The following is a 57671-nucleotide window of genomic DNA, read 5'->3' as shown; positions in this document are numbered from 1 at the left end:
AGCACTAGACTTCAATGGGTGAGACAAGATATTAAGGGAAAGGTTTATTCTTCAGCATCAAGAAGCTCAAGAATCTTGCGATGAGCGTGGTGGTAGGATGCTTTGAGAGCGCCCTCACTCGTTCCCGTCAGCTTAGACATTTGCTCGTAAGGCATCTCATCATAGTAGCGCAGTCGGAAGACCAGTTGCTGCTTGGCAGGAAGGGTAAGGATGGCTTTCTGAAAGCGTTCCTCTACTTCATCCGCATCGAAGTACTCATCTGCATGGAGTCGAGACAATAAATACGCAGCATCAGCCTCTTCACTCGGGCTAATGCGATGCTCCTCCTCACTGCGACGTTTTTTCAGGAAGTTCAGCGCCTCGTAAGTGGCAATGCGATACAGCCAAGTCGAGACCTTCGCTTCTCCACGGAAGCCTTCTATCGCCTCCCACGCCTTAATGAACGTATTCTGAACAAGGTCGTCTGCATCTTCATGCGAATAGACCATACGGCGAATCTGCCAATAGATCTGCTTGGAGTAGAGACGCACAACAAGAGAAAACGCCACCCGCCGAGAGCTAGGCTCGGCAAGCTGGCGTTGCAATTCTTCTTCGGTAATCAGTGGGGTAGTCATCGGTGGTTCTTTACTTGGCGTCGGGGGCGAGTGACACTGTAGCGGAGCATCTTATCTCGCCCTAGAGCGATGGAGAGTGTTTCCCCTTCATTGAGTTTCCCCTCTAGTATGTAGGAGAGGAGCTTATCCTCTACGGTGTGCTGGAGCGTACGGCGGATTGGGCGCGCACCCATTGTACGATCGTTGTCGCGGAGAGCAAGCACTCGGCAAGCCTCAGGTGATACCTTTACATTATATCCTTGCTGGGTCACGCGCTCCTTCAACTGTGCTAACTCCAGCTCAAGGATGCGGACAAGGGCGTCATCAGAGAGAGGCTCGAAGGCAATGACTTCATCCAAACGGTTGAGGAATTCAGGGCTAAATGTCCGCTGTAGTGCCTTCCGTATAATACCCTCACTGCGTGTGGCTTCGTCCGACAGCTCAGCAAAGCCAACCCCTCGAGCAAAGTCTTGAGCTTGACGAGAACCCACATTACTGGTCATGATCACAATCGTATTGCGGAAGTCCACCACGTTACCCTCCGTATCGGTCAGACGACCATCCTCGAAGACCTGCAAGAGAATATTATATGTGTCCGGGTGGGCTTTCTCTATCTCGTCTAGGAGGACAAGGGAATAGGGCTTCGTGCGTATCGGCTGGGTCAGCTCTCCTCCTTCACCAAAGCCTACGTATCCCGGTGGTGATCCGATGAGACGAGAGACGGCAAAACGCTCAGAGAATTCACTCATATCGATGCGAACCATAGCATCCTCACTCCCGAAGACCTCGCGGGCAAGGGCTTTTGCTAGATACGTCTTCCCAACTCCTGTCGGTCCGAGGAAAAGCATTGAAGCAATAGGGCGACGGCTATCTCGCAGTCCAAGACGTGATCGCTGCACGGTACGGGCAATCGCTTCCACTGCCTTATCCTGCCCAATGACACGCTCTTTCAGATAGTGTGGTAGGCCGATGAGGCGCTTCAGCTCACTCTCTGTTGTAATGCGCTCTAAAGGAAGGCCTGTAAGCCGGGCAAGAGCTTGATCGACATCATCCTCAGTATATCCAAACTCCATTTGCCCTCGGTTAAGGTCTGCACGTTTGATACGAGTTCGGACCTCTGCACCAGTGGCATCCATGAGCTCAATCGCCTTGTAAGGGTATGGAAGAGCAGGCATATACCGCTCGGAGAGTATAAGAATACGCTCAAGGAGGGGCTGCAAGTCTATACCAAAGAAGTCTCCATATAGGCGACTCTTAGCAAGGAGGACTTGGTGAGTCTGCTCTTTTGTTAAGGGCTCAACGAGGATTGGATAGCAGTAGCGCGACATCAAATCACTATCATCAATACTCTGAGAGAAGCCACTACTCGTAGCTGTACCTATTAGGCGAAGCCCATGAAGCTCTAGGGCAGAGAAAATCAGCTCAGCAGCATCAACACTGGAGCCTCGCCCCCCAGACTTCATCAGATGAATATCATCAATGAAAAGAAGTACCTCTGGGTGACTACGCAGAGCCTCCACAAGCGAACGAACAGAGCTCTCTACCCCCCCTTGAAACTGTGAGCCAGCAAAAAGCCTCGCCATACTCAGCTGTAGGATATGCCTATATGGGAAGCCTTCGGGCAGCTCATCACCACGGGCAATCATCCGAGCAAGCTGACGTACAACTTCGGTCTTACCAACCTTAGGTTCACCTATAATTATTGGGCTACACTTCTTATACCGAAGGAGCAGCTGCTGAAGATGTGCTAACTGATTCTCCCGCCCAACACAAGTGTCAGGCTCTTTCTCTTCTCGCTGGAGGCGCTCAACTAAATCTACCCCAAAGTCTGCAAACGGGAAGTGACTATTGGCATTACCCCCTTGCTCTGCATCTACAGACTCCAAATGGTCTGCGAGCCCTTTGAGCATACGAAGCATTGCCTCCCCATCAATCGAAGTCTCACCATCCGGTCCTTTGGCAAAAGCGGATACAGGCTTGAAGTTCTCATCAAGGCGTACAGCTGTGATGTGTGCCCTCCCAAGTAGAGACTTCGCCGAGGACATCTGTAGCTCCCCCTCTGAGGGCATATCTGCATGCTCAGTCATCCCCTGCTGGTGTCCACTAAGTCCACCCTCCACACGAGAGAGCAGAGAGTCACGCTGGGGTACAATGTCGTGTGCAACCAGATAGGAGGAGAGAATTGTAGTCTCTTCACTGAAATAGATGCTCAATAGGAGGTGTAATGGACTTATAGCCTTATCACCTAAAAGGGTCGAAATCTCAGCAGCACGTGCAATGGTCTCGTGTGCCTCTACGTTGTATAAGATGGGCTCCGAAGCAGTCCCAGATCCCCGCTCCAGCATTTCCTCTAGTCGGCGCATCAGCTCAAGGTGAGAGAGGCCACGGTCATTAAAGAACTTGATAGCGGCACTTGTGCCTTCTTTCAATATGCCCCAGAGGAGGAGATTGGGATTGACCTCCGACACCCCGAGCTCACGAGCTTGCTCAGAGGCTAACTCAAGGGCTGAGCGAAAGGTGTCTGTATAGTTATACTTCATCTTTTCCTTTGCTTACTAAGCCTTAACCTGGATAGCATGGAGCTTAGCGTAATGACCATTTAGTGCTAGTAGCTCCTCATGTGTACCTTGCTCCACAATACGTCCACCATCGACAACACAGATAAGATCCGCATGAACGATTGTAGAGAGGCGGTGGGCAATGACAATCGTTGTGCGTCCTGTCATCAGCCGATCTAGAGCACTCTGTACAAGGCGTTCACTCTTGGTGTCAAGAGCTGATGTTGCCTCATCAAGGATGAGAATTGGGGGGTTTTTATAGACTGCACGTGCTATAGAGAGACGCTGGCGTTGCCCTCCCGAGAGCTTACCACCTCGGTCTCCAATATTCGTCTGATAGCCATCAGGAAGCACATCAATGAATTCGTCAGCATGAGCCACCTCTGCGGCACGCCGTACAGCCTCCTCTGTAGCATCTTCGATTCCAAAAGCTATGTTGTCAAAGACCGAGCCGTTGAATAGAATGGGATCTTGGTTTACATTCCCCATCAGATGTCTGAGGTCTTGTACAGCGACATCCCTTATATCAACGCCATCAATCGTGATGCTCCCCTCCACTACATCGTAGAAGCGTGGGATAAGATCAACAAGCGTGGTTTTACCCGATCCCGAGTGGCCAACAAGAGCCACCGTTTGTCCCTTGCGAATCTTGAGGTTTACATCCCGAAGAACCCATTCCTCGGCATAGCGAAAGGATACATGATGTAGCTCGATTGCGTCCTGGAAGGTCACGGGCATTGGGTACTCAGGGTCTAAGATTGTGCTCTCAGCCTTTAGAATACGATCGACACGCTCCATCGAAGCCATCCCCCTTCGAATAGCATAGAGACCTTTGCTCAGCTCCTTGAGTGGATTAATGAGGCTGTAGAAGATAACGAGGTAATAAATGAACGTAGAGGCTGTAATCTCACTTGATTGAGCAAGAATGAGTGAACCTCCATACCAAAGGACTATGACGATAGCAATCGTGCCCAAGAACTCACTCATCGGATGTGCTAAGAGCTGCCTACGCCCTACACCGATGACCGTACGTCTGAGCTTCTCATTGAGCGTCTCAAATCGCCTAGCCACATACTCCTCTGCTGTGAAAGCCTTCACAATGCGAAGACCTCCTAGCGTTTCCTCCACTTGGCTAATCAACTCTCCGGACTGATTCTGAGCCTCTAGGCTTGTACGCTTGAGCGACTTCCCCACTCGTCCCATGATAAACCCTGCGATGGGCAGGACAAAGATTACAAAGAGGGTGAGCTCCCAGCTAATGATAAACATCGACCCAAGGTACACAGTGATTAGGATGGGATTTTTTAGGAGCAGGTCAAGCGAACTCATCACAGAGTTCTCCACCTCCCCAACATCACCTGTGATACGAGCCAGCACATCTCCTTTACGCTCCTCGCTGAAGAAGGCAAGGGGTAGTGAGAGGATCTTACGATTCATCATATTGCGAAGGTCACGCACCACCCCTGTACGCATTGGGATCAGGAAGAACCCTCCAAGATAGGTAGCCCCAACCTTGAGCATCGTCATCAGGACAAGGTACACCCCGAGTACAATGAGCGTATAGGAGCCACCCTTCGTCTCGATCATATTAGAGACAGCATAACCAAAGTTGTGAGACAGTACCTGGGGTAGTTGTCTCCATCCCTCTTGAGAGGCTAGGTCAAGCGTTGACCAAGGAATAAACGTCGTGACCCGACCCTCGATCTGGAAGAGGATATTTAAGATCGGCATCACGAGGGAGAACGCCACAAGATTAAGTAGCGCACTAAGTATATTAAAGAAGACAGCGAGAGATAAAAGCCCCTTGTATTTAGGGGCAATAAATCGCTGCACAAGCATCAAAATATCTTTCATCCAAAATCATTAACAATGCCACTCTAGCCTACTTGACTTTATTATAACGGCTAGATGGCACACCGAAATGAATACAATAATTATACCAAAGTTACGACTTTCCGCTCACTCCCTTGTGGCAAAGCCCCCTCTCTCCACCTCAATAAACCAAAAAGAAGCCCCTACCACATACATCTTGAATATGCGGTAGGGGCTAGATGGATCCCCAAAGGGGCTATACAGAGGCTATATACCTACACCTCCGCCACCAGGCTGGCCACTATCAGCACCAGGTTTCCCTGGCTGAGGAGTCTTGGGCTTAGCATCCTTTGCCTTGGGGTTGTGAACCCCGATGGAGACTCGCTGTGCTGACCGACGCATATCCGCCTTCGGAGCAAATCGCACCACGGGATGGCGAAGGGAGTGGAGGGTGACGTCCTCCTCCTTATCCACCATACGTACGGGGACGGTGACACGGAGTGAGCCCAGCTCGCCAAGATCTACAGCTCGACCTTCCTCCAGGGCACGGAGGACGAAGCGAGAGAGGGCTGAGATAGCAGCTCGGACATCGGCATGGGTGAGTGACGTAGAGTAGACGATTTCGTTCTCTACTTCTTTGAGAGAAACACGATCATAGTGCTTGCGCTTTGCATAGAAGACAGTCTGTCCTTTACGCTTGCCAAGATTGAGCTTCTTGGACTTTACTTCAAAGTGAATCATAGTAGTTACTTAAATAAAAAAGAATACATAGGTAGTCGTTTCCATCTCAGGTTTCCCCTCATATCAGACAGGTACGCTTCGGGTCACTTGGTGCACCAAATATATAGGAGTGATCCTCGGTATACTCTAGCCGTTTTGAGGTTTATCCCTTTCGACAAGACAAAGGTAGAATGAGTTTTTTAGTCCACCAAGCCCCCCAAAGAAATTCATGCCGAGTTACTATAACTCTCCCCAAAAGTTTTTCATTCCTTAACAGAGCATCCACATCCATCTTCATCTCTCCATATAAATAGTGTACGCGCGCGAGGAGAGATAATCTCTTTTCCCATTTAGGGCAAACGATACAAACTTTATCTAACGCCCCTGACGCTGCCCTGCCATAATCATATTTTCACTCTCCTACTAAAAGCAAAACGCCCCAGCACTGAAGCAGTACTAGGGCGTTGCAGGATTTTAGAGTGCCTTGTGTACACGACTTAGGTAATACACCTACACTGTATTCTACCACAAAGATAGTACATTTTTTAATCTAGGTAGATTAATCTACTTATAAGCTTGCTCCGCTTGCAAGATCCTTCAAGTTGATATGAGAGGTATTAAGAAGGGTCTCTTGGGCTCTAGGAGAATGTTCTAAAAGGCATCTTGCTGCTGTACCCAATTCGTCCATCATCTCTTTCTTGCGGTTGTGAGAGATCTCCCCAAGTAGATATGAGACGACCTTGAGGCATCCACTTAGGTAATACTGGTCGCTATTCATCAGAGAGGCAGGCTTTGTCGCTATCTGATAATGTGGGTGGTAATCAAAGAGTCGTCCTCCATGAGCGCAGATATTCCGCAAGTGGCGACAAACCATCAGATAGGCAGAGAAGGTTAAAGTATTCTTTATACCAAAGTGGCGACTTATGACACTCTTGTCAGAACCTTTAATCAAGCTATTATATAGACATTCTACCGATCCGAATGTCATAAACTCTATTACCTTCCAGGCTGGAGGATAGGTATCCCTAGGGTGTGTCTTATGGTGGTGCTTGATTGCGTCACTACCCCGCTTGAGGGTTGTATATATCTTCTTATCAAAAGTCCTAATAAACTGATCTTCTATAACCTCTGGATCTACGAACCAGACAGGGTTCTCAGGGTAGCGATTAGATATTTCATAAATCATCTTGGTTCGGAGTGCAACCTCTATTCTGCGTAGATATTTGCTCAAGATGGTGTGTAGGTCATAGTCGAAGTAATAAAGGCGGACAGCATCTTCGATTCGAGTTCCCTCGGCTACCTCATGTGTCCGTCTACTTAGATTGGGATAGCTCTTCTCGTAGGGGAACATATAGAAGCCAAGCCTGTAGTAGCCAATATCCATAAGGTATTCTTTAGCTTTGCCTTCATCTTCTATCTGTATCCCCCGACTGCGCATCAGCTGAATTTGCTCATCTAGTGTTGTTGCTTTTTTCTCCATCTAACTATAGTTAAGTTTGCTCTAACATAGTATTACGATGAGACAAAGATACAATGTCTGTACAAGCTGAAGAAACGCAACAGCCCCGCACTACCTGACGTAGTGCGGGGCTGTAGACTTATGGTTGCTTGGGGTAGTGGCTTAGCCGTTTACCTTAGCCATGTGAGCTACGAGGTCAAGGACCTTGTTGGAGTAACCGATTTCGTTGTCGTACCAGCTAACGAGCTTAACGAACTTGTCGGTAAGAGCGATACCAGCCTTAGCGTCGAAGATAGACGTGCGAGTGTCGCCGAGGAAGTCGCTAGATACAACGTCCTCGTCCGTGTAGCCGAGGATGCCCTTGAGTTCACCTTCAGAAGCCTTCTTGATAGCTTCGCAGATCTCTGCGTAGGTAGCAGGCTTAGCGAGGTTCACCGTGAGGTCAACGACAGAGACGTCGAGGGTAGGAACGCGGAAGCTCATACCCGTGAGCTTACCATTGAGCTCGGGGATAACCTTACCTACAGCCTTAGCAGCACCGGTGCTAGAGGGGATGATGTTCCCAGCAGCAGCACGGCCACCACGCCAGTCCTTCACGCTAGGACCATCGACGGTCTTCTGCGTAGCGGTGGTAGCGTGAACGGTGGTCATGAGACCATCGGTGATACCGAAGTTGTCGTGAAGCACCTTAGCAAGAGGAGCAAGGCAGTTCGTGGTGCAGGAAGCGTTAGAGACGAACTGAGTACCCTTGACGTACTTGTCGGTGTTCACACCGCATACGAACATTGGGGTATCGTCCTTTGAGGGAGCAGACATGACGACGTACTTAGCACCTGCGTCGATGTGTCCCTGAGCCTTTTCCTTGGTTAGGAAGAGACCTGTTGATTCTACTACGTATTCAGCACCGATAGCAGACCACTTGAGGTCAGCTGGATTCTTTTCTGCAGTTACACGGATGGTCTTACCGTTTACGATGAGGTTACCGTCCTTTACTTCGACAGTACCATCGAAACGACCATGCATCGTATCGTACTTGAGCATGTAGGCCATGTACTCTGCGTCGAGCAGGTCATTGATACCTACGATCTCGATGTCGCTGCGCTTCTGGGCAGCACGGAAGACAAAACGGCCAATACGTCCGAAGCCGTTAATACCAACTTTAATCATCTTACTTATTCTTATCGTTAGAAACTCTGATTACTTGTCACTATGCAACGAGGATACTCCATCGCAATGCCTAAAAGTTGAGGTCAATACAACCTCTTCACCTGATCTGCAAGCAGAAAGCAACCTTTTTGCCCTACAAAATTACGGAATTTTGTCCATACAATCTGCACCTTTCTCAAAAATCTTATAAAAGTCCTCTTCCCACACCCCAAACAAAGACGTAACACACTATGTATCAATAGACATACCCCCACTCCACGAGACACCCTGAACGACTTACCATAAGTCGTCACAACGAGTTACCATAACTCGTTCCGAAGACTTACCATAACTCGCTCAAGCGACTTACCACAACTCGTCGCGACGAGTTGTGGTAAGTCGTCATCTCCCTCCATAAGGGACTGAGAATCAGCATCCATTTACCGCCCTAGGGCAGCATAAAGAAGCCGTAGTGTTTCCACTCGAAGAGAGCCCAACACCTACACCACAGCACCTTGATCCCTAGGCTAACGCCAACACGGCCCCACTTACCCCAAGCTCCCTCTTCACGAGGCATGAGGGATGAGACACAGAGAGGCACATCGCTATGATATTCCATAAATTATCACTATATTTGCAGTCCATTAACGCTCGTACGGTTACCACAAGCAACAGCGTAAGCAACAATATTATAACGTTATAACGAAAGAATGAAGAAAGGTATCCATCCTGAAAACTACCGTCCCGTAGTCTTCAAGGATATGTCAAACGAAGACATCTTTATCACCCGCTCCACGATGGCAGCGAAGGAAACAATCGTAGTTGATGGCGTAGAGTATCCTCTGATCAAGGTAGAAATCTCTAGCACATCACACCCCTTCTTTACTGGGAAGGCAAAGCTTGTTGATACGGCTGGTCGTGTCGATAAGTTCATGAGCCGCTACGGAGAGCGTAAGAAGTAGTAGGCACCCCAATGAGGGGCACGCAAAGCCTTCGGTGAAGTACAAGCCAGAGGCAAAGCACAGACCTTACCAAGTGGCTATCTCATCGATGTGATGGGATAGCCACTTGACTTATAGAGGGGCAGATACCGTATCTTTGCCTAAGTAGAAGCAAGCAATAATAAGCAAACAAACAGCAGAGACAATGATCACAGCAGAGCGTTATCACGACATCAGCATGGGACACCGTGTCGTAGGACATGAGAATAAATGCCGACACCTACACGGGCATAACTACCGCATCCATTTCGTCTGTGAGGCTGACCAGCTTGATGCACTTGGCCGTGTGATTGACTTTGGGCTTATCAACGATCGCCTCTGTCAGTGGCTCGAGGAACACTGGGATCATCGCTTGATGATCTGGCAGGAAGATCCACTACTACCCGAGCTACAACGCATCGCCTCGGAGGATCTCTGCATCGTCCCCTTCAACCCCACAGCAGAGCAGATAGCCCAGCATCTCGTCCATGTCGTTGGGCCTCAATGTCTGGCAGGTACGGGGATTCGACTCACGAGCTGCCGTGTAGACGAGACACGTAAATGCTCGGCCACGTGTCGCCTCTAGCTACACCCTAGGGGCAGGCAAGAGGGTGAAGCAAAGAGAGTGAAGGGAGCGAGTGATCGCCCTATAATCAGCTTCACTCAGGCTTTTTATCTCCCCTAGAGAAACCAATGAGAATACCTATCTTTGCTTGCAGACAAATACATCACGCTAAGGAACAATGAAACTCAGATCGCTCGTAGCCCTACTCGTCATGCTCCCTACAGCACTTCCCTCTGCCTCTGCTCAGGAGCGAGAAGCCACTCGCACACCCACACTCGCTGAATATACCTCAGGGTCCCCCTCACAGCTCCGCCCTACTTCGCTCAGAGCTCTACAATGGCTCGGTGATGACTACATCTATATCCAGGAGCGAAACCTCATCCTCGGGACACCTGGAGCAAAGAAGGCAGAGCGCACCCTGCTGACACAAGACGAACTCCTAGCTCTCATCGGGGAAGGCACGAAAGGGAATACAGCGAAGTACTTCAGCCCGTTCCAAGTGGTTGGTAGAGACCAGCGCCACTTGCTCATTACTTTTTCAGGCAAGCACTACGTCCTCGATCCACGAACGAAGCAACTGACCACTACCTTTGAGCAGGACACCAAGCGTGAGAAAACATTTGACCTCGCTCCAACGCTAGAGGCATCTGCTATCATCAAGGACCACAACATCTATGTCACCACAAGCCGTGGCGAAGAGGTACAAGTCACCACCGATGGTAGCCCAACACTTGTCTATGGCAGCTCGGTACATCAGAACGAGTTCGGCATCCATGGTGGACTATTCTGGAGTCCCGATGGTAGCCAGCTTGCTTTCTACCGCATGGATCAAAGCATGGTCGCACCTTATCCCATCGTACATACCAACACCCGCAAGGCAACCCGCCAAGACCTTTACTATCCCATGGCAGGCATGCCCATTCACCACGTCACCGTAGGGGTCTACAATAGGGCTACGGGGAAGACCATCTATCTGAACACAGGACTACCGAAGGAGAAATATCTAACCAACATCACTTGGTCTCCCGAGGGTAAAACGATTTACATCGCAGAGGTCAACAGACAGCAAAACCGTATGGAGCTGAAAAGCTATTCAGCTGAAACAGGGGAGCCACTACAAACACTCTTCGTTGAGGAGAACGAGAAGTATATTGAGCCTCAGCACCCACTCTACTTCATACCTAACCGTCCAAATGAATTCATTTGGCAAACACGCCGTGACGGCTTCTCCCATCTCTATCGATATACAACCTCGGGTAAGCTCCTTGGGCAAATTACCAAGGGAGACTTTGAGGTCATTAGCTTCCTTGGCTTTGCAGATGGGGGGAAGACTCTACTTTACACCTCGACAGAGCAAAGCCCAATCAACCGTGTCGCTTACCGAATCAGTATTGATGGGAAGGGGAAGAAGCTCCTCACACCTCAGCCTGGCTGGCACATAGCCTCAGCATCGAAGAGTGGGAAATACCTCCTCGACACCTTCGAGTCACTTCATGACGTGCGGGAGAACAGGTTGGTCTCGACAGCTACAGGCAGAGACCAAAGGCTCTATCAGTCAGACAACCCCGAGGCTAGCTACATTACGCCAGAGATTATCCTCGGGACAATCAAGGCAGACGATGGCAAGACAGACCTGCACTATCGCCTGATTAAGCCCACGAACTTCGATCCAACGAAGAAGTATCCTACCATCGTCTACGTCTACAACGGTCCACATGCTCAGCTCGTGCAGAACCGCTTCCATGCAGGCTCTCTTGGCTGGGATCTCTATATGGCCACACAGGGCTATGTGCTCTTCACCATCGATGGACGAGGCTCAGATGCTCGAGGCACAGCCTTTGAGCAAGTCATACATCGTCACCTTGGCCTCCATGAGATGGCTGACCAGATGCGAGGCGTAGACTTCCTCAAGAGCTTGCCCTACGTAGATACTAATCGTATCGGTGTCTATGGCTGGAGCTATGGGGGATTCATGACAACCAACCTCATGCTCACACACCCCGAGACCTTCAAGGTCGGTGTAGCGGGTGGTGCTGTGATGGACTGGAGTCGCTACGAAGCTATGTACGGCGAGCGCTATATGGACACACCCCAGGAAAATCCAGAAGGGTACAAGGCGACAAACCTCGCACTTCGGGCTAAAGACTTACGGGGACGCCTCCTTTTGATCCATGGGACGATTGACCCGGTTGTCCTCTGGCAACACACACAGCTCTTCGTAGAGGCTTGCGTGAAGGCAGACACTTACCCCGACTACATGATCTACCCAGAGCACGAGCATAACGTACGGGGAGCAGATCGTGTACACCTCAATGGGGTAATCACACGTTTCTTCAAGGATCATCTTTAGTCCTCACCATTCACGATAATTATACCACGACATATATGAATATACTTCTATTAGGGTCTGGAGGGCGAGAGCATGCCCTAGCTTGGCGCATGGCTCGTAGTCCTCGTCTGAGGGAATTGTATATAGCTCCAGGAAACCCAGGCATGGCACCCTATGGGACATGCTTCCCTGAAGTTGGCGTGACGGATTTCCCTGCGATTGCGGAGCTCATCACCAAACTAAATATCAATCTCCTCGTTGTAGGGCCAGAGGTCCCCTTAGTCGAAGGGCTAGTGGACTATCTACGTACTAAGAAGGGGATGCACAACCTACTTATCGTGGGGCCTGATGCCAAAGGTGCTCAGATTGAAGGGAGCAAGGAATTCAGTAAGGCCTTCATGCTTCGCTACAATATCCCGACAGCCAGCTACCGCACCTTCGACAAGGCTGGCTATACACAGGCCTTAGAGTATCTGAAGGAGCTACAACCACCCTATGTACTGAAGGCCGATGGTCTGGCTGCCGGCAAGGGGGTCGTGATTGCTGAGACTCTAGAGGAGGCTGGACGAGAGCTACAGTGGATGCTCTCTGGGCGCTTTGGGGAGGCTAGTGCCCGTGTGGTCATCGAGGAGTACCTCTCTGGCATTGAGTGCTCTGTCTTCGTTGCCACCGACGGCAAGAACTGGCGTGTGCTCCCCGTTGCTAAGGACTACAAGCGCATAGGCGAAGGAGATACAGGGGCAAACACTGGCGGTATGGGTTCAGTCTCCCCTGTGGCATTCGCCGACGAAGCTTTCATGGCGAAGGTCGAAGAGCGCATCATTCGCCCCACGATCGAGGGGCTACAGAAAGAAGGGATTGACTACCGAGGCTTCATCTTCATCGGACTCATGAATGTATCAGGTGACCCCTACGTCATTGAGTATAATTGTCGCATGGGAGACCCCGAGACAGAATCCGTCATGCTGCGTATCGACTCTGACTTTGTAGAGCTACTGGAGCGCATGGCTATGGGGGACCTCGGGGACTATCAGCTCCAGGAATCACCTGAATATGCAGCCACTGTTGTGCTAGTCTCACAGGGTTACCCAGAGAACTACCCCAAGGGCTTCCCGATTAGCTACCCACATATGCCGACGTTTGACTCGGCACTCTTTCATGCTGGCACCATGCAAGATGCCTCAGGGCATCTCGTCACCAGCGGAGGGCGAGTACTGACAGCTAGTTGCCTTGGCACCACGCTCCAGGAGGCACTTGACAGGTGCTACCATCTAGCTGACCAAGTGCATTATCGAGGCAAGGCCCTACGCCGAGATATTGGTCAAGACCTCATCAAGCTCCAGGGCGAATAACCTCATCTTCAGCCTATGAGCCTCGCCCTCTGCAGGCAGGCTCATAGGCTTCCTTCTGTAAAGGCATAGCCTCTACCCTTTCACCCCCACAAACGATAGATGTCTTACAGACAGCCCGTACGCAGACATAGAGCCAACTGGCATGAGTTTGTCCTTTGGCTCTCGCTCTTTCTTGCGCTTTACCTGCTCTCTCCCTTTTCTCCGCTCCCCTCAGCCATCGGCAGCCTCCCCTGGGGTATACTGCTCTCTCAGCCCAGTACACTAGCGGCACGTCTAGGGACACTTGTTCCTATCCTGCTCTCTTATCTGGTCATCGTGTACCTCAGTGAGCGGGATATACTCTTGGGGAAGCCTGAGCATCCCGTAGCGCTGCTCTTCCTCACAACACTTGCCCTAAGCCTACCAGGACTCACCCTGCTGAAGAGTTCATCCCTTCTCTTGATGACACTCATCCTGTTTACCTCGTTTGGAGGGGAGGGAAGGGAGGAGCAACCCATTCCCTATCTAATCACAGGCCTACTCATCGGTACACTGGCGCTGGTTCATCCTATCTACCTGCTCATTACACCGCTGGTCATTACCACCCAATACATCCTACGCCTAGCCACACTGAGGAATATCCTAGCTACGCTGCTTGGGCTTTTCTTGCCTGCCTGGCTCTTGCTTCCCTTCCTGCTCCTACTATGTGATCAAGGGGAGCTAAACAACTACCTAGCCTATCTCTACGAGCAATTCCTTGACTTTACCCCCACACAGTTTCCCGCTATCTCAGGTATAAGTCTCACTTATGTCCTACTGCTCACTATCCTCTTAGCCTTAGGATGCTTGCTTTATAGGAGGAGCTTTGGGCGAGAGAAAATCCGCCAGCGAGGTATGATTGGAGCTCTACAGCTCGATGCCTTCCTGCTTATTGGCTTTAGCTTCATCTTCGGTGCGCATGCCTCAGAGCTACTCACTCTCTCAGTTATCCCACTCTCCCTCCTCCTTGCTCGGGGGATGGCAGACGTCCCCCCCAAGCTCGCCTATGCCCTGCGTGCAGTGATCTTCCTTACCCTACTCGGTATGATGTTCGCCCACACATACTACGCTACCCTACCCCACTTTGCACCAATACTACAATGAATAATCCCCATAACGTACACGTCGGCTCTGAGGTACGCTTCCTCAATGCTGTCGGCGGAGGGCATGTTGCCCGTATCACGGGCGACACGGCGTGGGTGGAGGATGAAGATGGCTTCGAGATTCCCACGCCCCTCAAGGACTGTGTCGTCGTAGAGAAGGACGACACTTTTATCCCAGCTATCCGCCCCCCCAAGGTCATCCAGGATAAACTCAAATCCTCCAGCTCTGGAGGGGAACTAGGACGAACTCAAGGCAACGCCTCCCACTCCACGAGAAAAGGTATCCCCGTAACCTCGAGAGAGGTATCCTCACAACCTCAAGAGAGGTATCCCCGTAACCCCAAGGGAGGTATCCCCGTAAGCTCCGAAGGCTCCCCTGCACAGACTCTGGGACAGTCTCCGCATCTCCCCACCAAGGGCTTGCCCTACACTTACCTCCCTGATCACTCAGAGCTAAGTGTTTACCTAGCCTTCCTCCCCATAGACCGCACCCAGCTGGGGCTGACCAGCTACGAAGCCTACCTCGTGAATAAGAGCAACTACTGCCTCTTCTTCACCTACCTCAGCAGTGTCGGCACAAGTTACAAGCTACGTGCCTCGGGGGTAATTGAGCCCAATGGCGATGCCTTCCTAGAGGAGTTTACCCCTGCTTCGCTCAATGATCTGGAGCAGCTTGCCCTTCAGCTTGCCCCCTACGATGACCAGCGTCCGTTCAAGCTCCTTAACCCAGAGCTCGTACGTCTTCGCCTTGACACACGCAAGTTCTTTAAGCTGCATAGCTTCACCGAGAATGAGTTCTTCCAAGACGATGCTCTGCTCATCCCCGTGCTGGAGGGAGGCAGGGCTACCGAGGAGCTAAAAGTGGAGACAGCTAAGCTAGAGGAAGCCCTAAAAAGCCCCTCTACAAAAGAGAAAAGCCAGCCCCACAAGAAGCAACCTGCCCCCAAGAGAAATCCCAATGAACCTCTGGTCATTGACCTGCACGCCCACAGCCTACTAGAGACAACAGCTGGTATGTCGAGTGCAGATATCCACGAGTATCAGATCGAGTACTTTCATCGCATCATGCAGGAGGAACTTCCATATAAGGGGCGCAAGGTCATCTTCATCCACGGCAAGGGAGACGGCGTACTACGTAGCTCCATAGAGCGTGAGCTGAAGCACAAGTATAAGAGCTGCACGTATCAAGACGCCTCCTTCAGAGAATACGGCTATGGTGCCACTCAGGTAACAATCAGATAGTATGCAGGAGATTGAGCATAAGTTCCTCGTACGCTCTATGGACTTCCTCAGCGAAGCTACCGAGGCTTACCCCATAGACCAAGGCTATCTACATGCCTCACCCCCTACCCTACGTGTACGTGTACGTGGCGAGCAAGGCTTCCTCACCATCAAGGGAGGGAGTGACAAAAGCGGTCTAGCAAGAGAGGAATACGAATACGAGATCCCCCTCTCCGACGCCAAGGCACTACTTGCCCTCTGTGGCCCTCGGCGACTGACCAAGACCCGCTACCTAGTCCCCTACGCAGGTTACACCTGGGAGGTAGATGTCTTCTCGGGCAGACATGAGGGACTGATCCTAGCCGAACTTGAGGTCACCAGCCTCGATGAGACCTTCCCCCTTCCCCCATGGGTTGGGGATGAGGTTACGGGTAATCCACGCTACTACAATGGCTGGCTAGCTGGGGAACAATAGCCTCTGTATCATAGTTATGCTTGTATAGCCCCTCTCGGAGGGGTATTACGTAATGCATAATCACTCAAACAGTAGAATCTATGAAGTTCGAGCTTATTCAACTCCCCTATGCTCCCGACGCTCTCGCCCCCGCCATTAGCGCAGAGACTCTCTCCTTCCACCACGGCAAGCATCTAGCAGGCTACGTTAATACACTCAATAGCCTCATCGAGGGTACGGAGTTCGCTGATGCCTCGCTAGAGGAAATCGTGTGCAAGAGCGAAGGTGCCCTCTTTAACAACGCAGGCCAGACCCTCAATCACAATCTATACTTCACACAGTTTGCCCCCAATGCTGGAGGTGCTCCTACGGGGAAGCTACTCGCAGCCATCGAGGCTAAGTGGGGCAGCTTTGAAGCGTTTCAGCAGGAGTTCCTTACGGCGTGTACTACCCTCTTTGGCTCGGGCTGGGCTTGGCTAGCTGCTAAGGCTGATGGCGAACTAGTTATCACGAAGGAGCCCAACGGGAGCAACCCTGTCGTACACGGACTTCGTCCGCTCATGGGTATCGACGTTTGGGAGCATGCTTACTACTTGAGCTACCAGAACCGCCGTGCCGATCACATCAAGGATGTATGGGGCATCATTGACTGGTCTGTCGTAGCCTCTCGCTACTAAGCTCCAGCTTACCACCCTCGATCCCTCAGGCTAGCTTTTACACCTAGTCTGAGGGATTTTTTCTTTTCCTCTGCCATCCCTTCCTCCTCTTCTCTTCTCCGCCACTCTCTGCCCACCTCGGCAAGTGTTTCCCTTGCCGTACACCCCACCTTTCATTTGTCTTAGTCCTGTATCCTCTCCCTTAGCCTTCCATAATTTACAGCTTCACATAGCAACGACAAGGCCGTGCATCTCGCTTGAGGTGCACGGCCTTGTCGTTTAGGGATGGAGTGACTAAGCCTCCTTCACACGACCCACATACGAGCCATCACGTGTATCGATGGTGATGAGCTCACCTTCGTTGATGAAGAGAGGCACACGCACCTCTGCCCCCGTCTCTACCGTAGCGGGCTTCAGCGTGTTTGTAGCGGTATCGCCCTTGAGACCTGGCTCGGTATAAGTCACACGAAGGGTCACATGTGCTGGCAACTCGCAGGTGAGGACAGTCTCGGAGGCTGCATGAACCATCGCCTCTACAGTATCCCCTTCCTTGAGGAACTGGACGCCATCGATGACAGCCTCAGGGATTGAGATCTGCTCGAAGGTCTCTGGATGCATAAAGTTCAGCCCCATTTCGTCCTTATATAGGTACTGGTATGGGCGACGCTCGATACGCACTTCCTCGACCTTCACACCGCTGTTCCAAGTCTTATCAATGACACGTCCTGTGGAGACGTTCTTGAGCTTTGAGCGAACAAAAGCTGGACCTTTACCCGGCTTAACGTGAAGGAACTCCACGATGAAGTAGTACTGCCCATCGATGTCAAGGCACATACCATTACGGAAATCTGCTGTAGTAGCCATAAATATCTAACTAAAGGATGTTATTTTCTTTTTCCCCACAAAAATAGGAAAATTACCCCAAATGCCCCATACCCAGTACTTTTCCTCTCCGCCCATTCGCTCCTCCCCTAAGGTTACGAGGAAACCTGTCGAGAGGTATCCCCAATACCTCATAGGAGTTTTCCCCGTAACCTCTCGAGAGGTTACGGGGATACCTCCTGAGGGGTTACAGGGGAAAGGGTAGAGCAGAGCTAGGGTAGGTGATAGAGCATTAGCCCAAGTGAGAGAAGGGACAAGCGGAGCAAAGCCCCTTGGTACAATAGAAGCGATGCAGGTGGAGGAGCGCCTGACTCTCTGCGGCAGTCTTCACCTGCAGGCCTGCATCGGCGAAGAGTCGGACTATACGATTGTCCTCTGCTGAAATACCCTGAAGGAGCATCAGCTCTGGGTAGGTGTCTGTGGGGGCTTCGTGGGAGGGGCTTCCTGCTGAATTAGGATGGGGATCTCCCTCTTGACTTGAAGAGGAAAATCCAGCCACAGCGAGGGGAGAGGAAGAGGAAGCAGAAGGGAGAGACTTGAGAGAGGGAACGGAGGAATGCAAAGCTCCATAGCGGAGGCGATAGGCAAGGCGATAGGGCACCAGCACATTGATGAGCAAGAGGTCACAGGCCTTCCTCGAGAGGCATCCCCCTTGCCCCTTATCCCACGCTGCCCAAGCCTCAGAGAGCGGATGTTGGAGCAAGGCATAGGCCTCCTCGGGTGTAGTGAGGTGCAGGAAGCGGTCGGGAAGGAAGTCCGAGGCAGAGAGTAACGTAGCGAGCTGTACGAGACGACGCTCGGGCAGGTTCGCTGGTCGGGTGCGCGCTCTCTGAAATGTCCCCTCGGGCAAGGGGCTAAGGGAATACTTATGCCTTAGGAACGTGTATTCCTCCACAAGATGCTCGGCGTAGTCACCCGTGGGAAGCACAGAGAGTAACCCTGCTTGCCCCAAGAGCAGAGCCTCCACTTGGTCGGGATGGTCTCGGTGCTTCATGAGCGTAGCGTAGGGCAACGCAAAGGCAAGACGCTCCATGGCCTCTGCATTTAGCCCAAAGCCAAAATAGCGGAGCAGGAGTGTATAGAAGGCTTGATTCCAGTTACCTGATGCACGAAGCAAAAGGTCTTGGAAAGCACGTGTCTTTTCTCGCAGGCGAGCGTGTAGCAGGCAGTGTAGCCACACGTCCTTCACCTCTGTCTCTACACCAGAGAGTGGAGGATTTTTGCCCCCCTTCTCACCTCCTGCACATGGGAGCTTATTTGACAATGAAACAAGGTTGGTTGCCTCTGGACGTAGAGCATCGGGCACCATGAGAAGGCAGGTCGGCATACCTTCACCAGAGGGGAGAGATACCTCCCGATTATCCAGCTCCACGACATGAAGAATTACCGAATGGTAGGCGGGGTCTTCGTCATGATGATGCGTGAACCATTCGGAGGAAGCGTGATGAATCTCCACAGAGCCTACCCAGAGCAGACCATTGATCTTAACCTTGGAGAGGAAGAAATCTGGCCCGGCATTTCGGTTTAATTCTCCGGGGTCAATGACCTCAATCTTTGCTCCTGCAAGCCTACCTGTCGGGATAAGTTCGCAATAGAGACGTCGGAGCCAAACGTAGTGCAGGAAGGCCTCCATAAAAAGGGAAGGGCGTAAGCAAGGGGTGGTAAAGAGTGCCGAAGGGAGCGGAGTAAAAGGTTAGTCAACCAGCTCGGTATAGTGAGGGATATGGTCGAGGGGGCTAGAGGTCATTTGCTCGTAGTCAAGGTGCCAGGCTAGATGCTCTATCCCATTGGAGAGAATGAGGTAAGGCACACGTAGGGTATAGTTGTAGCGCAAGATCTGCTGCAGGACTTCCTCCGTCAGGGGTACGTGTGGAGCTTTGTACTCGATGAGTAAGCGAGGTGTGAGACTTCGGCTATAAAGGAGGCTATCGCAACGCTTCTTCGTTAGGCCTACTACAAGGGAAACCTCATTCATCATCAACTCACGAGGGTAACCCAGATGCTCCAATAGGTAATGGACGAAGTGTTGGCGTACCCATTCCTCGGGTGTGAGGGCAACAAACCGATGGCGTAGGTCATCATAGATATAAGGCTTGCCGTATTTCTTCGTGAGGCGCAGGGGGTAGGTAGGGAGATTTAGCTCTATCATTCTTATCTTTGTCTAGCGTGTACCCTCCAGAGAGGCACACACGAAGTTATACAATAATTGTCGATATGGCTACCTACGAGGATATTGCGAAGTCCATCAAGAAGAGGGCATTGAAGTCCGTCTACCTCATCGCAGGGGATGAACCGCTCTTCATCGACCAACTGGCGGAGCTTTTCCTCTCGGAGGTTATCCCTGCGGATGAGCAAGACTTCAACCTCTCCGTCCTCTATGGTGCAGATGTATCTGCTCGGGACATCCTCCTCGATGCCTTGCGCTTCCCGATGATGGGGGAGCGGGTACTTGTCCTCGTGAAGGAGGCACAGCAAGTGCGAGACATCGAGCAGATTGCAAGCCATATCAACGACCTCCCTCAGAGTACATGCCTCGTGCTGTGCTACAAGAAAAAACCTGATAAGCGAAAATCCCTCTACAAGACACTCCAAGCAGAGGATACCGTCTACGAGTCTACACGTATCTACGACTCCAAGATCCCCGATTTTATCACAAAGAGCTTCTCGACAAAAGGGCTATCCATCGACCAGCGCACAGCCTCCCTCATGGCTGAGGCCACGGGGAATGACCTAGAGAAAATCCTTGGGGAGGTAGACAAAATCACCCTTGCTCTACAAGGGAGAACACAGGTTATCACTCCCGAAATCATCGAGTATTATGTGGGGGTGAGCAAGGAGTACAATAACTTCGAGCTCCTCTCTGCCCTCATCAAGCGAGATGTTCAGCGTGCTTGGCGCATTGCCTTCTACTTTGCTGCCAATGAGCGAAGCCACCCCATACAGATTACTCTCGCTACCCTCTTTGGCTTTTTCTCGAACCTAATGGCGGTGTACTACCTAAACCAGCCCAACGAGCGCACTATAGCCGAAGCCCTAAAGCTCTCACCCTATGCAGCACGAGACTACGACCAAGCCCGCCGAGTCTACTCCGCAGCCCAAGTCTATGCCATCGTGCATCACCTGAGGATGATTGACGCAGCCTCCAAGGGTGTAGACGCTAATCTCCCCACCTCTGAGCTCTACAAAGAGCTGGTAGCAACAATCCTCTCCGTATAGAGCGAGCTGAGGGTAGGGATAACTCACCTATCCTAGTGACGACCTTCTACTCTGCCCAATATCCCTCCTTCTACCTACGCCAAGAGCGATTCTTTACTCTACCCCAAAAACAACTGTCTACTCTCCCTACAACAGTCTTTTATCTGCACCAATAGTGACCTTTTATTTCCCCCACACCTTCTCTCTACCATCCTACACACATTCACTCAATTTTCCCCCTCGCAGAAAGACTAAATAAAAGAGCCATCCCCCTCCATGGCCTAGTAATCCATGGAGGGGGATGGCTCCTCTATTAAACTGACATCTCTAGCTAAGGGGCCAGTACGTAGCCCTCGGCAGGCTGGACAGGCTTCCCCAGAAGTGTCGCTGCCGTAGCACTCTCAACGAGTACCTGGACGTACTGCCCGATACGATAGCCTTGCTTGTCAAAGACCACAACCTTATTCTGCTGTGTCCTACCGAAGAGCTGCTCACGAGAGCGTTTGCTGAAGCCCTCTATCAGCACCTCAACCACATGCCCCACATCACGAAGATTGCTCTCTAGCGACAGCTGGCTCTGCAGGTCAATCATCTCCTGCAGGCGACGGATCTTCACCTCCTCAGGCACGTTATCCTCCAGGTACTTAGCGGCGTAGGTACCAGGGCGCTCAGAATACTTAAACATAAAGGATGCCTCGTAACCCACCTCACGCATGAGACTCAGGGTTTCCTGGAAGTCCTCCTCGCTCTCGTCATGGAAGCCACAGAAAAGATCCGAGGTAATTGCACAGTCAGGCATAACGGCACGAATGGCAGCAACACGCTCAAGGTACCACTCGCGCGTGTAGTTACGCTTCATCAGCTTCAAGATGCGGTTATTCCCAGACTGAGCAGGCAGGTGGATATGCTTACAGATATTGGGATACTTCGCCATCGTGCGGATGGCTTTGTCATCCATATCCTTGGGGTGTGGGGAAGTAAAACGGATACGCATACCAGGTACCGCCAGTGCCACAGCCTCCAGCAAATCAGCGAAGTCATAAACCCGATCACCATCTACGAAGCGATAAGAATTCACGTTTTGCCCCAGCAGTGTTACCTCTCGGTAGCCCTTGCTGGCTAAATCTGTTACCTCTCGAATAATGCTCTCTAGCTCACGGCTACGCTCCCTACCACGTGTATAAGGCACGATGCAATAGGAGCAGAAGTTATTGCAGCCACGCATGATGGATACAAAGCCCGAGATATGCACACCGCTCATCTTCAGAGGCATCACATCCTTGTAGGTCTCGCTGGTAGAGAGCTCAACGTTGATTGCCTTCTCGCCCCGCTCCACCGCACCAACTAGGTTCGGCAAGTCTAGGTAGCTGTCTGGCCCGACGACTAGGTCGACGTGGTGCTTCTCGATCAGCTCTCCCTTCGCACGCTCAGCCATACAGCCCAAGACCCCAATCGTCAGGCTCCGTTTCCGCTTCTTACGGATCGAGTGGTAATACTCAATGCGGTTGAGTACCTTCTGCTCTGCATTATCTCGTACCGAACAAGTATTGATAAGCACCGCATCTGCAAGCTCTGGATCTTCGGTCAGGTGGTAGCCATCCATCTGCATGATAGACGCTACGACTTCACTATCGGCTACATTCATTTGGCAGCCATAGGTCTCGATATAAACACGCTTTTCGCTAAGGGACGAAGCGGATTTAGAGTCCGCCGTCTCGTTTCTCGTCATAAAAGGACTATTAAGTGATACATTATACTTGTGAGTGCAAAAGTACTACGATGCAGGGAGAAACACATCATCAGTGGCTCCATCACCTAGATTTCGCCCCTACACAGCACCAATATAAATAGAGACTTCGTATACCTTGTATTTGGTAGTTCAAATATTCTCCTTTATATTTGTGGTGAAAATGTAAGATTTTTCATAGTTAAGGTTTTGGTTAATAGGTTGGAGTCAGCTGGGAAGCTGGCTCCGCTGTTTTTATACTCCATCCTCATTCCCCGCTACCCCATTTCTCTTACTTGTTTACTTCAGTTCCCTCAAATAAATTGCGGGCTTCTCAATACCTAAGACTAGCTATCCCCTATTTATTTGGAGCTTGTACAGCCTATATCCCTTCCTATCTAAGCCCAATCAGCGAGTATATTTAAGCTGTGGAGGGTGTTCTACTGAACTTACTTATCACCACAATAAAGAAATAGCCTACACGCTATGGTAGCGTGCAGGCTATTTCTTTCGCTCTAGATAGTGGATCCTGGCCTAGAAGCGGAAACCTACCGATACGGACATGCGGAAGAATGCCCAAGGTGTAGCAAGGTTCTTTAGCTCAACAGTCTGGTTATGTTCATCCACTTCAAGCTCCGTATGCCTTTGCTTGATGACAGCAAGATTATCCAAGGGATTAAGGATCTCCGACTTCAGAGACTGAATCTCTCTCTGAGTAAGTCTTCTTCCTGCCCACATGAAGTATTTCCCCGAGAAGCTTAGGTTTCCCTGTCCGATATGGGCACCTAGGATATTCCAGTCTAGGACGATATTCTTATTCCGACCGAGTAGCCACTGCACCCCGAGACCAAAGCCCAAGGAATGCGTAGAGAGCTTGCCATCGACAACAAGTGTCCCCGTAGCACTGCTACCCGACTCTGGCGTCACATGGAAGTCGTAGCTATAGTTCGAGAGGCCATAGTTCTGGAAGCGATAGTAAGCCATGAGATAGAAGCCATGTCCATAGCCTCCACCTGTGTACCAACGAAGCTCTGGAGTGAGAGCAAACGAGCTCAGCCCAAAGTCTAAGGAGTACTCTTCACTTAGACCTAGAGTCCCTTCAGCTGGGACAAGAGGTAGCCCCCCACGAGGCATTGTATTCAGCGCAAGCTGTACCCCGAGGCCAGGGGTAAGGATACGCTCTGCTGCGAAGCTATAGTTACGGAAGATTGGGCTTGTGATATTCGCTTTAACGATCGTCTTCCCATCGAGTAATCCCCAGCTACTAGGGTCAAAGTGTTCTTTTTGTGCCATGGCAGAGGAAGCTAGCACAAGGGAGAGGAGTAGAGTAAAGATTCTCTTCATCTTTATTGATAATATTACGTAAGGGTTTTACTTATATGACTTTCCAAGGTCACAACTCAAGGCCACAAAGATATTCTTTTTGCTCTAAAAATCAATGATAGAACATAGTGAAAGGCGATAACTGACCATTAGGGCAAACACAAAAAAGAGGCGATGCCACTTGGGTACCGCCTCTTGGGGTCACTAGCCTCTAGAGCTAGCGAAGAGTAGTCACTGAGATTAGCGACGAATGCCTAGCTCCTTGATGATGGCACGATAACGCTCGATGTCAATCTTCTGGAGGTAGTCGAGCATGCGGCGACGCTTCCCGATGATCATCTTTAGAGCACGCTGGGTGCTGTAATCCTTCTTGTTCTTCTGCAGGTGTCCCGTTAGGTGGGCAATGCGGAAAGTGAAGAGAGCGATCTGGCTCTCAGGTGAGCCAGTATCCTTGGCGGACTTACCATGCTTTTCGAAGAGCTCTGCCTTCTTAGCTGAATCTAGATACATAAATACTAGTACTTAAATAGTGAAACAAAATACCGCCGTCGCAAGCTATCACTCCCTCAGAGGAAGACAAACGACGCATCGGATCGTGGCGCAAAGATACAAAGAATGAAACATATCACCCTGTTCTCTCCTCATCACCCCATGATAAAAGATGATCGCCCACCGTGATAAGCCTAGGACTCATCAGGGCGGGCGATACTACATCAATCTAACCTATTGTGAAGAGACGCTCTAGTCTCTCAAAAGGATCAAATAATCCTCCTCACTCAAACCCTCTCAGTGCGATGGCACACTAAGAGAGACTGAAACTCATACTCAAAGGAAGTAGAGCCTAATTAAGAGGAGATTGGATATCAAGCCTCCAAACCTTTGCTCAGAGGCTTGGCATGAAAACTTAGTCCTTGAACTTTGCCGCAAGGAACTCGCGGTTCAGACGGGCAATGTTCGAGATCGAGATATTCTTCGGGCACTCCACCTCGCAGGCACGGGTATTGGTACAGTTCCCGAAGCCCAACTCATCCATCTTAGCTACCATAGCCTTTGCACGACGAGCAGCTTCGACACGTCCCTGTGGCAGGAGGGCTAGCTGGCTAACCTTTGCAGAAACGAAGAGCATGGCAGAGCCGTTCTTACAAGCAGCGGCACAAGCACCACAGCCAATACATGCAGCGGCATCCATTGCCATATCAGCGTTGGCCTTAGGGATGGGGATTGCGTTGGCATCAGGCACACCTCCCGTATTGACCGACACGAAACCACCAGCTTGGATGATCTTGTCATAGGCCGAGCGGTCCACCATGAGGTCGCGAATAATTGGGAAGCCAGCCGAACGCCAGGGCTCGATGGTAATCGTATCGCCATCGTTGAAGCGACGCATGTGTAGCTGGCAAGTAGTGATACTGTCATCGGGTCCATGGGGATGACCATTGATATAGAGTGAACACATCCCGCAGATCCCTTCGCGGCAGTCATGATCGAAGACGACGGGTTCCTTCCCTTGGCGCACGAGCTGCTCGTTGAGGATGTCAAGCATCTCTAGGAACGAGCTTCCCTGCGATATATTTTCTAGATCATACGTCTCGAAAGCCCCTTGTACCTCGGGACCACGTTGGCGCCAGACCTTTACCTTGATGTTAATATTCTTGTCCATTGTACGTGTAATGGCTAAGGGTTAGTTCTTATAATTACGCTGCTGACGTACGACAAACTCGTAGTCGAGAGGCTCCTTCAAGAGGACAGGATCCTGGTCTTCACCTTGATACTCCCAGCAGGAGACATAAGCGAACTTATCGTCATGGCGAAGAGCTTCACCTTCGGGAGTCTGGTGCTCGAGGCGGAAGTGACCACCGCAGCTCTCCTCACGGTCGTGAGCATCACGAGCCATCAGTTCGCCAATCTCGATAAAGTCAGCCAGACGGAGAGCCTTCTCTAGCTCAACATTCAAATCATCAGCCTTACCTGGGATGCGGACATCGCTCCAGAATTCCTTCTTGAGCGCCTTGAGCTCAACGATGGCCTTCTCCAGACCTTCACGCTCACGTCCCATACCTACGAAGTCCCACATGATGTGACCAAGCTTCTTGTGCAGGCTATCTACCGACTGTGAGCCCTTGACGGACATCAGGCGGTTGATACGATCCTGGATACCCTTCTCTGCTTCATCAAACTCGGGCAAGTCTGTGCTGAAACGTGGCACCTGAATTTGGTCTGCCAGATAGTTCTGGATGGTATAGGGTAGCACGAAGTACCCGTCAGCAAGCCCCTGCATCAGAGCTGAAGCCCCGAGGCGGTTAGCACCATGGTCGGAGAAGTTAGCCTCCCCGATAGCAAAGAGCCCTGGTACGGAGGTCATCAGCTCGTAGTCTACCCAAATTCCACCCATGGTGTAGTGGATAGCAGGGTAGATCATCATAGGAGTCTCGTAGGGATTATCGTTGGTAATCTTTTCGTACATCTGGAAGAGGTTCCCATAGCGAGCCTCTACAACGTCCTTACCGAGGCGTTGGATAGCCGAAGAGAAGTCTAGGAATACAGCCAGACCTGTGTTATTCACACCATAGCCAGCGTCACAACGCTCCTTAGCCGCACGGCTAGCCACGTCACGAGGGACGAGATTACCGAAGGCTGGATAACGACGCTCGAGGTAATAGTCACGATCTTCCTCCTTGATCTCGGTAGGACGTAGCGTGCCAGCCTGGAGCTTCTTGGCATCCTCTAGGTTCTTGGGCACCCAGATACGACCATCGTTACGGAGCGACTCAGACATCAGCGTGAGCTTAGACTGAAACTCTCCATGAACAGGGATACAGGTAGGGTGGATCTGTGCCATACAGGGGTTAGCGAAGTAAGCCCCCTTCTTATAGCACTGCCAAGCTGCAGACCCGTTGGAGGCCATAGCGTTGGTGGAGAGGAAGAAGGCATTACCATAGCCCCCCGTCCCGATTACTACCGCATGAGCAGCGAAGCGCTCAATTTTCCCAGTGACTAGGTTACGAGCGATGATACCTCGTGCGCGTCCGTCAATGATGACTACATCGAGCATCTCGTAGCGGGTGTACATCTTCACCGCACCCTTCCCTACCTGACGGCTCAGGGCTGAGTAAGCACCGAGTAGGAGCTGCTGTCCCGTCTGACCACGGGCATAGAACGTACGTGAGACCTGTGCGCCCCCGAAGGAACGGTTGTCCAAGAGACCGCCGTACTCACGAGCAAAAGGCACGCCCTGTGCCACGCACTGGTCGATGATGCTGTTCGCGACCTCTGCTAGACGGTAGACATTCGCTTCACGGGCACGGTAGTCACCACCCTTGATCGTATCGTAAAAGAGACGATAGACGGAGTCACCATCATTCTGGTAGTTCTTAGCAGCGTTAATACCCCCTTGTGCCGCAATCGAGTGTGCGCGGCGAGGAGAATCCTGGATACAGAAGTTCAGGACGTTAAATCCCATCTCTGCCAGCGAAGCAGCAGCGGAGGCACCTGCCAGCCCCGTTCCTACAACGATGATGTCGAGGCGGCGCTTGTTCGCAGGGTTAACGAGCTTCTGATGGTCCTTATAGTTGGTCCACTTCTCGGCCAATGGGCCGGCGGGGATCTTGGAATCTATCTGAGACATAGTGTTTATATGACTGATAATGGATCGCGTGTAGTGTCTTTATCGCTAACGATTAGAGACCACAAGCACCCCCGCAAAGGGATTGGATGAAGTAATACAGTACGACAACGGCAAAGCCTAGGACGATGATCGTTGTGTAAACGTTCGAGAGGCAGCGTAGGCGGTTGAACCAAATCTTATTGTTGAACCCGATGGTGTGTAGCGAGCTCCAGAAGCCATGTGACAGGTGGAACCACAGCGCAACCAGCCATACGAGGTATAGCACGACAAAAATAGGATTAGAGAAGGTGTAGCGAATGAGCCCAGCACCATCCGTAGGGCCTGACACCCCATCGATACCCAGGTCATGCTGACCGATGATCTCGGCTAGCTGCATCTTAGCCCAGAAGTTAAAGAAGTGCAGTGCCAGCCCGAGGATGACGACCACACCGAGGGCCATCATGTTCTGCGAAGCCCACTCTACGCCCTTAGGCTTGTCTACAACGCCATAGCGGTCGTTGCCTCGTGCCTTACGATTCTGATAGGTCAAGATGAACGCATAGACGATATGCACGATGAAGAGGAAGGCCAAGCCCATCGTCCCCACAAGCGCGTACCAATTCGCCCCGAGGAATTCACAGATAGCGTTGTAACCCTCCTCTGAGAAAAGAGCCACAAGGTTCATCGACATGTGGAAGGTCAAGAACAGGATAAGTGCTAGCCCTGAGATACTCATGACCAACTTACGCCCGATCGAAGATTTGATTAACCACGACATACAAGTTCTGTTTATACTGTTGTTTATCTATTTATGCATCTCCAAGGGTAGGTGACGTGCCACATGCCATTATCTCCTCTGCTGATCCTCCCAGCGACACGGCGTAGTCACCCCAACGCACTACAAAGATAAATCAATTAGGTATATCAAGTACTATTATTAGCGAAAAAAAGGCATAATCGTACGAACCTCCATCACCATATCTAGGTATATTCGGCTGTGAAAGCAGGAAAAGCCCTATGTTTTTCTACCTAAAAAAGGCTAACCACATTGCTGTATGACCTCCCTTCACCATCGGGAGAAGGCTTCCCAAGCAGGAGCAGACACCCCTCAATAGGTATCGGGGACACCTCTGAGGAGGTTACGGGGATACCCCTCCTGACTTTACGGGGATACCTCCCGAGAGGTTTCCTCGTTACCTAATTCGATGCTTTTAGGGGAGAGTCATCCACGCAACCTCATGACTCTCTTGAGGCGATGGAGCAAAAGGCTTTGATAAAAGGGTGTGAGGTATTTTCAATAAGACCAAGGACGCATGGCGGCATTCCCCCATTCACTCATTTAGGCTATGCAGTGAATCTATGCTAGCGAGGTAGGAGACGCACACCCTCACCAGCTGTGCTACTTGTCCTCCCTTCCACGGCAGGCATTCCTCCCTCGACAGCCTACTCCTCTACCCTCTCACTAGTGGACGCAGATAGCGGGCAATGAGATAAGCTCCGAGGAGCGTTGCTCCATAGGTTGCCAGCGTGTAGCCCCAAACAGAATGAATATAAAGCACAGGGCTATGGAAAAGCTCCACGAAGGACATGTGTAGAAGATATACCTCTAGCGAAATATCGCCCAAAAGGAGAAGGGAACGCCCCATCTTCCCCTGCTGATGAGCCAGAAAAAGGTTCGTCAAACCTAGGGCTTTGGCAAGGGTCATCAGGAGGATCGGGAGCAAGAAGAGCGAGGCTTGGTATGTATCGATGAAAAAGCGTGCCTGTAGTCCAGGTGCCACAATCCCGAGGACATAAGAGACCATCCCGAGCAGTAGCATTGGGATCGAAAGGGCAAGGTATCGCTTCATAAACCCATAGATCGGTTGCTCCCACAGAGCAAAACCCACCCCAACAGCAAAGCAAAGAGGGTAACGGAGCCAATAGCCACCGAACTCAGCTCGCGAAGCAAAGAGTATAAGGGCAAGCGTCTGCCCCACGAGTAAGAGGAGCGCAATCCATCGCTTCACGCCCCAGCGAAAGGCGAGGAAAAAGAAAATATAGAGGAAGAAGAGCTCACCCAAAAACCAAGCCGGATAGGGCGGGCCAATCACCCCATACCTCAGCCCAGACCAAGAGGCTAGGAGTCTCTCTCCCAACGCCCCCCATGTAAAGGTATCGACCCCTTGGGCAACAATCGTGAGCAGATGAGCCAGAACAAAGAAAAAGAGGAAGGGCTTAACCAGTCCCCAGAGCCTTTTCCTAAGCCAACCCGACCAATACTTCGTAAGGGCTCCCCCTTGGCGTGCCTCCTGCAACCTCAGCTGTGTCATGAGGCCAAAGCCCGAGAAGAAGAAAAAGAAAGCAAGAGCAAGGGGAGTGAGAGCACTACAGAGCTGTAGCCAAAGGGAGGCCTCACCGGGCGCACACGTAGCACAGAGGTGTGTACCAACGATGAAGAGCGAGAGGATGCCCTTGATGGCAATAGTATATTCCTTGGGTAGGGTGCTGGGGGTAGCAGAGTAGCTCATCTTCCTTGCCTTGTCTTAAGTGATTACGATACACAAAGATACGACGAAGAGATATTACTCACCCCCGATGAGCCCCCCACCCAAAGGTCTAAAAAGAGGATCCCCCTGTGAAGCAGGCGCCTCACAGGGGGATCCGTTATGTAATCCTAAAGGGATTAGAGCAGCTCTTCGACCGCCTTCCTCAGCACGTCGATGCTCTGTGCTCCGACGAGCTTCTTAGCAACTTCGCCGTTCTTGATGAAGAGGATCGTGGGGATATTACGCACGCTGAAGCGGCTGGGGAGTTCTTCGTCCTTGTCGACGTCACACTTCCCGATCGTCACACGACCTTCATACTCTTGTGCAAGTTGCTCGATGAAGGGACCTACCATCTGGCAGGGACCGCACCATGTGGCCCAAAAGTCCACTACCACGGGCTTGCCATCAGCAATAAGGGTCTCGAAGTTTTGGCTGTTGATTTCTAGTGCCATGATTTATTCCTTTCGTTATTAATAGGTGATATATGCTACTTATTTACCGTCATCTGGATACCATGCAGACGGCAGAAATCCAAGAGGACAGGCGAGGGAGCGATGAGGTTACGATCGTAAGAAAGCTCGACATCGTTTCGCCCTGTACCGTCTGTGATACGAATAGATAACATGGCGGCACCCTTATTGTTTTCATCGCTAGGATTTGCCACCACAGGAGCGAGTAGAGTGCTTAGCTCCGCTATAATCTCTTCACTGATAGTACGCACGTCGATGACAAGGTGTACAGAGGTAATTAGGCTCGCTGCTACAGAGGAGAGTAAGTCGATACGCTGTATGTTGAGCTCCAGCTCATCTCCATAACGTCTCTTCTGTACCGTACCTGATAGGAGCACATACAAGCCCTTCATGCAATACTTGGCATGATTGGCATAGCTCTCTCCAAAGAAGGCGACATCTATCGAGCCTGCAAGATCCTCGACCGTGATACGAGCATAGGGATCTCCACGCTTAGTCATACCCTGGAATACCTTCGAGATCAATCCACCGAAGCTCACCTGACGTCCCTCACCAACAGCAGCTAGGTCACTAAGCTCTGTCGTGCGATGTGTGCAGTAGCACTCTAGGATTACGCGATATGGGTCTAGTGGATGGCCCGAAATATAAATCCCAATCAAGTCCCGCTCCCTATTGAGGCGCTCGAGATCCGAGAACTCTGGGCGAATGCTCGGTGGCGTCGGGCGTGGTATCTGCAGAGCATCTTCATCCCCCCCGAAGAGGGAGGCCTCATTCAGCCCCTGCTCACTCATCACAACCTGTCCATAGCGCACGAGGGCGGTGAGGAATGAGTCTTCCCCACTCTCCATTGGAGCTAGATACAGCTCTCTTGGGAAACCAAAGCTGTCAAATGCTCCAGAGAAGACAAGGCTCTCCAAAGTCTTTTTATTGGCAACACTCGAGGAAATACGCTCAAAGAAGTCAAAGACGGAGACGAAGGGGCCATCCTTCTCCCGCTCGGCAACAATCATATCCACAGCAGAGCTAGCTACGCCCTTAATGGCATTGAGCCCAAAGCGGATGCTCCCCTCTGCATTGACCGAAAACTTATAGTCAGACTCATTGACGTCTGGCCCGAGGACCGCAATCCCCATTGCCCGACACTCGTCCATGAGCTTCACCAGCTCCGTGATATTGTTTAGGTTACGACTCAGGGCACCCGCCATGTATTCTGCGGGGTAGTTTGCCTTGAGGTAGGCTGTCTGATACGCCACCCAGCTGTAGCAGGTAGCATGGCTCTTGTTAAACGCATAGCTCGCAAACTTCGCCCAGTCAGCCCATATCTTCTCTAGGATGTCCTCCTTATAACCCTTTTTACTTCCCCCCGCTAAGAACTTCACCTTGAGCGCTTCCATCTTATCCTTGAGCTTCTTCCCCATCGCCTTACGAAGCTCATCCGATTGTCCTCGGGTGAAGTCTGCGATCTCTCGGGAGAGTAACATCACCTGCTCCTGATATACCGTGATGCCGTAGGTATCCTTCAGGTATCGCTCCATGCAAGGGAGGTCGTACACAATCTCCTTGCGCCCGTGCTTCCTCTCAATAAAATCCGGGATATACTCCATCGGCCCTGGACGATAAAGGGCATTCATCGCTATCAGATCCTCAAAGGTCGTAGGCTGGAGCTCTCGGAGGTATTTCTGCATACCCGCAGACTCAAATTGGAAGGTACCTATCGTCCGACCAGCTTGATAGAGTTCATATGTCTTCTCATCCTCCCTTGATATGGTATCAATGTCAATCTCCTCCCCTCTGCGCTTCTTGATATTATGCAGAGCCTCCTTGATGATAGACAAGGTCTTTAGACCGAGGAAGTCCATTTTGATAAGCCCAGTGGACTCGATCACTGAGCCTTCGTACTGTGTAACGAGGAGGCTTTCGCCTGTAGCTTTATCCTCCGCCGTACTAAGTGGGACGACGTCACTGATATCCATCTTCCCGATGATGATACCACAGGCATGCACCCCCGTACTGCGAATATTCCCCTCCAGCATCTGCGCATACTTCAGCGTATCATGTACCAGGGGATCTGGGCTAAGCGAAGCCTGGCGAAGCTCTGGCACGAAGTTGATGGCAGCGGGAATGTTTACGGACTTGACATCGGGTATCTTATCTGGAATGAGTTTGGCAAGGCGATCACTCTCAGAGAGGGGGAGCTTCTGCACTCGTGCCACATCCTTAATAGCACTCTTGGCTGCCATCGTACCATAGGTCACGATATGTGCTACTCGCTCGTAACCGTACTTCTCCGTTACCCACCGCAAGACATCCGCTCGCCCGTCATCATCGAAGTCCACATCAATATCAGGCATCGAGATACGGTCAGGATTGAGGAAACGCTCAAACAGGAGGTCGTAGCGAATAGGGTCAATATCCGTAATGTTTAGACAATAGGCCACAGCAGAGCCCGCCGCCGATCCACGCCCAGGCCCCACGAAGACCCCCATCGAACGTGCCGCAGCAATGAAGTCCTGCACGATGAGGAAGTACCCAGGGAAGCCCATATTTGCAATCGTCTCCAGCTCGAAGTCAATACGCTCACGTACAGTCTCTGTTAGCTCGTCACCATACTTACGCTTTGCCCCCTCATAGGTTAGATGGCGCAGATATTCATCTGCCGAAGCGAACTCCTCAGGGATAGGGAAGTCAGGCATCAAAGGTCCATGGTCTATGCTATAGAACTCCACCTTGTCACAAATCTCTTGTGTCGTGGCAAGTACCTCAGGGACGTCTGCGAACAAGGCATTCATCTCCTGCGTCGTCTTCATCCACTCCTGCTTGCTATAGCGCATGCGCTTGGGGTCGTTGAGATCCTTCCCCGTGCTCAGACAAATCAAGCGATCGTGTGCCTCGGCATCCTCTTCATTCAGGAAGTGAATATCGTTTGTCGCAATCACCTTCACTCCATGCTTCTTCCCTAGCTCCAGCAGGACAGCATTCACCTGTTGTTGTTTCTCGTAGGTCTCTTGGTTCCCGAGGGGATTATCGGTCTTGTGTCGTTGTAGCTCAAGGTAAAAGTCCTCACCAAAGATCCCCTTGAACCATTGGATGCTCTTCTCTGCTTCCTCTATATTCCCATGCATGATGTGCTGAGGGATCTCTCCTCCTAAGCAGGCAGAGGAGACAATAATACCCTCATGATGCTTCTCTAGAAGCTCCTTATCGATGCGTGGACGATAATAGTAGCCATCAATCCATGCACGAGAGACCATCTTAATAAGGTTCTTGTATCCCGTGATATTCTTAGCCAGCAAGACAAGATGCCAGCCACTATTATCTATGGATTGATTAGGTCGGTAGGGGTTGGGGACGTTTGCCTCTTTCTTGAACCGTGAGCGACGCGCACAATAGACTTCACAGCCTAGGATGGGCTTAAATAAAGGCTTTGCCTCAGCCTCTTTTAACTTCTCTCGTAGATCAGCCAATGTAGCTTCATCTTCGGTCGTCCGTTCCGCCTTCTCCTCAAGCTTCTGTATCTCCTTTTTCAGCCTCTTTACTTCTGAGAGAATTGGGTCATTCTTTTTGGCTACATAATTATAGAACTCTTTGATACCAAACATTGCCCCATGGTCAGTCAGGGCGATACCACTCATCCCATCCTGGATTGCCTTATCGACAAGACCCTTAATTGAGGCTTGTCCGTCTAGGAGAGAGAACTGAGAGTGCACATGCAGGTGTACAAAGCGTTGCATATCTGTAGCCATAAGCTGTAAATCCGGATTACGTATCATTCAGAGAAAGCGATACGACCTGCGCATCTCCTTTCTTTGAGGCACAAAGTTACCGTAAATCCTTGTATTCCCTTCCCCACATACCCGTCTCCATCAACTCCAGAGGCGGCACCTCCAGACATATTTTATTGGAGCATCTTCCCCTCATTGCATCGTTAGGCGTAGAGTAGCCCTCACCACATGCCCATCGATTGCAATTACGGAAGGGCAGTCCTAGCACACGGGATCTTATTCCATGACTGAAGTATAAAGAGCTACCCTCTCACTACAGGTCCAAGTCTAATAGCTAGATTGGAGAGAGCTGATAAATGCTTTTGCTCCTAGGTCAGTCCTTGAAAAGGGGTGCAGGTCGCATTTATTCACATCGCTTCAGAGCTCACCAATCTGGCGAAGGCCATGGATGAGGAGGAGCTTATAGGAAACTCATACACAATCAAATACAAAGATCACCAAAACACGAATTGACGACTTGCCATAACTCGTCACAAAGAGTTATAGTAACTCGTGATGAAAAGTTATGGTAACTCGTCGAAGAGAGTTATGGTAACTCGTTACAACGACTTATAGTAAGTCTTTACCACCCTTTCACAAACCCCGTATCTGGGGATTTTATGAAGGGAGGTGACAGACCATCTTAGCAAAGGGATTATTATACGACGTACTCATCATCATCCATATGTATCAGCCCTTAATGTTTCCCTTTCATCTAAGCCTAGTTATGAAGAATAAGGGTAACTTTGTCTTACAAATTCTGCATACTAACCCAAGTATTGGATGATCCTATATAATACGACCTTTGTCATGGCACCGCTCTCGGAGGGTGCTTTTCTGGAGTTTATGCAAGAGGTTTACCTCCCTGCCTTAGCTCAGGATGACCTCATCAAAGAAGGAAGCCTTCGCCTGCACCGCATCCGTCAGCAGGGTGAAGAGGTAGACAGCATCAGCTATGCCTTGCACTTCTATACACCGACAGAGTACCATCTACAGGACGTCCTCTCCAATACTGGGCTACGTCTGGCAGAGGCTCTCGTCGCACGCTTCGGGGAAGCTGTTATTGGGTTCAGCACCATAATGGAGGAAGTCGGTTAGGCAGGATGAAGCACGTCTCTGAGCGCATAATCATGGGCATAGACCCAGGCACCATCATCATGGGATATGGCCTACTCGAGGTAAAAGGGCAAGAGGCAAAGCTCCTCGCCCTAGGGACGATTAATCTGAATAAGTTCGACAACCATTATCTGCGCCTGCGTCGTATCTTTGATCGTGTGCTGGGGCTCATCGATGAGTATCATCCTGATGAGCTCGCCATCGAAGCCCCCTTCTTCGGCAAGAATGTGCAGAGTATGCTCAAGCTCGGCCGAGCCCAAGGTGTAGCTATGGCTGCCGCCCTAACGCGCGACATCCCCATCACCGAATATGTCCCAATGCGTATCAAGCAAGCTATCACTGGCAACGGAGCGGCATCAAAAGAGCAAGTAGCAGGGATGCTCCAGCGTTATCTAAAAATACCCGAAGGGGATATGCCCAAGGAGCTAGATGCCACGGATGGTCTTGCTGCAGCTCTTTGTCATCACTTCCTCACTTCTTCCCCCTTAACCTCTAGCAGTGCAGGTGCAGCGAAGACCTGGAGAGACTTCGTCCGTCAAAACCCCACTCGTATCAAAGGTCAAAAGAGCTAAACAACCTTTGTACCAAATGCTTTTAGCTTAAAAATCTGTCTGAAGAAAATGAAAATAGTCTATTGCATCAAGAGCCTCCATCACGCTGGAGGGATGGAGCGTGTCACAACAACGAAGGCAAACTACTTTGCAGAGCAGGGGCATGATGTCACCATTGTCGTCACTGACCTATCTAGACGGGAGCCTTTCTTCCTCCTCAATCCATCTATTCATGTAGTAGATTTATCTATCAATTATGATGAGATAGATGGGACATCTCGACTAAGGAAGTACTGGCACCTTTATAAACATAGAAAGCATCACAGAAAGCTCCTCACGGAATACCTCAAGCAAGCACAGCCTGATATCACTATATCAACGGGCTATCATGAGTTTTCCTTCCTGCACTCCATCAAAGATGGTAGCGTCAAGGTAGGAGAACACCACGGGTCATTTGGGAACATAAAAAAAGAGCATCGATTCTCTTCAAAAAACTACCTACGCCGCCTTATGGCTTGGTGGGCGACACGTTCATTCGCATCGCATGCTTCTCGCTATGATTGCATGCAACTATTAACAAAAGAGGATGCTTCGTTCTGGGATGGAAAAATCAAGCACCTGCAAGTGATTCATAACATTGTCCCCATTCACTCCGATATTACAGCTCCACTTTCTAACAAGCGATGTATTGTAGTTGCTCGTTTTAGTCATGAGAAGAATCTCCATGAAATCTTAGAGATATGGGCAATAGTCTCTGCGCAACATCCAGACTGGGAACTTGTTTTCTTCGGAGATGGCTACCTGCAACAAAGCCTAGAGGATCGGGCTAGAGCCTTAAAGATTGACACAAGCTGCCACTTCTACTCTCCAACGAACACGATTACGCAAGAGTATCTGCAATCCTCCATCCTTCTTATGACATCCCACTCTGAAGGGCTCCCTATGGTTCTTCTGGAGGCACAGGAGGTGGGATTACCCTCAATATGCTATGCTTTCCACTGCGGTGCACGTGATGTAATTTGTGATGCTATTGAAGCACCTGGATTCGTTGTCCCGTACGGAGATAGGCACGCCTTTGCGGAAAAGCTCAGCCTACTCATGGAAGACGAAGAACTGAGATACAAGATGGGGCAAGCTGCCAAAGCTAACGCTCATCGCTTTAGCCCTGAGGTAATCCTTCCTCAGTGGGATGCTCTCTTCCAGTCATTGACCAAAGAAAAGAAATAAGACTATGAACACCTCTCCTCTCCTTGCCGTCATTGTACCTGTCTACAAGGTAGAAGATTATCTTCGTGAGTGCATTGACTCCATCCTCTCCCAGTCTTATACCTCACTTCGTGTAATCCTTGTGGATGATGGATCCCCTGATCGCAGCGGTGAAATCTGCGAAGAATATGCTCACCAAGACCCTCGAGTCATTGTCGTACATAAGGAGAATGGTGGTCAATCTACAGCACGTAACAGAGGGCTAGAGTTAGCCAAAGATGCCACCTACATTACTTTCGTCGACAGCGATGACTACATAGAGCCAGACATTTATAAGGCTGCAATCTCGTTTCTGGAGGAACACCAAGAGGTTGATATTGTCGGCTTTGGAATTAATGAGCTACGCACGGAGGGGAAAGTTTATTGCGGAGAATCTGTTGGCAGACTCTACTCCCGAGAGGAAGCTCTACGTGAGGTCACTCAAGGCTTTTCTTTTAAACTTGGCCCATCCGTATGGTCTAAAGTCTTCAGACAGGAAGCAATTGGCACCATACGTTTCCGCGAAGGCTATGTGTACGAGGACAACAGCTTCGTGCTTGAAGTCCTCCACAAGATTAAGTCTTACTACCTACTTCCTATTGCAGGATACAACTATAGGATGGGGCGAGATGGCTCTACAACTGGGGTATTCAGTGAGCGCATGTCCTACCTCTTCAATAACATAGAGGAACTAATGAGCCGCTACACAAGAGATAGGGATATGCTCCTGCACGCAAACACAATGGCTGTAAATTACCTGTGGATGTACTGGTATCAACTTTACTTAGAAGCCCCGGAGAAGTATCAAGAAATAACTAAAGCCTTCCTTCCTTATTTGAAGCGAGCACGTCGACGTCCCTACCTCAATGTAGCAGGAGGTCGAATACATGCTATGAAAACTTGGCTCTTCCTGCACGCTCCATATCTATACACACGTCTCAGCCTGCGATAGTACCCAATAGTACCATATTATCATCTTCTCATCTCGCCGAGCACTCCTCTGAGGTACCCTATGCACCTTTGGGGTGTGAAAGATTATTTGCTCACATATCATAGAGCCGAAAGACTGGGATGAAAAAGCCACAACTCATCATAGACAGTTCGCTGCCCTACCTAAGCACATTAGCAGAGGAGGTCGGCGAAGTCATACGTTTGGACAGTACAGACTTCTCTTCCGAACGGATTAAGAACGCCGATGCCCTGCTCATCAGAAGTGTCGTACAATGTGATGAAACCCTCCTCGAGGGGAGCTCCGTACGCGTCATTGCCTCCGCAACGGCAGGGTTTGACCATATCGACACTGCCTACTGCGAGGAGCATCATATTCACTGGCACAACAGCCCTGGATGCAACGCCCTCGGCGTGGTGCAATATGTACTCTCGGCTCTCTCGCTCTGGTCGCTACAACGAGGTGAGACGCTACAAGGCAAGACCATCGGGATCATTGGCGTAGGGAACGTCGGGGGAAGACTCGCCAAGCGTGTCACAGCACTCGGACTACAACCCTTGCTCTACGACCCTCCTCGAGTGGAGCGTGAGGGAGCGGAAGGCTTCACAACCTCCCTCGAGACACTCCTCGCAGAGAGCGACATCATCACATTACACGTACCTCTGACCAAAGATGGACGCTACCCAACCCAAGGGATGGTGGATCCTGCTTTCCTCAAACGATGCTCTCGGAGGCCTCTCCTCATCAACGCTTGCCGGGGAGGAGTGACACCCAGCATGGCTCTACACGAAGCACTAGACAAAGGCTGGATCAGAGATGTTATCCTCGACTGCTGGGAAGGCGAACCTACGATTGATGGTAGGCTAGCACGCAAAGCCTTCATTGCCACCCCACATATCGCAGGCTGGACTGCCGATGGGAAGTGGCGTGGGTCACGCATGGCTCTCGAGGCAATCTGTGATGACTTAGCACTAAATAAGCCCAAGGGGCTATGGGATGCCTCCTGCCTACCCACACCCAGCACCCCCATGATTGACCTCTCATGCTACCCCAAGGGGGAGCGTGTACGTCGTGCCCTACTTCACACAGCTAACCCCAGTGCAACGACACAAGAGCTGCAAGCCACACCTCAGGATTTCAATCGTCTACGCAAGAGCTATCTCTTCCCTCGTGAGGCTTCGGCTTACCATATTGTAGGGTATGATGAGGCAGAGGCACTGCTCCTTAGGCAGCTCGACTTCAACCTCAGCTAATCGGCTAGCGTGAAGCCTTGATAACACACGCGTTCGATTACAGCAGGTCATCGCACAACAGGAAGCAAAGACGTAGCCATTAGGTTAAGTTCATCCTCATAGTCTACAGGCTAGGATGGTACCCCTAATGGCTACTTCTTCGTTTCTCTCGCTTTTAGTTCTTCTTGCCTTGTCCCTCTTTATTATCGATTGCCATCTCTCTCAAACGCCCTAGATACAGGGCTAGTGAGCGAGGCGTAACGACTTACCATAAGTCGCCAAAACGAGTTACCATAACTCTCTTCAACGACTTACCACAACTCTCTTCAGCGAGTTACCATAACTCTTTGTAACGAGTTATGGTAACTCGTCATGCCACATTTTTTGACCTGCGCATTTCACTCTGTAAGAGCAAGGTATAAACCACTCCAAACAGTTTAAAGTACTTGTATCGAATACCCGCTGACAATCGGTCAGAGTTACACTCCTCTTTCCTCACTTTATCCCACTCTATCGAGATGACAGGGAAGTAGTCGCATGAGATTAGCTTATCTTTGCCTCTATAAAATATGAAGATGAAGCGATCCCTCAGCTACCTCCACAAAGGACTAGCCCCATCACAAATAGGTCTCCTCACGCTCCTCGTCCTCACCCTCTTGGGAGGGCTCAGGAGTGAGGCACAGATTACTCAGCCACTACCAGCACGCTCTAGTGAGGGCGTACTACGTAAGGCGTTCGTAGGCGAAGCTCGCACAGCAGCTTTGGTACCTACTGTCCTCCGTCTACCAGAGCTGAGGACAGCAGAGCTACCCAAGCTAGACACCCACAAGGGGAAAGGCTTTCGCACCTATCAGTTCGCCCTAGAGCGTCCCCTCGATGCGGATGCCCACAGCTTCGGAGAATATCTCGTAGATGGAGCGGGCAACTATGTATGGAGGGCAGAGCTCATCGCTACGGGAGCAAAGAACGTCAGCCTGTGTCTGAGTCGTTTTGCTCTCCCCGAGGGAGGACGGCTCTTCATTACAGGTGCAGAGGGAGACCAAATCGGAGCCCTCACGAGCCAAAACAACGCACCAGACAGCCTCTTACAACTGCGACCCTTAGAGGGCGATTACCTGAGGTTGGAGTATGACTTCCCCATGGGATATACGCCCGAGCGTGGTGAACTACCCTTCCAGATACAGGCACTTTTCCATGGCTTCCGTAGCTGGAGGGCAGAGCCTGACTTTGCTCATCCTGGTGAGCCCTTCTATGACTATACCATCAATGGGTATAATGGACTCACAGAGATTGCTTGCATACCAAATGTCCTTGCCTATCCTAGTCGTTGGAAGGAGACCCGCAGTGTTGTACAGCTCATGGTCGGGGGATCGCGGATCAGCAGTGGTGTGCTCATCAACACCACACGCTCCGATGGTACGCCCTACGTCCTGACCTCAGGGCACTGCGTCAATCAGCTATTTGCATTAAAAGGAGACCTCCTCAAGGTTAAGAAGGAAGCTGCCACGACCGTCTTCTTCTTTAACTTCCAAACGCCACAGCGAGAAGGTAATATACGTGCCACCGAGGAGCAAAGCCTCAGTGGTGCAGAGCTCATAGCCTACAATGAGGACTCCGACATGGCGCTCCTTCGTATCGTGGGGCTCCCTGCCTCGAGGAAGATCCCAGAGGCTTATCAGCCTTACTTCGCAGGCTGGAGCATCGAGGCACAGCCTCGCGCCCCATTCTTTGGCATACACCATCCACTTGGCTCTACCAAACGCTACTCAGAGGCTGCCGATAGGACGCTCTCACTAGAAGACTATTGTTTGGGCTTGTTGTGCGACCCTTCATGGGAGGGTAAGCACTGGATGGTACATCGCTGGAAAATAGGCTCCACGGCAGCAGGTTCCTCTGGCTCTCCACTCTTCGATGGCGAAGGTCGTGTCATCGGGGCATTGACGGGAGGCTCCTCCAATTGCTCTTCACCCACAGAAGATGCCTATTGGGCAATTAAAGAAGCTTGGCGAAAAGACCCAACCAAGGGAAGCCTCACCGCCCTACAACCTTGGCTCGACCCTTCGGGCACAGGGCAAGAGACTTGTGCAGGCTATGATCCCATAGCTCCCAAGGTCATCCAGCGCATCAGTCATCTCTACCCTGACCCCAATACTCCGAGCCAGGGAGGCAATAGACCTAATTATATCTATAAGCCAACGACAAGTACCGAGGAGCTAGGAAGCGTCTTCACCCTCCCCGAGAGTCGTACGGTACGTGTCCTCGGAGCGTACGTTGTCTTTAAGTCGAATAAAGACCTAGCTCGTACGCAACTCCCTCAGCTACGTGTTGCACTATCTCCCTTCCGAGGCGATGGGGAGCTAACGACTCCACTCTTTGAGTTCGCTTCAACAAACGTTGGGAAGTTCAGCGCCCACGAGGAGCAGGGGAATAAGTATGTCCTCCGCTCGCGCACGCTGAGACAAGACTCTATTGAGGTCTTTTTCCCAGCCCCTGCAACCCCTACCCTTACCCTACCCGAAGGACAATATATCCTCTCTTGTGGCAATAAGGAGGGAGGAGCGATGCGTCTACCCGTACTCATGCATCAGGGTGGGCCAATAGATTCGCATGGTTGGTCAGCATGGACACGCAAGGTGGGCGAGGCTTGGCAACGCAGTGCGGATGTATCCAATGGGGCATATTGGATTGACCTCCTCATCGAAACGTCCACCCCCGCTAAGACAGGTCGTAACGTCTCTACACAAGATGCACTTATCCACGCCTACTATCACGACCGCCAGCTCCATATCAAGGCTGACCTCGCCCTCTACAAGTCAGTAGACGTACGCATTTACTCCATGCTGGGCGAAGAAGTATTACGTGCTCGCTATTCCTTCAATCAGGATCATCTAACCCTTCCTCTCAGCCTCCCTTCGGGGCAGTATGTGGCAACGGTTGTCCCTACACGTACCTCAACGAGCGAAGTCCCAAGCCGTAAGGTCGCCTTCTCCTTTATATTACCCTAAAATGATCACCCCATACAAAGACAGTGACGAGCCTAAGGTCGATCAGATACGCAAGATGTTTAATCGGATCGCTCCGAAGTATGACCGGCTTAATCGAATCATTTCACTAGGTCTCGACCGCTCATGGCGAAGACGAGCTCTGCATCTATTAGCCCCCTATCAGCCAAAAGAAGTGCTGGATGTCGCCACGGGGACAGGGGATCTCGCCATCGAACTTGTACAAACGATCCCATCCATCACCCACGTGACAGGGATTGATATATCCGAGGAGATGATGCGCATAGGGGGTGAGAAAGTACGCATGCTGGGCTTAGATAGGAAGATTGACTTCCTTAGGCAGGACTCCACCGCCACAGACTTCACTGAGGCAACGTTTGATGCGGCGACGATTGGCTTTGGCATTCGGAACTTCTCTGACATCCCCGCTGCAGCTCGTGAGCTACACCGCATACTACGTCCCTCTGGTGTCCTCATCATTGTCGAGCTCTCCGAGCCTACAAACCCCATTCTACACCTAGGCTACAAGCTCTACGCAGGGCACATTGTCCCCCTCATCGGACGCCTTATGACGGAGGATAAGGATGCCTACAGCTACCTTCCTCAGTCCATCAAGGCAATGCCACAGAGGGAGCAAATGGTCGAGATCCTAAAGGAGGCAGGCTTTCGGGAGGCCTTCTACGAAAGTATCTTCCCCGGCTCATGTACTATCTATGTCGGGATTAACGCTGCTCCTATCCCCTTCCCTACCGAGGACATTGCCGAATAATCTATGGCTAAGAAAAAGACGATCTACCACTGCACCGAGTGTGGGGCTCAGTACCCGAAATGGCAAGGCTTCTGCTCACAGTGTGGCGTATGGAATAGCATTGAGGAGGAAGAAATCGTAGTAGGCAAGAAGGACGCATCCTCTTCCTTCTCCGCCACAACCCTAAGCCCCTCTCGACCGATACGTATCCAAGACATTGAGCGCAGGGAGGAGGTACGTCTCGACCTCGGTGACCCAGAGCTCAATCGTGTACTTGGTGGTGGTCTTGTCCCAGGCTCCTTTGTCCTGCTCGGTGGTGAGCCCGGCATCGGGAAGTCCACCCTCATCCTACAAACCGTCCTAGGCACACCCTATCGCACGCTCTACATCTCGGGGGAGGAGAGCCTCTCTCAGCTCAAGATGCGTGCTGATCGCTTGGGCGGGTCTGAGAGCGAATGTCTCATCTATGCAGAGACCAGCCTAGAGAAAATCCTTCACACAGCTCACGACATCCACCCTGACCTCCTCGTCATAGACTCCATACAGACGATCCAGACTGAGCTATCGGACTCCTCAGCGGGGAGCGTCTCACAGATCAGGGAATGTGCTGGGGCGCTACTTAAATACTGTAAGACGGAGGGTGTGGCAGTCATCCTCATCGGACATATCAATAAAGAAGGTAGCATCGCTGGCCCCAAGATACTGGAGCATACGGTGGATGTCGTCCTGCAGTTCGATGGGGACAAGCACTACATGTACCGTATCCTCAGGGGGCAAAAGAACCGCTTTGGCAGTACCGCCGAGCTAGGCATCTATGAGATGCGTCACAGCGGGCTACGCCCTGTAGATAACCCATCCGAGCACTTGATGAGCCACACCGGGCTACGTCTCAGTGGGGTAGCCATTGCTGCTGCCATGGAGGGAGTACGCCCCTTCCTCATCGAGACGCAAGCCCTCGTCAGCTCAGCAGTCTACGCCACCCCCCAACGCTCCTCGACAGGCTACGATACCCGACGTATGAATATGCTCCTAGCGGTCTTGGAGAAACGAGCAGGCTTTAAGCTCATCCAAAAGGACGTCTTCCTCAACATCGCTGGTGGCATACGGCTGAGCGATCCTGCCTCGGATCTTGCCGTCATCTCCGCCGTACTCTCCTCGAGCCTTGATCTCGCACTCCCCGAGGGTGTTTGCCTCACGGGCGAAGTCGGGCTATCGGGTGAAGTACGCCCCGTTAGTCGCATAGAGCAGCGTCTGATGGAGGCGGAGCGCATCGGCTTCCGTGCAATGATCCTACCCGAGGGAAATCTCGCAAGCCTGCCTGAGGATCCTACACGTAAGATCCGTCTCGTTGGGGTAAAGACTGTGGAGGAGGCCTTTCGTCTCCTCTTCCGCAAGGAGGGATAAAGTCCCTCCACTTCTACCCCTACTTGCCTCCTCGCACGCTCGCAGGGCAAGCCCCGACCTCTCTAACAGGCGAACTCTCTCCCCAAAGCTCAATCCTTTCCCTCTATTTCCTCAAAAGCACTATGGCAGGAAGGTCAACTCCTAAGACCCTCCTGCCCTTGGTGTATAAACAGTTTCCGTGTATAGGAAAACGCACGCCTTCCTCTAGTGGACTACACCCAAACCCTAGGCAAGGCACAAACCACTACAAATCAATTCGATACAAGCACACAAAAACACACCTAAACGAGTTACCATAACTCGTCTCTACGACTTACCATAACTCGCTGAGATGACTTACCACAACTCGTTGCGACGAGTTACCATAACTCGTCGAAGCGACTTATGGCAACTCGCAGTTACTTCATTTCACACAAATGTATCTAGCTTATATTTAAACACTTACAAAACACCATTTCGTCATACTCTGGAGATTCATCCTAGGAGAGCAAAAGATGTGATAAAGAGGGCTTTTCGAGACTTATTATTGAAAAAGTAGTTGCATTTTCATATCTTTGTTAAATTCGACACTTGACACGGAACAAAAAAGACTAGATAACATCATGCACTCATGGAGCATGCCCCATTAGCATACGAACCTATTCTACTCGTCGGGTCAATCCTCATGCTCGCTGGGATCATGGCAGGCAAGGTTGGGACGCGCTTTGGCGTGCCTGCCCTGCTCCTCTTCCTCATCACGGGGATGATCTTCGGTAGCTCGGGACTCGGGATACAGTATAATGACGCAGGGCACACCCAATTCGTTGGGATGATCGCCCTCACCGTCATCCTCTTCTTCGGGGGACTAGAGACGAAGTTCATAGAGATCCGTCCCATCCTCGGGCCAGGGATTACGCTCTCCACGCTGGGTGTACTACTGACAACCGTCAGCTTCGGAGGCTTCCTCTATGGAATGGATCAGCTAGGCTTTGCTCCCGTACACTTTACCTTCCCCATCGCTCTGCTGCTGGCCGCCACGATGTCCAGTACTGACTCGGCTTCTGTCTTCGCCCTGCTACGCTCGAAGAACATGCACCTCAAGGAGGGTCTGCGCCCCATCCTAGAGCTCGAGAGCGGGAGTAATGACCCGATGGCCTACATGCTCACCATTGCCCTCATTCAGTATGTCACGGGGGGGAGCGAAGGCTCCATAGGGAGCATCCTACTGACCTTCCTACTACAATTCTCAGTCGGTGGATTGCTAGGCTATGCGATGGGATGGCTAACAGTCAAGTTTCTCAACAAAGCGAATATTGGCAACGAAGCCCTATATCCCATCCTCCTGCTCTGTGCGGTCTTCCTAACCTTCTCCGCTACAACGCTCCTACAAGGTAATGGCTATCTAGCTGTCTACATCATGGGAGTGGTCGTAGGAAATAAAAAAGTCATACACAAGAAGAGTATCGTCACCTTCTTCGACGGGCTGACGTGGCTACTGCAGATTGCCCTCTTCATCATATTGGGGCTGTTTGTCGATGCACACAACCTGCTACCGATTGCAGGCTTTGCCCTCTTGGCTGGTCTGTTCATGATCTTCGTTGCCCGACCTCTGGCCGTACACCTCTGTCTCGTCTTCTTCCCGAGCATCAGTATGCGTGGTCGGTGGTTCCTCTCCTGGGTTGGGCTCCGAGGTGCTGTACCGATTATCTTTGCTACCTACCCTTTGATGAGCCAAGTTGAGGGAGCAGAGACTCTCTTTAATATTGTCTTCTTCATCACCCTACTCTCGCTACTCATCCAGGGTAGTACCATGCCTGCGGTGGCACGCTTGCTGAAACTGGACGAAGAAGCGAAGGATAAAGTGAGCCTATTCGGTGTGGAAATCCCTCAGCACACAGGTGCGCAGATGGTAGAGCGGGAGGTAACGAACGAAATGCTCTCCGACGGACGTCTCTTGATGGAGATTGACCTCAGGGAGGAGGAACTTGTCATCCTGGTACGCCGTGGCGATAACTACATGGTGCCTAAGGGAAAGCTCGCACTCGAGGTAGGTGACATCCTGCTCATCGTCTTCGAGCAACACACCAAGAAGTAGCCATCGAGGTTCAAGCACAACTATCGACAGCTTGGGTAAGACGAAGAACACATATCTGATAGGAGGCAATCAGCGACAGACGACCCTAACACAGAAGGTCTGGGCACTGGCTTTGCCCAATATCCTATCGAACGTCACCGTCCCACTCCTGATGCTCTGCGACATGGCTATGGCAGGGCGGATGGCTCACTCCGAGAGCATTGCTGCCGTAGCCATTGGTGCAGCCGTGACGCACTTTGTCATCGGCATCTGGAGCCTTCTGAGGATGGGAACAACAGGCTTTACAGCACAGGCCTGGGGAGCAGGCGATGTGCGTGCACTCCTTCGTCAGCTCTCCTCAGGATCAATCATTGCCCTCACTGTCGGGCTCATACTCGTACTGCTTCGTCCACTCTATATCACACCGGCTGCAGACCTCCTGCAGGACGGCTCTGCCTCCCTTTCCTTAGAGGCACAAGAGTACCTCAGTTACTCTTTCCTTGGCGCTCCTGCGGCACTCCTTCTGTACGTATATAATGGTTGGCTCATCGGAGTGCAGCGCATGAAGCTCGTGATGAGCGTGAGCATCGGGAGCAACCTCGCCAATATCCTCTTCAGTTATCTCCTAGCCTTCCCCTTCAAGATGGGCGTCGGGGGGCTAGCTCTAGGTACGGCTCTAGCTCAGTATGCAGCCATCATTGCTCTTGCTCTCGGTGCTTGGCATAGCCATAGACGTATCCTGAGGCTCTTCTCTCGGAAGTATCTCTGGCATCCGCCGACACTTGTCCGCTACTTCCATGTAGGGAAATATCTACTCATCCGCACGCTTACCCTACAAGCTGTGACGCTCTTCTTCATACATGCAGGCGGAATGATTGGAGTCACAACCTTGGCGGCTAACAGCCTCTTGATGCAGCTCTTCACCCTCTTCTCCTATTTCATGGATGGGATAGCCTATGCAGCAGAGGCTCTTGTCGGGGAAGCAATCGGAGCAAGAGATCGAAATCGGCTGAAGCAGGTTATCCCAACGGTGCTTCGTGTCGGGCTCATCCTAGCCTCCATTGGTGCTGTACTCTATGCTTTCCTACCCGAGCCCTTCCTCTCTCTGCTGACGGACAAGACCAATGTGCTGGAGCGTGCATTGGAGTTTCGGTATTGGATGGCACTCGTACCCTTGGTTTCCTTTGCTGCCTTCCTCTGGGATGGGATACTCGTTGGAGCTACGGACAGCCGTACGATGGGTATGGCTATGCTGGTTGCTGGAGCTACGTTCTTCTTGGTCTATGCTGTGACCATTCATCCTCTCGGGGCGCATGGTCTTTGGATTGCTTTCCTCAGCTACCTCACGGTGCGCAGTACCCTCGTCTGGCTCCTCGGCGCACGGCTCTACCGAGGCTAAGCATCCTACGAATCCCCAAACATCTCTCACACCAAATACAGGGAAATCCCCCCTACTCTACCTCTCCGAGACTAAAAGAATACAGATGCTCTCCAAAGAGTCCTAAGTAAACACCACCGCTTGTGGACGACCTACACAAGCCTAGATATAAAGGAACAAAGGCAACACCTCTCACTTTGAGAGGTGTTGCCTTTGTCTTTTACCAAGGGTCGGAGCTAGGCCTTTAGGAGTGCGGTTACTCCGACCTTGGGGATGCGCCGAGCGATTACTTGCCTTGCTCGAGAGCTAGCGTACGTGAAGGCTGGTCACACAGCTCTGCTGGTCCGTAGAACTGGATAGGCCCTGGGTAGATAAAGCTCGTTGTCTTCGCCCACTCTGCACGATGTGCAGCAAAGAAGGCAAAGGGCTTCCCATTCAAATCAACTAGAGCCTTCTGGATTACGGGCTTCATCTCACCATGACGACGCTCCATGTTCATCATCATCGTTGTAGGAATCCCACCTGCAATCCATTCCTTAGCTGGAGCAGTAAGGTTCTGTACAGAGCTCATATACCCTGTGACACCTGCGGCAATGAGACATGCAGCCGTGCGCCCAAGGGCATAGCAATAGTCTGCGTCAAAGTTGGAGGGCATAGCACAGCGACCTTCGTAGCCGAAGAAGTGTGTGAGTGGAGCGAACTTACCGACGAAGCGTCCATCCTTCTTCCACTCTGCGAGCTTCGTCCCTACCATCTCTGCTAGGAGCTTCTCTGTCTCAATCAGCGACACCTGCACATTACCATGTGGGTCACGATCGAGTGTGAGCTGGCGAGCAACCGTTGTGGGGAGGCTAGCATAAAGATCGGAGTTAGCCTTTGAGAGCTTCTCAATGATGAATGCACGCTGATCTTCGGAGGCAACAGCACGAAATTCTCCTTCGTGGTGAGCGAGGAAGTCGTTCAGCTCTGCGATAAGAGCCTTCATCGCTGGGACGAACTCGATGAGTCCCTCGGGGATGAGTACCGTACCAAAATTCTCACCATTCTTAGCGCGCTCCGCTACTACCTCAGCGATTGAGGTCACGACGTCGTCTAGGGTCAGGTTCTTTGCCTCTACTTCCTCGCTGATGATCGCCACATTGGGACGTACCTGCAGGGCACATTCGAGTGCGATGTGTGAGGCAGAGCGACCCATGAGCTTAATGAAGTGCCAGTACTTGCGGGCAGAGTTACAGTCACGCTGGATATTACCGATGACCTCAGCATACACCTTCGTAGCAGTGTCGAAGCCAAAGGACGTCTCAATCTGCTCATTCTTCAGGTCTCCATCGATTGTCTTAGGGCAACCAATTACCTGGACTGGTGCGCCGATAGCCTTGTAATACTCGGCTAGTACGGCAGCATTTGTATTGGAGTCGTCTCCTCCGATGATGACTAGGGCACGGATGTCTAGCTTCTTGAGTACCTCTAGCCCCTTATCGAACTGCTCCTTCTCCTCGAGCTTGGTACGTCCAGAGCCAATGATATCGAAGCCCCCTGTATTGCGGTACTCATCAATGATCTGGCTCGTTAGCTCAATATAGTTGTGCTTCACCAGCCCATCAGGCCCCATGAGGAAGCCGTAGAGGCGACTATCGGGATGAATCTTCTTGATACCATCAAAAATCCCAGCAATCACATTATGACCACCAGGAGCCTGACCTCCGGAGAGGATTACCCCAGCGTTGAGGGGCTTAGCCTCTACCGCCTCGCTAGAAGCCTCAAAGGTGAGCTTGGGCAAGCCATAGGTATTTGGGAAAAGACTTTGGATAGCGTCTTGGTCACTAACGCTCTTGGTAGCCTCACCAAGGCGTACTTTTACTGCCCCTTCTAGGGCTGCTGGTAGCTTCGGAGCGTACTTACTACGCGCCTCTTGCAAAGCACTTTTAGCCATTTAATTAAGTATTCTTTTGGATTATGTCGCAAATTCTCAGCACAAATATCTTAAAATTTCTTCATATATGCCTTCCGTGTCCTTCCTTTGCCCTTTTACAGAGGAAGATAGAGGTCTATCTGTCACCCTAAACCAAGTTCTAGCGGAGGAGAAACAGAGTACTTTCGGGTTAGAGTCTCTAGAGCTTCCAAGCAAAAGCTCTAGAGCTCTCGACTGAAAACTCTAGAGGTATCCAAACGGAGTTAATAGAGAAATAGTAGCTTTGTGACGTAAGTCATAAATAACACCATTATTAAATATGGAACAGATCAATCTCGAGGGGCTTGGTGCAGTCCAAGAGACCCTTGTAATCCCACTAGCGATGCGCGCACTCGACTGCCGTAGTAAGAAGCCTATTCTCAACGATAAACTCGCCGAGGAGCTGTACCAAAAAATCCGCTACGACCAAGAGAAGTTCTCCCCGAAGAAGAGCCCTAGCTACTATGGCTGTCTCGTCAGAGCCCGTTACTTCGATGCGGAGGTCGTACGACAAGCGGAGGCTTTGCACGCAGCAGGTAAACGATTTGTCACGATCAATGCAGGCTGCGGGCTAGATACCCGAGGCGAACGCATCGCTGACCGCACGTACGGAGCCCGGCACTTCGATATGGACTTCCCCAACGTCATTCAGGTTCGGCAACAGCTCTTCAAGGAGGCAAAAGATATGATCGGGGGTAACCTCCTCGACGAGGCATGGATCAAGACCATTGCTACCGAGCTGGATGCCGAGACGCACGTCATCGTCTGCATTGAGGGTGTCTTTGCCTACCTCAATCAGATCGAGATCCAGCAGGCTCTGACGCATCTACATGAGGCCTTCGCGGGTAGATGCACCGTTATCTTCGACGCACTAAGCCGTGCATGGGCGAAACGCTCCAGACAACACGACACACTGAAGCACATGGAGGCGAACTTCGCCGAGGGGGTTGACTCCGAGGCAGACATCCTACGGCTCGTACCATCGGCTCGCTTCATCCGCAAGACACCGATCATAGACCTCATGGCTGAGGTCTGGTGGGTGGCGAAGCTCATGCGCCTAAATCAAAAGATACGGCTGAATACCTCCATCTTTACCTTCGAGCTTTAGCAGGCAATCCATAAGAAAGCACTCGCCCCACCTCGCCTTACCTCAGATGGGTAAGGTCGGGGTGGGGCGAGTAATGGTTGAATAGGTTAGCCCAAGAGGCTAGTCATGCACAGCGTTCACGAGCGGACGACCCTCAACGAAGTCTAGTACATTAGAGAGTGTCGTATGAGCGATATTCTGCGTTGCCTCCTCAGTGAAGAAGGCTTGGTGCGAGGTCATAATGACGTTGTTGAAGGACAGCAGACGTGCCAGCGTGTCATCATCAATGATCTTGTCACTCTTATCCTTGTAGAAGTACGGCTCTTCCTCCTCGTAAACGTCGAGTCCTGCGAAGCCCACTTGCTTTGTCTTCAGCCCTTCGATAAGGTCATCGGAGTGGATTAGTCGCCCACGCCCCGTATTGATAATCATCACACCACGCTTCATCTTCGCGATGCTCTCACGGTTGATGAGGTACTCTGTCTCTGGGGTGAGTGGACAGTGCAGAGAGATGATGTCTGAGCCTGCATAGAGTTCATCGAGGCTAACGTAGTCTACGCCGTTCGCCTCTGCAAAGGCATGATCGGGGTAGAGGTCGTAGGCAAGGATCTTCATACCGAAGCCCTTCAGGATGCCAATTAGTACCTTGGCAATTTTCCCCGTACCGATCACACCGAGGGTCTTGCCATACATATCGAAGCCCATCAGACCATTGAGCGAGAAGTTCCCATCACGTGTACGCCAAGAGGCACGCTGTATCTTGCGGTTGAGTGAGAGCATGAGCGCAACAGCGTACTCTGCCACGGCATGTGGTGAATAGGCAGGTACACGTGCCACAGCAATACCAGCACGCTGTGCAGCAGCGATGTCCACGTTGTTGTACCCTGCACAGCGCAGGGCAATCAGACGCACACCGTGCTCCTTCAGCCGAAGGATCAACTCTGCATCGACATTGTCGTTAACGAAGACGCAGACGGCATCAGCATCACGCGTCAGTGAGACGTTATCGAGGCTGAGGTTACCTGTGTAAAACTTAATATCAAAGCCGTACTGCTCATTCACAGCCTTGAAGGTCGCCTTGTCATAAGGCATTGTTCCGAAGAACGCTATGGTTGCTTTGGACATAAATTCCGTTGTTAAATACCTAAAGTAGTGGTCTTGGAAAAAACCTGTTTGCGGAGCAAAAATACGTTTATCTATCCACATAGCTACGTATGCCTCCCGATCGGCACAAAGACAGCAGCAGAGGGAAGGCATCACGCCTCATCCATACCATCACGACAAATCAATGAATGTGAAACATATAGTACTTGTATTTAATTTATTTCTTTACCTTTGCAGTCGCAAGACCTAGTTAAGAGTAATGGCAGGTAATCAGACATATATGAGTTTAGAGATACTGGGAGGCAAGGCTTCTCAGCGTCTCTTCTTTACTGACGCTCGTCAAAATCTTAACATAATTTTGCCCCCCCCCTACTAGCGGGAAACAATACTTAACAAAGAATAGAAGCAGGGACACTGCATGGCACGATACGCCATGTGGTGTCCCTGCTTCGTTATGTACAATCACAATTAATTAGTAATTATGAAGAAAGTACTCATGATGCTCTTTGCTGTACTCCTCTTTGCCTCATGTAATAAAGAGGCAGGAGAACCCCAGCCCCAGAAAGAGCAAGAGCAAAAGCACTATTCCCTATCCTTGGATGTTGCGGCATCTACTGAGGTGCAAAGGTACAAAGCTCTAGATCACCTGAATTACAAGTTTGATAACGGTAAGGTAAAGCCAAATCTCGTACCTGGAGAGGAGATAGAGGTTTATACTCAGATACTTGCCTATAGAGGCATAAGGCTCGAAACGGGATACACTGATAAGCTCAAGTGGCGGGTCTCAGATGATGGGAAAAAACTTTACTGTAAGCAGACGATAAGGGATATGACCTTTAATCCGAATGATTATGATAAGGTAACACTCGTCGCAGGGATTTATGCTATGCGAAATATTCATTCTGACATAATTCCCTTACCAGAGAATAATGAAGTGAAAGTCTTTACTCCCACAACATCGTCTACCTTCTCCATGAAGGTTCCCTACTTTCTTCCTGAAATGGAACTGAAAAAGGATGCGCAGGGAATATACGTGAATAAACTGTTGGCAAATAATAAGTTCAAGCCTAAGGGATACCTGCTGAAAGTACACGTCAAGAATGAGCTTAACGAGCCATTGGCTCTCTCAGGTGTGCAGTCCTGTGGTCTTGTGCCAGACGTTGCGGATTATGCTGGCAGTGGATCCATTACAGATCGTCCTCTTAAAGGGCGCTATAATACCTCGTACTACACTAACCGCAAGTTCTCGTTCAGCAAGGATTTCACCGTACCAGCTGGAGCTACAAGCTCAGAGGCTTTCCTCATGTGGCTCCCCGAGATGCTAGATAACGCCAACTACCTGATCGATCTCATCGTAAAGGATGTGCCGAGCCAAGCGTTCTACGTGTCTAAGCTATTCACGAAATCATCACCTTCCGAATACGTGGAGGGAAACATGTATTCGGTGACACTCACGGTACGTCCGATACGTAATCCACTAGAATACTTGTCTAAATATGCGGTGAATAAAGATGGAACAGGCTTCCTAACCAACTGGGATGATTTTGCCCCCGAAGATACTAAGAACTTCACGACCAAGAATAAAGAGGTAGGCTACTTTGATGGCTACCAAGTTACGATGCGAGAAGGCGGTAATGACCTCTCAAAGGCCCTAATCTTAGCTGGTGAAGAATATTCATATCCAAATGGTGGTGCTGGAGTGAAGTGGCATCTACCTACTGTTGCGGAATGGAATAGCGTGTTCACCGCAAACTGGGTCAATTCTCCAGTTCAAATAGGAGATTATAAGGGCTTGTTTGGTGTACCCAATATTAAGTCTTATGAGCAATCTGGTAATACCTACGAGGTATACACTCTATGCTTTAACCCTCTTGCAAATGATAAGATCACAAAGGAGCTTATAGCAGGGGAGCTGACTAGACCATTGCCAGCTCTTCCTACAGCAGGTAGCTGGTATTGGTTCACAGATGGATACGTTAATCAACTGTATCGAGCAGCTTTCCTTCCTGAGATCTCAGAGAATAAGCGGTATGCCTTCTACTATAAGTATGACTATACTACGCACATGATGACAATCAAGTGCAAGTATGTCGGAGCCAATCCTGAGTTTACGACAGCTGAAGATGTTAAGAATAAGATAAACTGGTCTTCGGTAACAACCTCTCGTACAATCCCTGCTTACAGTGCTAAAGTCCGTATTAACATTCACTATGAAGGGGTTCCTCACCGCCCTGATATCCAGGAAATTGAACTTCATGCCATCGACAGGCTACACCTTTGGGCAGAGGAGCTAACACTTGGAAGAAACAACAATGATGCAGCTATTCTTTATAACAACTTGGCCTGTGCTACTTTTGGACCTGATAGAAGCCTGCGCTTGGGTGGTCTTGATTATATCAAGGGTGGGGTATTCACTGGTTCAGGCCCAAAAGCTCGCGTCCACTACAGTAGTGGGGGTTGGACCCATCAAGTAGTATACTATCCTGTGTATCTCTTCCGCAAGTTCCAGTAAATCCTCTCAAGCAATGAAAAAGGAAATATATCAGCAGCCAATAGCCGAAATCATCCGCATAGATCAGCCTCTGAACCTCCTGATCGAGTTCTCCGCAGAGATAGGGGTTGACGACTGGGGAGAAGGTGGTGAAGGATAACGACATAAACACAGCTTACTATTAATCCTTAAACAGAGCCGATAAAGGACGGCTCGTGGGTGCAAGTCCCACGGGGCTAAGGGAAAGCTCATTTACCCTGAAGTAATTTCTCCTATAGGGTAAACTCATTTATCCTATAGGAGAATTTCTTTTGCCCTATAGGAGAAAAATATTTGTCCTATAGGAGAAATAAAGTTACCCTATAGGAGTATTTCCCAGGCCTCTACTACACAGCTATGCCTGTACTAAAATTCCACCTATTTGAGCATGTTGCCACCGTCGGTAAGCTCAAAGGCAAGAAGGTCTTCAGCGTACAGCCCATCGTCCACAGCAAGGTCTCCTTCGACGACCTCTGCAAGCTCCTTGCCGAGAATACCACAGTCGGTAAGACCGATGTCAAGGCTGTGCTCTCGCGTCTGACGGAGGTTATACCTCAGCTCCTTGCCCTCGGACACACCGTGGACTGTGGTGAGCTAGGCATCTTCCAGCTCACCTACGGCTCAAAGCCCGTCGAGAATGTCAAGGACTTTAACGTTGGGCTCATCCGTGCTCCACGTGTTGGGCTACGCATCCGCAAAGGCTTCAAGGATGCTCTTGCTGGAGCAACCTTTGATCAAGGCCCCTCTCCCAAACCCAGTGATAAAGCTAAGCCCAAGAAGCCCAAGCCCGGTGGTGACTCCGGCCTAACCCCAGGCGGAGGAGGAATAGGTATTTAACCTCTCCACCCCCAAAAGCAAACACCCCCGACCAGCCATTGCTGGTCGGGGGTGTTGTACTTAATCAATAGAGCTGGGATTGCTAGGCAGAGAAGAAGTGCTGGTTATTCATCAGTTCTAGACCTTCTCTAGGTTTATAGTTCAGGATAGAGAAGAATAACAGCCTTCCCAGCGGAAGTAGTAGAGTCCTTTCAGCTCAATACTAGAGCTTCTTAAGCCAAACCTCGATAATCTTATCAACCGAAGGGATTGGATAGGATGTCTTGACGAGCTTTATTGGATTGGACTCAGGCTGTGGCTTACCACCATAGAGACCCTGATGTGCACCAGCACCGGGAATTTCATCCTTGGCAACTCCTAGATCAAAGAGTTGAGTACCCATGAACCCTCCATCCGTAGCTCCCACAGGCTCAATGTTGGCAAGGAACCAGTCATTCGTATTCCTTAGTCCAATGACATAGTAAACCTTAGCTCCATCTGGCAAGCGCATTGTCTGGACAGGATCGGTATAAACCTGCCTGACACCCTTCACTTGCCTGAGGGATCCCGCAAGCTTTTTCACATCACCATTCTGGATAAGCTCCTTAATTCCTTGTCCACGATCCTTTTCTCCAAGCTGGAATATCGGATGCCCTTCACCCTGATATACCACAACAACGGGATCTGAGAAAGTGAAGTTTAACCCCGTACCAGCCTTGACCTGCGATAAGAGCTTGCTGAAATTCCCAGACAGAATATACTCTTCAAATGCTGGGTTGGCAGGTCTAGTCTGCAAAAAGTAATACCGGAAGGCATCTACACTAAATGGATCCTCCTTGGGATCCACATTCTTCACACTATAGACACCAGGAGAGAAGACACCATTCCAACTCTTACCCGCTTGGGTCTTATTTGTAAGCGTTGCAGTGAACATCCCCGTAGGCTCATTATAGCTAAGCGAGAACTTTAGGCATTCATCACTTTTCACCCAAAATGCACGTACAGGAGAGGCTGGTGGGTAGAGACGACGTTGCCCCGAGACATCGAAAAGATTAGCATCCCAAACACTGATGTAGTCGGTGAGATCACCCGTATTCGGTGTACCATCTTCATTAAAGAGAGGGAAAAGGATAGTTGGTGCTACGAACCAGTCCTTAGTTGCACTGAACTTCGTCGTAAAGACAAGACTTTGGCCTTTGCGAGCTGGGAAAGAAAAAGTTGTGGATTTTCCACGTTCAGCACCTTTAAAGACTCCCGTATAAGCAAAATCATTCTCTTCGGAACGATCGGTTATAGTGAAGATCTTCCGTACACCTAACTCCTCGGGTTGTGGCTCCTCAGGCTTCTTATTCCCATTCGAACAAGCAGTCACACCAACCAAGGCAAACGCCACAAAAGCAACAAACACTAGTCGTTTAATCATCATGCTATCTATATTATTAGTAAAGCCTTTTGAGCTAACAAATATATACAAAAGAGCATTGCAATAGTAATCCATCGCCCTGTAACTATCGTAGTCTCCCTTCTATCACCCTATTCCTTGCACCTCTTTGCGACCATCCTTTACCTTGAAACCTTCTCTTCCATTGCTTCCTCCTCTACTCTTCCTTTGCTCTGCTCTACTCTACTCTTACTTTACTCTTCCCTTCTTTGATAATATCTCCTCCACTGTATCTTCATCTAGCTCTTCCTCCAGCTACGCCAGCGCATAGCTCATACCTCTTACAAAATCCTAAGCAGAATAAGCTAAGCGTTATACAGGCGCAAAGATAGTAAATAAAGGAGGTGCAGGAAGAAGGGATACCTTGATAAATAGAGAAAAAGTGATCTAGGAAGAGGTGTGAGATAAAACCAGCAGGTAAGAGAGGCTACAAAGGTAGTTCGACAGCGTAATAGAAGCGAAGCTAGTGTAACAGCCCTACCATTTCCCCACATCCCTCCGATTACCAATCTAGCCCAGTCCAAGCACACCCGAGGTCTATAAACGCAGAATCGGGTGTGACTGCTTAGCGCAATCACACCCGATCTCTTCCTAAAAACGGCGGCTACC

The 57671-nt window shown here is 50.7% G+C and carries 44 protein-coding genes; 23 read left to right on the top strand and 21 right to left on the bottom strand.

What is annotated here, in order from left to right:
* Nucleotides 1-44: 44 nt before the first annotated feature.
* The 6 genes from HMPREF0636_RS03775 to gap all read right to left on the bottom strand — a co-directional run bounded on the left by HMPREF0636_RS03775 (nt 45) and on the right by gap (nt 8309).
* Nucleotides 45-614: an RNA polymerase sigma factor gene (locus HMPREF0636_RS03775; protein WP_044168599.1), complete on the bottom strand. Its 570-nt coding sequence runs from the start codon at nt 612-614 to the stop codon at nt 45-47.
* On the bottom strand, nt 611-3133 hold the full coding sequence (locus HMPREF0636_RS08205; protein WP_052328732.1) for an AAA family ATPase: 2523 nt from the start codon (nt 3131-3133) through the stop codon (nt 611-613). The genes HMPREF0636_RS03775 and HMPREF0636_RS08205 overlap by 4 nt, the downstream gene beginning before the upstream one ends.
* 15 nt (nt 3134-3148) lie before the next feature.
* A complete protein-coding gene (locus HMPREF0636_RS03765) occupies nt 3149-5005 on the bottom strand; it encodes an ABC transporter ATP-binding protein (RefSeq protein ID WP_044168598.1) in 1857 nt (618 codons plus the stop codon).
* 225 nt (nt 5006-5230) lie between these two features.
* Nucleotides 5231-5704 (bottom strand): HU family DNA-binding protein, encoded by a 474-nt coding sequence (locus HMPREF0636_RS03760; protein WP_044168596.1) that lies wholly within the window; start codon nt 5702-5704, stop codon nt 5231-5233.
* 547 nt (nt 5705-6251) lie between these two features.
* Nucleotides 6252-7163 carry an Abi family protein gene (locus HMPREF0636_RS03755; RefSeq protein WP_044168595.1) on the bottom strand — a complete coding sequence of 304 codons (912 nt, stop codon included), beginning with the start codon at nt 7161-7163 and terminating at the stop codon, nt 6252-6254.
* A gap of 141 nt (nt 7164-7304) precedes the next feature.
* Complete coding sequence (gap, locus tag HMPREF0636_RS03750) at nt 7305-8309, bottom strand: type I glyceraldehyde-3-phosphate dehydrogenase (protein ID WP_005467449.1); 1005 nt, start codon at nt 8307-8309, stop codon at nt 7305-7307.
* A gap of 689 nt (nt 8310-8998) precedes the next feature.
* Here gap and HMPREF0636_RS03745 point away from each other — a divergent pair.
* From HMPREF0636_RS03745 to HMPREF0636_RS03710, 8 genes are all read left to right on the top strand, one after another.
* Nucleotides 8999-9250: a type B 50S ribosomal protein L31 gene (locus HMPREF0636_RS03745; protein WP_005467446.1), complete on the top strand. Its 252-nt coding sequence runs from the start codon at nt 8999-9001 to the stop codon at nt 9248-9250.
* A 184-nt stretch (nt 9251-9434) separates the two neighbouring features.
* On the top strand, nt 9435-9854 hold the full coding sequence (locus HMPREF0636_RS03740) for a 6-pyruvoyl trahydropterin synthase family protein (RefSeq protein WP_005467445.1): 420 nt from the start codon (nt 9435-9437) through the stop codon (nt 9852-9854).
* Between the two features lie 157 nt (nt 9855-10011).
* On the top strand, nt 10012-12183 hold the full coding sequence (locus tag HMPREF0636_RS03735) for a S9 family peptidase (RefSeq protein WP_044168594.1): 2172 nt from the start codon (nt 10012-10014) through the stop codon (nt 12181-12183).
* Nucleotides 12184-12218: 35 nt separating this feature from the next.
* Nucleotides 12219-13514: a phosphoribosylamine--glycine ligase gene (purD, locus tag HMPREF0636_RS03730; protein ID WP_044168592.1), complete on the top strand. Its 1296-nt coding sequence runs from the start codon at nt 12219-12221 to the stop codon at nt 13512-13514.
* A 99-nt stretch (nt 13515-13613) separates the two neighbouring features.
* Entirely contained in the window at nt 13614-14636 is a 1023-nt protein-coding gene (locus HMPREF0636_RS03725) for a DUF6427 family protein (protein ID WP_044168591.1), read from the top strand.
* Nucleotides 14633-15877: a DUF2027 domain-containing protein gene (locus HMPREF0636_RS03720; protein WP_044168590.1), complete on the top strand. Its 1245-nt coding sequence runs from the start codon at nt 14633-14635 to the stop codon at nt 15875-15877. The genes HMPREF0636_RS03725 and HMPREF0636_RS03720 overlap by 4 nt, the downstream gene beginning before the upstream one ends.
* A gap of 1 nt (nt 15878) precedes the next feature.
* Entirely contained in the window at nt 15879-16331 is a 453-nt protein-coding gene (locus HMPREF0636_RS03715; protein WP_044168589.1) for a CYTH domain-containing protein, read from the top strand.
* 80 nt (nt 16332-16411) lie between these two features.
* Nucleotides 16412-16987, top strand: coding sequence for a superoxide dismutase (locus HMPREF0636_RS03710; RefSeq protein WP_005467439.1), 576 nt, complete (start codon nt 16412-16414; stop codon nt 16985-16987).
* 273 nt (nt 16988-17260) lie between these two features.
* On the opposite strand, the gene efp is transcribed toward HMPREF0636_RS03710, so the two are convergent.
* The 3 genes from efp to HMPREF0636_RS03695 form a co-directional block, all read right to left on the bottom strand.
* Entirely contained in the window at nt 17261-17830 is a 570-nt protein-coding gene (gene efp / locus HMPREF0636_RS03705) for an elongation factor P (protein ID WP_005467438.1), read from the bottom strand.
* A 250-nt stretch (nt 17831-18080) separates the two neighbouring features.
* Nucleotides 18081-19481, bottom strand: coding sequence for a DUF2851 family protein (locus tag HMPREF0636_RS03700; RefSeq protein WP_052328731.1), 1401 nt, complete (start codon nt 19479-19481; stop codon nt 18081-18083).
* A gap of 60 nt (nt 19482-19541) precedes the next feature.
* The gene (locus HMPREF0636_RS03695; protein WP_044168588.1) at nt 19542-19997 is read right to left on the bottom strand and encodes a type I restriction enzyme HsdR N-terminal domain-containing protein; all 456 of its coding nucleotides are present in this window, start codon (nt 19995-19997) and stop codon (nt 19542-19544) included.
* 65 nt (nt 19998-20062) lie between these two features.
* Between HMPREF0636_RS03695 and holA the strand changes: the two genes are divergently transcribed.
* Nucleotides 20063-21064: a DNA polymerase III subunit delta gene (gene holA / locus HMPREF0636_RS03690; RefSeq protein ID WP_044168586.1), complete on the top strand. Its 1002-nt coding sequence runs from the start codon at nt 20063-20065 to the stop codon at nt 21062-21064.
* Between the two features lie 310 nt (nt 21065-21374).
* Here the strand turns inward: holA and miaB are convergent, their stop codons facing one another.
* The 9 genes from miaB to dnaE form a co-directional block, all read right to left on the bottom strand.
* A complete protein-coding gene (gene miaB, locus HMPREF0636_RS03685) occupies nt 21375-22772 on the bottom strand; it encodes a tRNA (N6-isopentenyl adenosine(37)-C2)-methylthiotransferase MiaB (RefSeq protein WP_044168585.1) in 1398 nt (465 codons plus the stop codon).
* 531 nt (nt 22773-23303) lie between these two features.
* The gene (locus HMPREF0636_RS03680; RefSeq protein ID WP_044168584.1) at nt 23304-24113 is read right to left on the bottom strand and encodes a hypothetical protein; all 810 of its coding nucleotides are present in this window, start codon (nt 24111-24113) and stop codon (nt 23304-23306) included.
* Nucleotides 24114-24332: 219 nt separating this feature from the next.
* Complete coding sequence (rpsO, locus tag HMPREF0636_RS03675; RefSeq protein ID WP_005467430.1) at nt 24333-24602, bottom strand: 30S ribosomal protein S15; 270 nt, start codon at nt 24600-24602, stop codon at nt 24333-24335.
* A 394-nt stretch (nt 24603-24996) separates the two neighbouring features.
* Nucleotides 24997-25752, bottom strand: a complete 756-nt coding sequence (locus HMPREF0636_RS03670) for a succinate dehydrogenase/fumarate reductase iron-sulfur subunit (RefSeq protein WP_005467429.1) — start codon at nt 25750-25752, stop codon at nt 24997-24999.
* Nucleotides 25753-25773: 21 nt separating this feature from the next.
* A complete protein-coding gene (locus HMPREF0636_RS03665; protein ID WP_044168581.1) occupies nt 25774-27717 on the bottom strand; it encodes a fumarate reductase/succinate dehydrogenase flavoprotein subunit in 1944 nt (647 codons plus the stop codon).
* Between the two features lie 52 nt (nt 27718-27769).
* Nucleotides 27770-28474 (bottom strand): succinate dehydrogenase/fumarate reductase cytochrome b subunit, encoded by a 705-nt coding sequence (locus HMPREF0636_RS03660; protein WP_005467427.1) that lies wholly within the window; start codon nt 28472-28474, stop codon nt 27770-27772.
* A gap of 673 nt (nt 28475-29147) precedes the next feature.
* Nucleotides 29148-30206: an acyltransferase family protein gene (locus HMPREF0636_RS03655; protein ID WP_044168579.1), complete on the bottom strand. Its 1059-nt coding sequence runs from the start codon at nt 30204-30206 to the stop codon at nt 29148-29150.
* 155 nt (nt 30207-30361) lie between these two features.
* The gene (gene trxA, locus HMPREF0636_RS03650; protein ID WP_005467424.1) at nt 30362-30676 is read right to left on the bottom strand and encodes a thioredoxin; all 315 of its coding nucleotides are present in this window, start codon (nt 30674-30676) and stop codon (nt 30362-30364) included.
* A 35-nt stretch (nt 30677-30711) separates the two neighbouring features.
* Entirely contained in the window at nt 30712-34425 is a 3714-nt protein-coding gene (gene dnaE, locus HMPREF0636_RS03645; protein WP_044168659.1) for a DNA polymerase III subunit alpha, read from the bottom strand.
* Nucleotides 34426-35238: 813 nt separating this feature from the next.
* On the opposite strand from dnaE, the gene HMPREF0636_RS03640 reads away from it, so the two are divergent.
* The 10 genes from HMPREF0636_RS03640 to HMPREF0636_RS03595 all read left to right on the top strand — a co-directional run bounded on the left by HMPREF0636_RS03640 (nt 35239) and on the right by HMPREF0636_RS03595 (nt 48154).
* On the top strand, nt 35239-35553 hold the full coding sequence (locus HMPREF0636_RS03640; protein WP_044168577.1) for a DUF4286 family protein: 315 nt from the start codon (nt 35239-35241) through the stop codon (nt 35551-35553).
* Nucleotides 35554-35558: 5 nt separating this feature from the next.
* Nucleotides 35559-36143, top strand: coding sequence for a crossover junction endodeoxyribonuclease RuvC (ruvC, locus tag HMPREF0636_RS03635; protein WP_044168575.1), 585 nt, complete (start codon nt 35559-35561; stop codon nt 36141-36143).
* 48 nt (nt 36144-36191) lie between these two features.
* The gene (locus HMPREF0636_RS03630) at nt 36192-37349 is read left to right on the top strand and encodes a glycosyltransferase family 4 protein (protein WP_044168574.1); all 1158 of its coding nucleotides are present in this window, start codon (nt 36192-36194) and stop codon (nt 37347-37349) included.
* A gap of 4 nt (nt 37350-37353) precedes the next feature.
* A complete protein-coding gene (locus HMPREF0636_RS03625) occupies nt 37354-38319 on the top strand; it encodes a glycosyltransferase family 2 protein (protein WP_044168573.1) in 966 nt (321 codons plus the stop codon).
* Nucleotides 38320-38438: 119 nt separating this feature from the next.
* Nucleotides 38439-39569 carry a 4-phosphoerythronate dehydrogenase gene (locus HMPREF0636_RS03620; protein WP_044168571.1) on the top strand — a complete coding sequence of 377 codons (1131 nt, stop codon included), beginning with the start codon at nt 38439-38441 and terminating at the stop codon, nt 39567-39569.
* A 554-nt stretch (nt 39570-40123) separates the two neighbouring features.
* Nucleotides 40124-42553 (top strand): trypsin-like peptidase domain-containing protein, encoded by a 2430-nt coding sequence (locus tag HMPREF0636_RS03615; RefSeq protein ID WP_162147890.1) that lies wholly within the window; start codon nt 40124-40126, stop codon nt 42551-42553.
* 1 nt (nt 42554) lies between these two features.
* On the top strand, nt 42555-43319 hold the full coding sequence (gene ubiE, locus HMPREF0636_RS03610) for a bifunctional demethylmenaquinone methyltransferase/2-methoxy-6-polyprenyl-1,4-benzoquinol methylase UbiE (RefSeq protein WP_044168569.1): 765 nt from the start codon (nt 42555-42557) through the stop codon (nt 43317-43319).
* Between the two features lie 3 nt (nt 43320-43322).
* Nucleotides 43323-44702, top strand: coding sequence for a DNA repair protein RadA (radA, locus tag HMPREF0636_RS03605; RefSeq protein WP_044168568.1), 1380 nt, complete (start codon nt 43323-43325; stop codon nt 44700-44702).
* 610 nt (nt 44703-45312) lie between these two features.
* On the top strand, nt 45313-46776 hold the full coding sequence (locus HMPREF0636_RS03600; RefSeq protein ID WP_044168566.1) for a potassium/proton antiporter: 1464 nt from the start codon (nt 45313-45315) through the stop codon (nt 46774-46776).
* Nucleotides 46777-46807: 31 nt separating this feature from the next.
* Entirely contained in the window at nt 46808-48154 is a 1347-nt protein-coding gene (locus HMPREF0636_RS03595) for an MATE family efflux transporter (protein WP_052328730.1), read from the top strand.
* A 265-nt stretch (nt 48155-48419) separates the two neighbouring features.
* Here HMPREF0636_RS03595 and HMPREF0636_RS03590 read toward each other — a convergent pair whose 3' ends face one another.
* Nucleotides 48420-50066 (bottom strand): diphosphate--fructose-6-phosphate 1-phosphotransferase, encoded by a 1647-nt coding sequence (locus HMPREF0636_RS03590; RefSeq protein ID WP_044168564.1) that lies wholly within the window; start codon nt 50064-50066, stop codon nt 48420-48422.
* Between the two features lie 298 nt (nt 50067-50364).
* Between HMPREF0636_RS03590 and HMPREF0636_RS03585 the strand changes: the two genes are divergently transcribed.
* The gene (locus HMPREF0636_RS03585) at nt 50365-51192 is read left to right on the top strand and encodes a class I SAM-dependent methyltransferase (RefSeq protein WP_044168563.1); all 828 of its coding nucleotides are present in this window, start codon (nt 50365-50367) and stop codon (nt 51190-51192) included.
* A gap of 99 nt (nt 51193-51291) precedes the next feature.
* Here the strand turns inward: HMPREF0636_RS03585 and HMPREF0636_RS03580 are convergent, their stop codons facing one another.
* Nucleotides 51292-52296 (bottom strand): 2-hydroxyacid dehydrogenase, encoded by a 1005-nt coding sequence (locus tag HMPREF0636_RS03580; RefSeq protein ID WP_044168562.1) that lies wholly within the window; start codon nt 52294-52296, stop codon nt 51292-51294.
* Between the two features lie 460 nt (nt 52297-52756).
* Between HMPREF0636_RS03580 and HMPREF0636_RS03575 the strand changes: the two genes are divergently transcribed.
* The 3 genes from HMPREF0636_RS03575 (at nt 52757) to HMPREF0636_RS03570 (ending at nt 55642) form a co-directional block, all read left to right on the top strand.
* On the top strand, nt 52757-54787 hold the full coding sequence (locus HMPREF0636_RS03575; protein ID WP_044168560.1) for a hypothetical protein: 2031 nt from the start codon (nt 52757-52759) through the stop codon (nt 54785-54787).
* Between the two features lie 13 nt (nt 54788-54800).
* Nucleotides 54801-54926, top strand: coding sequence for a hypothetical protein (locus HMPREF0636_RS08540; RefSeq protein ID WP_005467401.1), 126 nt, complete (start codon nt 54801-54803; stop codon nt 54924-54926).
* 236 nt (nt 54927-55162) lie between these two features.
* Nucleotides 55163-55642 carry an HU family DNA-binding protein gene (locus HMPREF0636_RS03570; protein ID WP_044168559.1) on the top strand — a complete coding sequence of 160 codons (480 nt, stop codon included), beginning with the start codon at nt 55163-55165 and terminating at the stop codon, nt 55640-55642.
* Between the two features lie 202 nt (nt 55643-55844).
* On the opposite strand, the gene HMPREF0636_RS03565 is transcribed toward HMPREF0636_RS03570, so the two are convergent.
* Nucleotides 55845-57044, bottom strand: coding sequence for a hypothetical protein (locus tag HMPREF0636_RS03565; protein ID WP_155807280.1), 1200 nt, complete (start codon nt 57042-57044; stop codon nt 55845-55847).
* Between the last annotated feature and the right edge of the window lie 627 nt (nt 57045-57671).

Origin of the sequence: Porphyromonas catoniae ATCC 51270, from assembly GCF_000565015.1 — a bacterium.
In the GTDB taxonomy this organism is placed as follows: domain Bacteria; phylum Bacteroidota; class Bacteroidia; order Bacteroidales; family Porphyromonadaceae; genus Porphyromonas; species Porphyromonas catoniae.
This window is presented reverse-complemented; position numbering and strand designations above follow the sequence as displayed.

Coding starts and splice junctions, on each gene's coding strand:
- HMPREF0636_RS03775 (WP_044168599.1), bottom strand. CDS start 614: ATGACTACCCCACTGATTACCGAAGAAGAATTGCAACGCCAGCTTGCC.
- HMPREF0636_RS08205 (WP_052328732.1), bottom strand. CDS start 3,133: ATGAAGTATAACTATACAGACACCTTTCGCTCAGCCCTTGAGTTAGCC.
- HMPREF0636_RS03765 (WP_044168598.1), bottom strand. CDS start 5,005: ATGAAAGATATTTTGATGCTTGTGCAGCGATTTATTGCCCCTAAATAC.
- HMPREF0636_RS03760 (WP_044168596.1), bottom strand. CDS start 5,704: ATGATTCACTTTGAAGTAAAGTCCAAGAAGCTCAATCTTGGCAAGCGT.
- HMPREF0636_RS03755 (WP_044168595.1), bottom strand. CDS start 7,163: ATGGAGAAAAAAGCAACAACACTAGATGAGCAAATTCAGCTGATGCGC.
- gap (WP_005467449.1), bottom strand. CDS start 8,309: ATGATTAAAGTTGGTATTAACGGCTTCGGACGTATTGGCCGTTTTGTC.
- HMPREF0636_RS03745 (WP_005467446.1), top strand. CDS start 8,999: ATGAAGAAAGGTATCCATCCTGAAAACTACCGTCCCGTAGTCTTCAAG.
- HMPREF0636_RS03740 (WP_005467445.1), top strand. CDS start 9,435: ATGATCACAGCAGAGCGTTATCACGACATCAGCATGGGACACCGTGTC.
- HMPREF0636_RS03735 (WP_044168594.1), top strand. CDS start 10,012: ATGAAACTCAGATCGCTCGTAGCCCTACTCGTCATGCTCCCTACAGCA.
- purD (WP_044168592.1), top strand. CDS start 12,219: ATGAATATACTTCTATTAGGGTCTGGAGGGCGAGAGCATGCCCTAGCT.
- HMPREF0636_RS03725 (WP_044168591.1), top strand. CDS start 13,614: ATGTCTTACAGACAGCCCGTACGCAGACATAGAGCCAACTGGCATGAG.
- HMPREF0636_RS03720 (WP_044168590.1), top strand. CDS start 14,633: ATGAATAATCCCCATAACGTACACGTCGGCTCTGAGGTACGCTTCCTC.
- HMPREF0636_RS03715 (WP_044168589.1), top strand. CDS start 15,879: ATGCAGGAGATTGAGCATAAGTTCCTCGTACGCTCTATGGACTTCCTC.
- HMPREF0636_RS03710 (WP_005467439.1), top strand. CDS start 16,412: ATGAAGTTCGAGCTTATTCAACTCCCCTATGCTCCCGACGCTCTCGCC.
- efp (WP_005467438.1), bottom strand. CDS start 17,830: ATGGCTACTACAGCAGATTTCCGTAATGGTATGTGCCTTGACATCGAT.
- HMPREF0636_RS03700 (WP_052328731.1), bottom strand. CDS start 19,481: ATGGAGGCCTTCCTGCACTACGTTTGGCTCCGACGTCTCTATTGCGAA.
- HMPREF0636_RS03695 (WP_044168588.1), bottom strand. CDS start 19,997: ATGATAGAGCTAAATCTCCCTACCTACCCCCTGCGCCTCACGAAGAAA.
- holA (WP_044168586.1), top strand. CDS start 20,063: ATGGCTACCTACGAGGATATTGCGAAGTCCATCAAGAAGAGGGCATTG.
- miaB (WP_044168585.1), bottom strand. CDS start 22,772: ATGACGAGAAACGAGACGGCGGACTCTAAATCCGCTTCGTCCCTTAGC.
- HMPREF0636_RS03680 (WP_044168584.1), bottom strand. CDS start 24,113: ATGAAGAGAATCTTTACTCTACTCCTCTCCCTTGTGCTAGCTTCCTCT.
- rpsO (WP_005467430.1), bottom strand. CDS start 24,602: ATGTATCTAGATTCAGCTAAGAAGGCAGAGCTCTTCGAAAAGCATGGT.
- HMPREF0636_RS03670 (WP_005467429.1), bottom strand. CDS start 25,752: ATGGACAAGAATATTAACATCAAGGTAAAGGTCTGGCGCCAACGTGGT.
- HMPREF0636_RS03665 (WP_044168581.1), bottom strand. CDS start 27,717: ATGTCTCAGATAGATTCCAAGATCCCCGCCGGCCCATTGGCCGAGAAG.
- HMPREF0636_RS03660 (WP_005467427.1), bottom strand. CDS start 28,474: ATGTCGTGGTTAATCAAATCTTCGATCGGGCGTAAGTTGGTCATGAGT.
- HMPREF0636_RS03655 (WP_044168579.1), bottom strand. CDS start 30,206: ATGAGCTACTCTGCTACCCCCAGCACCCTACCCAAGGAATATACTATT.
- trxA (WP_005467424.1), bottom strand. CDS start 30,676: ATGGCACTAGAAATCAACAGCCAAAACTTCGAGACCCTTATTGCTGAT.
- dnaE (WP_044168659.1), bottom strand. CDS start 34,425: ATGCAACGCTTTGTACACCTGCATGTGCACTCTCAGTTCTCTCTCCTA.
- HMPREF0636_RS03640 (WP_044168577.1), top strand. CDS start 35,239: ATGATCCTATATAATACGACCTTTGTCATGGCACCGCTCTCGGAGGGT.
- ruvC (WP_044168575.1), top strand. CDS start 35,559: ATGAAGCACGTCTCTGAGCGCATAATCATGGGCATAGACCCAGGCACC.
- HMPREF0636_RS03630 (WP_044168574.1), top strand. CDS start 36,192: ATGAAAATAGTCTATTGCATCAAGAGCCTCCATCACGCTGGAGGGATG.
- HMPREF0636_RS03625 (WP_044168573.1), top strand. CDS start 37,354: ATGAACACCTCTCCTCTCCTTGCCGTCATTGTACCTGTCTACAAGGTA.
- HMPREF0636_RS03620 (WP_044168571.1), top strand. CDS start 38,439: ATGAAAAAGCCACAACTCATCATAGACAGTTCGCTGCCCTACCTAAGC.
- HMPREF0636_RS03615 (WP_162147890.1), top strand. CDS start 40,124: ATGAAGCGATCCCTCAGCTACCTCCACAAAGGACTAGCCCCATCACAA.
- ubiE (WP_044168569.1), top strand. CDS start 42,555: ATGATCACCCCATACAAAGACAGTGACGAGCCTAAGGTCGATCAGATA.
- radA (WP_044168568.1), top strand. CDS start 43,323: ATGGCTAAGAAAAAGACGATCTACCACTGCACCGAGTGTGGGGCTCAG.
- HMPREF0636_RS03600 (WP_044168566.1), top strand. CDS start 45,313: ATGGAGCATGCCCCATTAGCATACGAACCTATTCTACTCGTCGGGTCA.
- HMPREF0636_RS03590 (WP_044168564.1), bottom strand. CDS start 50,066: ATGGCTAAAAGTGCTTTGCAAGAGGCGCGTAGTAAGTACGCTCCGAAG.
- HMPREF0636_RS03585 (WP_044168563.1), top strand. CDS start 50,365: ATGGAACAGATCAATCTCGAGGGGCTTGGTGCAGTCCAAGAGACCCTT.
- HMPREF0636_RS03580 (WP_044168562.1), bottom strand. CDS start 52,296: ATGTCCAAAGCAACCATAGCGTTCTTCGGAACAATGCCTTATGACAAG.
- HMPREF0636_RS03575 (WP_044168560.1), top strand. CDS start 52,757: ATGAAGAAAGTACTCATGATGCTCTTTGCTGTACTCCTCTTTGCCTCA.
- HMPREF0636_RS08540 (WP_005467401.1), top strand. CDS start 54,801: ATGAAAAAGGAAATATATCAGCAGCCAATAGCCGAAATCATCCGCATA.
- HMPREF0636_RS03570 (WP_044168559.1), top strand. CDS start 55,163: ATGCCTGTACTAAAATTCCACCTATTTGAGCATGTTGCCACCGTCGGT.
- HMPREF0636_RS03565 (WP_155807280.1), bottom strand. CDS start 57,044: ATGATTAAACGACTAGTGTTTGTTGCTTTTGTGGCGTTTGCCTTGGTT.